We start from the raw sequence: 53,899 nt of genomic DNA on the forward strand, positions 1-53,899 counted from the left end.
CAGCCGATACCGACGATGGCGATGCGGTCGTCGCCGACGCCCGCGGCCGCTGTCGTGGATGCGGTGTCCGCGCTGGCGGCGTGATGGGCCGCGTCGTCGCTCGGAGTCTCGCGGGTCGAGGCCTTGCTGCTGGAATCCGTCATGATCGAGTCCTTGTTGTTACATCGCCGGTACGTGGGTGTGGATTGCGAGGGGAGGTTTGCGATAGCTGCGAGGCTTCCGGTCGGAAGCTCAGCGGAAAGGCTCACGGCGGCGTGGGCGCGGGCTTCTTGCGCGGCCGCAGCGGGTGGACGAGGGTCGAGAAGATCGCGCCGTTGCGCGGGAACGAGCCCGGATCGAACAGGCCGATCGCGCGCGGCTTGCGGTCGGGCCGCCAGGTGTAGCTGCCGAACAGGCGGTCCCAGATCGACAGGTCCGAGCCGAAATGCCCGGCCTCGGCCTTGTCGGCGCTGTGATGCATGCGGTGCAGCTCGGGGCTGGCGAGGATGTGGTTGAGCCAGCCCAGGCGCACATCGATGTTGGCGTGGACGAAATAGCCCTGGGCGATGATGAAGATGCCGACCGCGAACACCGCGTGCTCGGAAAAGCCGATCAGCGCCAGCGACACCTGCACCAGGAACTGGGCCAGGACGATGTCGAACACGTGGTTGACGCCGTTGTTGCCGACGTTGACCTTGTCGGGCACGTGGTGCACGCCGTGCAGCCGCCACAGCAGCGGGATGTCGTGGCCGGCGCGATGCACCGCATAGCTCGCCAGCGAACTGAGCAGCAGCGCGAGCGGGATCTCGGCCCACAGCGGCAACACCGGATGCAGCGGCGCGACCATCGACACCACCGCCATCACCGGCAGCTGGGCCAGCCCGCCGCCGATCATCGTGATCACGAAGTAGACCGCGTACAGGCCCCACTCGCGCCGCGAGGGCAGCCATGCGCGCTCGTACGGAATAATTAATTCGAGCATCGCCAGGTAGAAAATAGTGGCGAGCAGAAAGCCGAAGCTGGCCGCGCCCGGATCCCAGTCCAGGCCGATCGCGGCAATTACGTAGATAACCACGGAAATTAATAATAACGGGTGCGCGATATAACTGACAAAACCCAACCGGTTTATCCGGGCGGGCGTGACCCGGGTTGGTTTTTCACGTCCTGTGACAGCGCTGTCAGATAATCCGCCGATATTAAGCGGGTCGCGGTCACAGTCGAATCGGGAAGCGTCCGTCAGGTTGGAACTGCGATCGGCGTCCGTATTCATGGCCGGCTCCGGCGAATATTTCCGGGGACGCGGGTATTTTCCCGGTCGACGCGGAGCTGGAATACCGGCCGCGGCGATAGCGAGACGCCGTTCGCGGCTACGCGAAGCCTTGCGGTTGTTGACGCGCAGAGCAAGACCGAATCGTCCATGCGACCCTCGTGAGTGACGTGATTGGTCAGCTGACATAATGCGTCACCGCATCCATGCCGGCGGATGAAAAACGCCGTGCGGCGTCTTCGAATATCTCGGCGCTAATATTCGGGGCAGGCGGAGGCCGCAGTCAAAGGAGCAAGCCCGATTTAGCAGTGACGCGGATCATTCTTCCGAACATTGATTCCCATGCGGGAAAGATAATGTGCTGGTATTGGCACGCCATTGCGCCCCCGCCACGGCGAGTCGCGACGCGATGGCACTTATTAATTACAAGTGCGCGTCGGCCGGATGACGAATATCCCCGGCCGGCGCGCGCGAACGGAATAAGCCCATAACTACTAGGAGTCACGACGATGCAGTTGGCGACCGAGCGCGTCATCGAAGTCAGGCACTGGAACGACAGCCTTTTCAGCTTCCGCACCACCCGCGATCCCGGCTTCCGCTTCGACAGCGGACACTTCGTCATGGTCGGGCTGGAGGTCGACGGCAGGCCGCTGATGCGCGCCTACTCGATCGCCAGCGCGCACTACGAAGACCATCTGGAGTTCTTCAGCATCAAGGTGCCCGACGGCCCGCTGACCTCGCGCCTGCGTCACATCAACAACGGCGACCCGGTGCTGGTCAGCCGGCGGCCGACCGGCACCCTGGTGCTCAACGACCTCAACCCGGGCAAGCGGCTGTACCTGCTCGGCACCGGCACGGGCCTTGCGCCGTTCCTGAGCATCATCCGCGACCCGATGACCTACGAGCGCTTCGAAACCGTGGTCCTGGCCCACGGCGTGCGCCACGTCAGCGATCTGGCCTATGCGCAGTTCCTCGAAGAAGAACTGCCGAAGCACGAGTTCCTCGGCGAGTTGATCCGCCGCCAGTTGATCTACTACCCCAGCGTGACCCGCGAGCCGTTTCGCAATCAGGGCCGGATCACCGACGCGATCGCCGACGGCCTGATGGCGCAGACCCTCGGCCTGCCGCCGCTGGACCCGCGCGAGGACCGGGTGATGTTGTGCGGCAGCCCGCAGATGCTCGAGGACACCGCGGCGCTGCTCGAAGGCCGCGGCTTCAAGCCGTCGCCGCGCACGCGCGAACCGGGCGACTACGTGATCGAGCGGGCGTTCGTGGAGAAGTGAGCGGGAGTTGCCGGGAATCGGGAATGGGGAATCGGGAATCGGAAAGCGGAGCGCTGTCGCTTCGTTGCCGATCCCGTCGCCTTGCTTTTTCCGATTCCCGACTCCCGATTCCCCATTCCCGCAATTCAAAGAGACGACACATGAGCACCTGTCAAACGGCCGTAACGCTGATCGGCGCACCGACCGATATCGGCGCGGGCTACCGCGGCGCGCGCCTGGGACCCGAAGCGCTGCGCATCGCCGGACTCACCGAATCGCTGAGCGCGCTCGGCCTGGACGTCGCCGATCGCGGCAATCTGGAAGGACCGCCCAATCCCTGGACCGAACCGGTCGACGGCTATCGTCATCTCGACGAAGTCGTGGTCTGGAACCAGCGGGTGATGGACGCGGTCGGCAAGGAACTGCGCGGCGGGCGCATGCCGATCCTGCTCGGCGGCGATCACTGCCTCGGCCTGGGCTCGATCACCGCGGTCGCCAACCATTGTCGCGAGCAGGGCAAGAAGCTGCGGGTGATCTGGCTGGACGCGCACGCCGACTTCAACACCCACGACATCACCCCTACCGGCAACATGCACGGCATGCCGGTGGCCTGTCTGATCGGGCTGGGGCCGCAGTCGCTGACCCATCTGGGCGGCTCGGCGCCGGCGATGCAGGTCGACGAGATGCGCCAGATCGGCACGCGCTCGGTCGACGCCGGCGAGAAGCAACTGATCAAACGCCACGGCCTGCCGGTGTACGACATGCGCAAGATCGGCGACATCGGCATCAAGAAGGTGATGGAGCAGGCGCTCGAAGGCGTCGACGACAACACCCACATCCATGTCAGCTTCGATGTCGACTTCCTCGATCCGAGCATCGCGCCCGGCGTGGGCACGGTGGTCTCGGGCGGGCCGAATTATCGCGAGGCGCAACTGGCGATGGAGATGATCGCCGAGAGCGGGCGCATGGGTTCGCTCGACATCGTCGAACTCAATCCGATCCTCGATCGCGACAACGGCACCGCGCTGGTGGCGATCGATCTGGTCGAAAGTCTGTTCGGCAAGTCGACCTTGGCGCGCGAGTGAGGTGGGGCGTTGTGGTTGTCTGGTCGGGCGGATTGGCAGATGAGCGATCGAGACGATCGAGGTCTGAAGCTCGAATCGGCCGAAAGGTGTCGCCCCGGCATGGTCGGGGCGATGCGCAGGGGGTTTGTCTGCGTGCGCGGATCGATCCGTGTCGTAGCTGCGTCCTGTGCGACGGCGTCGCGGCCTGACCGTCCGAATCGCGGCGAAGTCTTTCAGCACGGGTTGCATCCGTTCACCTAGCTGCACCGCTTCGACTGTCGGGCTTGAAGTTCCACCCAAAAAACTCGCGGCGTCGAGCCGATTCGCGACTCGCGCTTGTCGGCTATCGACTGAGCGATGAGGCGGATGCAAGTCCGCAGCCCACCACCCGGCAAACCCATCGTCTCGAACTAAAACCCGAACGTTCGTTCGTTTATCGCCCGCGCATCGGCGAGGCAATTGCTTGCCCGCACAAAGGTGCTGCGACGCCGCATGACGTGTGCAAATGGCGTGTTAAGTTCCGACGAACGATCCACACGCTCACACGCCAAGGCCGCAATCGTTCCCGTATTGCGTATCGAATCAGGATGCGTCGCGCACAGGGGATGTGCGCGCGACGCCGATACCGGCCGCAGGCAGCACCACGCGTCGCCTTTGCACCGCCCAGCCGCATGCCGTATCGGTCCGGGTTCGCCATCGCCGCAACAGACATTGACGTCAGCCACGTTGCAACGAAACGCTTCAATACAAAGGGGGAAATCACATGATCGCTCGCCAGTCGAGTCGTAAAGCCTTGTCCTGGGCCATCGCATTGAGCCTGGCCTCGCTCGCCGCGAGCGCGCAGGCGCAACAAGCCGCCGCACCCGCGCAGGAGGAGGAAGCCAAGACCCTGGCCGGCCTCACCGTCACCGCGCAGAAGCGCGAGGAGGCGATGCAGGACGTGCCGATCTCGATCACCGCCTTGCCGCAGCAACTGCTGCAGGACAGCGGCGTGCGCGACGTCAAGGACGTGCAGATGCTGGTGCCCGGCCTGACCGTCAGCAGCACCCAGAGCGAAGTGCAGACCGTCGCGCGCATCCGCGGCGTCGGCACGGTCGGCGACAACCCCGGTCTGGAATCCTCGGTCGGCGTGGTCGTCGACGGCGTGTACCGTCCGCGCAACGGCGTGGGCTTCGGCGACCTGGGCGAGATCGAACGCATCGAAGTGCTCAAGGGTCCGCAGGGCACGGTGTTCGGCAAGAACACCTCGGCCGGAGTGATCAACGTGATCACCCGCCGCCCGACCTACGACACCACGGTCGAAGGCGAATTCACCGTCGGCAACTACGGCGCGCTCGGCGCGGCCGGCTCGCTCAATACCACCATCGGCGAGAACGCCGCGTTCCGGATCTACGGCTCCAAGCGCAAGCGCGACGGCTTCACCGACGTCGAGATCGGCCGCGGCCCGCGCGCCGAGCGCGAGGACGGCGACCAGAACTTCCACACCCTGCGCGGGCAGTTGCTGTTCGAGCCGACCGAAAACCTCGACATCAACCTGATCGCCGACTTCACCAGCCGCGAAGAAAACTGCTGCGTCGGCCTGACCACGGTGCGCGGCCCGACCTCGGCGATCATCAACGGCCTGGTCGGCGGCATCGGCGTGGCGCCGGTCGCCGATCCGTTCGCGCGTCGCGCCTGGAGCAACCGTCCGACCACCCAGGACATCAAGGACAAGGGCCTTTCGGCCGAGGTCAACTGGATCACGCCGTGGTTCAACGGCGCGACCCTGACCTCGATCACCGCCTCGCGCGACTGGCAGGCGATCAACGGCCTGGATTTCGACTTCACCACCGCCGACATCATCTACCGCAATCCGAACCCGAACGAATCGTTCACCGGCTTCAAGCAGTTCAGCCAGGAATTCCGCCTGACCGGCTCGACCGACAAGGTCGACTGGATGTTCGGCCTGTTCTATGCCGACGAAGATCTCAAGCGCAACGATTCCTACAGCATCGGCGCGGCCTACGAGCCGTATCTGTCGACCGCGGTGCTCGGCCAGATCGCCTCGCGCTTCCCGGCCGGCGTGGTCAACATGGCCAACGCCGCGACCTTCCTGTCGCAGGCGGCAGGCCGTCCGTTCGGCAGCAGCTTCGCCGGGCTCGGCGCGCTTGATCGCTACAAGCAGAACAGCAGCAGCGTCGCCTTGTTCACCAACAACACCTGGCATGCGACCGACAAACTCGACCTGACCTTGGGCCTGCGCTACACCAAGGAAAACAAGGAACTCGATTCGGTCTACAGCAATCCCAACGGCGGCCTGGGCTGCGGCGCGGCGCTGGGCAATTCGGCCCGGGTCGGCCAGGCGCTGGCCGCGCGCGGCGTGCCGGTCGCGGCGCTGGGCGCACTGGTGCCGCAGGTGGTCGGCTTCATGTGCCTGCCGTGGGCCAACACCCTGCATAACGGCCGGGTGACCAATCAGGAACGCGACGAGAAGGAATGGTCGGGCACGATCAAGGCCGCGTACCGCTGGAACGAACACGTCATGGGCTACGCCTCGGCCGCGCGCGGTTACAAGGCCGGCGGCTTCAACCTCGATCGCGTGCAGTCGTCGAACGGCCTGTCGGCCGGCACCGCCGGCATCGCCCCGGTCAACGACACCTCGTTCCCGGGCGAGTTCGTCGACAGCTACGAGCTGGGCGCCAAGACCACCTGGGCCGGCGGCAACCTGCTGCTCAACGCGACCTTGTTCCATCAGACCTACAGCGACTTCCAGCTCAACAGCTTCCTCGGCACCAGCTTCGTGGTGCGCTCGATTCCGGAAGTGGTGTCGCAGGGCATCGACACCGAAATCCTCTGGCAGCCCGGAATCAAGGGCCTGATGCTGCAGGGCGGGGTGATGTACGCCGACACCAAGTACGGCAACGATGCGTTGCCCGACGCGGACCTGGCCAAGTTGCCGGGCGCGCGCGCGAGCTTCGCGCCGTTGTGGTCGGCCTCGGCGTCGGTGACCTATCAGTGGGATTTCGGTTCCAGCCTGATCGGCCGCGCCAACATCGGCGCCAAGTATTCCTCCGACTACAACACCGGCTCGGACCTGGATCCGGAGAAGGGCCAGGAGGCCTACACCGTGGTCAACGCGCGGGTCGGCATCGGCGCCAAGAGCCGTCGCTGGATGGTCGAGGCCTGGGCCTTGAACCTGTTCGACGAGGAGTACAAGCAGGTCGGTTTCGACGCGCCGTTGCAGACCGGTTCGTGGAACGCCTTCCTCGGCGCGCCGCGCACCTATGGCATGACCTTGCGGGTGATGTACTGACCGATCCGCGCCTGCGTCTTCGCCGCATCGCGAGGTGCGGCGGAGAGCGGGAGGCCCGGTGCTTGCCATCCCCGCGAGAGCGGGGCATGGATTTCGGAATCATGCGGCGGTGAAGCCCTGGATCCCCGCCTTCGCGGGGATGACGGGAACCATCCGCACGCGTCCGCGTCTGGTCGCCTAGACCGCACCCGTTCTTGCTCGTCATTCCCGCGAACGCGGGAATCCAGTGACTTCAGAGCGCGGCAATATCGAAGCACCCGACACTGCGCATCATTGCCAAGACCGCACCCGCTCTTGCTCGTCATTCCCGCGAACGCGGGAATCCAGTGACTTCAGAGCGCGGCAACATCGAAGCACCCGACATTGCGCATCGTCGCCAGGACCGTGTCCGCTCTTGCTCGTCATCCCCGCGAAGGCGGGGATCCAGAGACTTCAGCGTTATGCCTGGATGAAGCCCTGGATCCCCGCCTTCGCGGGGATGACGGCCCTGGCAACGTCGCCGCATGGGACTGATCAACGCATGAGCCCGATCAACTGCTCAGCCAGGCGCCCGATTTGCCGCCGAGCCCGAGCCAACGGTTCCAGCGACGACCGATGCCCAGGCCAAGCTAGCCGAACCCGAACCCGAACCCGAACCGGTCGACCAAGGGCCCCCCTCATCCCGACCACCCAGGCAAAGCCCGCACCCCATCGCCGGCTATCATGGGCGCCATGACCGAAGACACCTCCGACGCCGCCCTGCAGCGGCTCGCCCAGCAGATCGGCGAATCCGCCCGACTCAACCACCACATGCTGGTCACCGCCGAAAGCTGCACCGGCGGCTGGATCGCCAAGACCCTGACCGACATCGCCGGCTCCTCGGCCTGGTTCGAATGCGGGCTGGTCGCGTACAGCTACGAGGCCAAGCAGGCGCTGCTCAGCGTGCGCCCGCAGACCCTGGAGCAATTCGGCGCGGTCAGCCGCGAGACCGTGATCGAGATGGTCTCCGGCGCGCTGGCCAATACCGGCGCCACCATCGCGGTCGCGGTGACCGGCATCGCCGGCCCCGGCGGCGGTACCGACGACAAGCCGGTCGGCACGGTCTGGATCGCATGGAAGCGCCGCAACGGTTATCCGCGCGCCGAGGTCTTCCATTTCGACGGCGACCGCGAGGCGGTGCGACGGCACAGCGTGGCCGCGGCGTTGCGCGGGATGCAGGCGCTGGCGGTCTGAGTTACGGCGGCGGTGTGTTGGCGCGCTCCGCGCCATCCGTGCGGTGTTGCGTTACCTAGAGGCTGTCGCGGCGTGATGCGTCTCCGCGCCCCCGCAACCGCCGCACACCGCTTTTCCCCCTTTGCAAAGGCTCTGTTCGCACTAGCTAGTGACGTCTCATCCTCTGCGCTGCGGCTACGCCAGATTGTCCCGAAAGCCCGTTGGTCGGGCCTTGGGAGACCGTCATGCGCACGCGCGAACTCAATCGTTGGAAGGCCCAGGCGGCCCAGTTGACGCCCCACCAGCGTGAACAGGCCTTGCGATGGCTGCGCGAATGCAGCCACGTGGATGCGGTGACGGCCGTGCTGGAATCCAAGCCACCGCATTGCCCGCACTGTCCCGCCAGCCGGGTGGTCCGCAATGGTCAAGCCGATGGATTGCAGCGCTTCAAATGCCGCCAGTGCGGGACCAGCTTCAACGCCCTGACGGGCACACCCTTGGCGCGATTGCGCCATCGCGCCAAATGGCTGCAGCAAGCCCAGGCGATGGCCGAAGGGCTGAGCGTGCGCAACGCCGCCGCCCAGATGGACGTGCATCGTACGACCGCGTTCCGTTGGCGCCATCGCTTCCTGGAGGTCGCTTGTCAGCGCAAGGAGCAGCATCAGCAGGGCGTCGTCGAAGCCGATGAAACCTATGTCCTGCGCTCCTATAAAGGCCAGCCCCGGCGGCTGCGGTCCCAGGGATCGCGGCCGCCGCGGCACCGGGGCGGCCCGGCCGCCAAACGCGGCTTGTCCCACGAGCAAGTGCCGATCCTGGTGGTGCGCAACCGTTCGGCACACACCAGCGATTACGTTCTGCAAGCAGGCGATACCCGCAGTTTGCTGGCGGTGTTGCCGATCGCGGTAGCGCCCGATGCGGTCCTGTGCACCGACGGCAGCGCCATGCTGGCTCGGGCGGCGGCCAAGTTGGGGATCGAGCACCACGGGGTGAATGTCCTGCGCGGCGAACGCACCCGCGGGGCTTGGCACATCCAGAACGTCAACGCCTACCACGGCCGATTCAAAGGCTGGCTACGCCGATTCAAAGGCGTAGCCACCTCCTATTTGCCCAACTATTTGGGATGGTTCAGAGCGTTGGAGCGGAACGCACGAGCGAGCGCGGGAGCCACCGCGTTATTGGCTCTGGCGATTGCGGCGTGAGGTGTCATTACCTAACGCAGACAGAGCCTTTGCAAAAGGGGGGGTAGGGGGATTCGCTTTTGCTCCTGACCTGAAAGCAAAAGCAGCAAACACCACCGCCAAATCAGATGCATCGGCGCGCGCTGTAATTATCGAGCGTCAAGCCCGAAGCTCGCTCGAACAACCCATCCGCACGCGCCCGCGAACTCAATCGAGCTCGCGTCGCCAGACCTGTCCGACCAGATCCTGCCCGAAGCTGTGGTGGCGCTCCTCCTCGGTCAGGACGAAGCCGCAGCCCTCGTAGATCCTGCGCGCGGTGACCAGCACGTCGTTGGTCCACAACATCATTCGCCGATAACCGGCCTCGCGCGCGAACTCGATGCAGGTCTCGACCAGGCGCCGGCCCAGGCCCAGCCCGCGCGCGCGCGGATCGATCAGCAGGCAACGCAACTGCGCCGCCTGCGGATCGTCCTGATTGCGCACCACGAACACGCAACCGACCCGTTCGCCGTCCAGTTCGGCGATCCAGCAACGCTCGCTGCGCGGATCGTGCTCGCTGGCGAAGCGCGCGAACAAACCCGCCACCAGCGCCTCGAATTCTTCGTTCAAGCCGTATTCGTCGGCATACAGACGGCCGTGGCGCTCGATCGCCCAGCCGATATCGCCGATCCGGTGGGTGCGGATCAGCAGCCGTTGCGCCGCCGGCAGGGCCGGCGGCGACAGCGCCTGTTCGGCGTCGGCGAGCGCGCGCAGCAGGCGCTCGCGCTGCAGCGGCGGCAGCGCCGCCAGCAGCTCCGCGGTGGCCTGGTGCGAGGTGCGGTCGAGGCCTGCGAAGGCGGCGCGCCCGGCCTCGGTCAGGCTCAGGGCGAAGCTGCGTCCGTCGTGCTCGGAGCGGGTTTTCTCGACCAGTCCGCTGTTGACGAAGCCGAGCAGGATGCGGCTCAGGTAGCCCGGATCCAGGCCCAGCGCATCGCCGATCGTGCGCGCCGCGACCGGTTCGCGCTGGGCCAGCTCGAACAGCACGCGGCCCTGGGTCAGGGTGAAGGGGCTGTCCAGCAGGCCTTCCTGCAGCACGCCGATCCGACGGGTATAGAAGCGGTTGAAGGCGCGGACGGCATCGACCTGGGCGGTCTCGATTTCGGCGGTCATGGCGGCATCGGCGATTGCGGTGGGCTAAACGGCAGCCTCGGATAATTGTTTGACTTAGTCAAATAAAATCCGGACGAACGGCCTTGCTGGTGTGGCGTCTTAGTAGTATTACTACTAACTTCGAACATGACGTAGTAATACTACTAACCATGAATCTGACCGACACCCAGCAAGCCATCCTCGCGCTGATCGCCGAGCGGATCGACGCCGAAGGCCTGCCGCCGTCCCAGGCCGAGATCGCCAAGGCCTTCGGGTTCAAGGGCGTGCGCGCGGCGCAGTACCACCTCGACGCGCTCGAGACCGCCGGCGCGATCGAGCGCATGCCGGGCCGCGCCCGCGGCATCCGGGTGCTGCAGCCGCCCCCGCAGGCCCAGCGCGAACTGGGGCTGGCCTCGGCCAACGAGGACGCGCTGCGTCTGCCGGTGCTGGGCCGGGTCGCGGCCGGTTCGCCGATCGGCTCGGGCGCCGCGGTGGAGCCGGACAACTACGTCCTGCTCGATCGCAACATGTTCTTCCCGTCGCCGGACTACCTGCTCAAGGTCAAGGGCGACTCGATGCGCGACGAAGGCATCTTCGACGGCGACCTGATCGGCGTGCACCGCACCCACGATGCGCGTTCGGGCCAGATCGTGGTCGCGCGCATCGACGACGAAATCACCGTCAAGCTGCTCAAGATCGGCAAGGACCGCATCCGCCTGCTGCCGCGCAACCCCGACTACGCGCCGATCGAGGTCCAGCCCGATCAGGATTTCGCGATCGAGGGCCTGTACTGCGGCTTGGTCCGGCCCAATCGTTGAGATGGGCCGCCGACTCATGGATCGCACCCACGTACACCTCGACCGTTACGGATCGGTCCGCACCTGCGCGCCGATCCACGCCGCGCAAGCGGCTTTGCAGGGATTGGCCGCCGCGGTGCTCGGGGCGGTTTCCGCGCCGCCGACAGGGGAAAATCCGACCCCGGCGCAGGCCGTCGCCCGGCTTTCGCGGCTTGCCGACGCAGATAATTTAATTCCAGGCGCGACGGTCTCAACCTCTGCGATCCGCGTCCTCTAACTTCCCCTCACCACGACACGACTTAAGGAACACCACGATGGACGAGAACAAGAAGCGCGCCCTTACCGCCGCTCTGAGCCAGATCGACAAGCAGTTCGGCAAGGGCTCGGTGATGCGCATGGGCGACCGCGCGGTCGAGATCACCGAAGTCATCGGTACCGGCTCGCTGATGCTCGACATCGCGCTGGGCATCGGCGGCCTGCCCAAGGGCCGCGTGGTCGAGATCTACGGTCCGGAATCCTCGGGCAAGACCACCCTGACCCTGCAGGCCATCGCCGAATGCCAGAAGAAGGGCGGCACCGCCGCCTTCATCGACGCCGAGCACGCGCTCGACCCGATCTATGCCGCCAAGCTCGGCGTCAATGTCGACGACCTGCTGCTGTCGCAGCCCGACACCGGCGAACAGGCGCTGGAAATCGCCGACATGCTGGTGCGTTCGGCCGCGGTCGACATCGTCGTGATCGACTCGGTCGCCGCGCTGACCCCGAAGGCCGAAATCGAAGGCGAAATGGGCGACCAGCTGCCGGGCCTGCAGGCCCGTCTGATGAGCCAGGCGCTGCGCAAGCTGACCGGCAACATCAAGCGCTCGGGCACCCTGGTGGTGTTCATCAACCAACTGCGCATGAAGATCGGCGTGATGATGCCGGGCCAGAGCCCGGAAGTGACCACCGGCGGCAACGCGCTCAAGTTCTACGCCTCGGTGCGCCTGGACATCCGTCGTATCGGCGCGATCAAGAAAGGCGACGAGATCATCGGCAACCAGACCAAGATCAAGGTCGTCAAGAACAAGCTCGCCCCGCCGTTCAAGCAGGTCGTCACCGAAATCCTCTACGGCGAAGGCATCTCGCGCGAAGGCGAACTGATCGACATGGGCGTGGAAGCCAAGCTGGTCGAGAAGTCCGGCGCCTGGTACAGCTGCGGCGACGAGCGCATCGGCCAGGGCAAGGAAAACGCCCGCCAGTACCTCAAGGAGAACCCCGAGATGGCCGCCCGCCTGGAAGCGACGCTGCGCGAGAAGTTCGTGCCCAGCGACGCCCCGCGCGAAGAAGCCATCGAGGACTGATCCATCGCAAGCGGCGATGACCGATGAGTTCCGATCGGGACCAACGCAAGCGCCGCGACCGCGGCGCCGATAGCACGACCGGGCCGGGCGGCGAACCGTCTGCCGGTCGTGCCGGCGGCCGTCTGGCCGAATTGCGGGCAAGGATGCACGCGATCGAAGCCGGGGCGAAATCGGCTTCGTTTACGGACGATCACGTCATGGAAGACGACATCGTCGGAAATGCGTCTGGGCAACCAGATCGGCATGATTACTCCATAGCCAGCAACACCGGTGATGATGACGGTGGCGACTCGGCCCAGCGCCGGGCGCTGGGTTCAGGGCACTCCGGAGTCTGGTCGGGCTCTGGCACCCAAACCAGCCAACGCACGCGTCCCGACCCGGACGCCGGGTCGTCGGACGGGCTAAAACGACCCGAGGCCACTCAGTGCGCTGGAAAAACGCCCTTGGCTTCGGCCGATCCGGCCGACAGCCATGACAGCCACGACAGCGCCGACCCGTTCGCCACCCCGGCCAGCGACCCGCCCCCCGAAGACGACGACAGCCCGCTATTCGACGCAGGTCGAGTAAGCCCGGCCCGACGCGAGCGCCGCCGTGGACGTCCGGAACAAACCCCGACCCAGCGCGCGCTCGGCCTGCTGACCCGGCGCGAGCATTCGCGCAAGGAACTGACCCGCAAGCTCACCTCGCGCGGCCTGGATCGCGAGGAGGTCGTGGCTGCCGTCGATCGGCTCGCCGATGCCGGCTGGCAGAATGACCACCGCTTCGCCGAAAGCCTGATCCGCAGCCGGGCCGGCAACGGCTACGGCCCGGTGCATATCCGCGCCGAACTGAACATGCACGGCCTCGACAGCGAGGCCATCGCCCAGGCGCTGGCCGCCTACGAAGGAAATTGGCTGGAAAACGCCCGGGATTTGCTCCGGCGCCGTTTCGGCGAGGACTTCGCCCACGACCCGGCGCTGCGCCGCAAGGCCGCCGATTTGCTGATGCGGCGCGGCTTCGACGGCGATACCGCGCGTAATGCGAATCGTTCTTGCGCCGAGGACTGAACGGCCGGGTACTTTTCCCGCACGGCCTTGCGCATAAGACCCCGGGGCCTGCTAGGCTACGCGGCTTTCGGGTCCCGGGTTGCCTGTTCCAGTCGATGCCCCCATCTGGTGGCATGGGTTCGGTCGAGCGCTCCGCTCCCGACCAGGCAAATCAATCCCAGGCATGAAGACCACCACTGAAATCCGCAGCGATTTCCTCGAGTTTTTTCGGGGCAAAGGCCACACCATCGTGCCGTCGGCACCGTTGGTGCCTGCCAACGACCCGACGTTGCTGTTCACCAACTCGGGCATGGTGCAGTTCAAGAACGTATTCCTCGGCAGCGAAAAGCCGGGTTACGTGCGCGCGTCCGACGTGCAGCGCTGCTTGCGCGCCGGCGGTAAGCACAACGACCTCGATCAGGTCGGCTACACCGCGCGTCACCACACCTTCTTCGAAATGCTCGGCAACTGGTCGTTCGGCGACTACTTCAAGGACGACGCGATCGTCTGGGCCTGGGAGCTGCTGACCAAGGTCTGGGGTCTGGCGCCCGAGCGCCTGCTGGTCACGGTCTATCAGACCGACGACGAAGCCTTCGAGATCTGGAACAAGAAGATCGGCGTGCCGGCCGAACGCATCGTTCGCATCGGCGACAACAAGGGCGCGCCGTTCGCTTCCGACAATTTCTGGCAGATGGCCGACACCGGCCCCTGCGGTCCGTGCACCGAGATCTTCTACGACCACGGCGAGCACATCGCCGGCGGCCCGCCGGGTTCGCCCGACGAGGACGGCGATCGTTTCATCGAGATCTGGAACCTGGTGTTCATGCAGTTCGACCGCCAGCCCGACGGCACCCTGCTGCCGCTGCCGGCGCCGTGTGTCGACACCGGCATGGGCCTGGAACGTCTGGCGGCGGTGCTGCAAGGCGTGCATGGCAATTACGAAATCGACCTGTTCCGGCACCTGATCGCCGCGGCGGCCAAGTGCACCCACACCGACGACCTGGACAACAAATCGCTGCGCGTGATCGCCGATCACATCCGCGCGTGTTCGTTCCTGATTGTCGACGGCGTGCTGCCGTCCAACGACGGCCGCGGCTACGTGCTGCGCCGGATCATCCGCCGCGCCTTGCGCCACGGCTGGATGCTCGGCCAGAAGGGCGTGTTCTTCCACAAGCTGGTGCCGGCGCTGGTCGAGGTGATGGGCGATGCCTATCCCGAGCTGACCGCCAAGCGCGAGTTCGTCGAAGCCGCGCTGGCCGCGGAAGAAGAACGCTTTGCCGCGACCCTGGATTCGGGCATGCGCATCTTCGACGAGATCGCCGCGCGCTCGCAGGGCGTCATCGCCGGCGCCGACGCGTTCAAGCTGTACGACACCTACGGCTTCCCGGCCGACCTGACCGCCGACATCGCGCGCGAGCGCGGCCTGTCGGTCGACATGGCCGGTTTCGAAGTCGAGATGGAAGAGCAGCGCCGCAGGGCGCGCGAAGCCGGCACGTTCGGTAACAAGACCTCGATGCCGGCCGAACTGGCCGCGCAACTCGCCCCGACCGAATTCCTCGGCTACGACCGCCTGACCGACGGCGGCCTGCAAGTGGTCGCGCTGCTGCGTGACGGCGTGCCGGTCGACGAGTTCCGGGTCGGCGACGAAGGCGTGGTGATCCTCGACCGCACCCCGTTCTACGCCGAAAGTGGCGGCCAGGTCGGCGACAGCGGCGAGCTCGACGAAGCCGGCACCCGTTTCGTGGTCGACGACACCCAGAAGTTCGCCGGCCAGTTCCACGGCCACATCGGCAAGCTCACCGCCGGCACCCTCAAGCGCGGCGATCGCGTCCTGGGCGCCGTCGACGCAGCCCGCCGCGGCGCGACCGTGCTCAACCATTCGGCGACCCACCTGCTGCACGCGGCCCTGCGCCGCCTGCTCGGCGACCACGTGACCCAGAAGGGCTCGCTGGTCGCGCCGGACCGCCTGCGTTTCGATTTCTCGCACTTCAACCCGCTGACCGACGCCGAGCTCGCCCAGATCGAGCGCCAGGTCAACGCCGACGTGCGGCGCAATTACGAAGCCGAAGTCCACCAGATGGGCATGCAGGAAGCCATCGACTTCGGCGCCATGGCCTTGTTCGGCGAGAAGTACGGCGACCGCGTGCGCGTGCTGCGCATGGGCGAGGCCTCGACCGAGCTGTGCGGCGGCACTCATGTGACCCGCACCGGCGACATCGGTTTGTTCAAGATCGTCGCCGAAAGCGGCGTCCAGGCCGGCGTGCGCCGGATCGAGGCGCTGACCGGGCAGGGCGCGCTGGATTACGTGGCCCAGGAGGAGCAGCGCCTGGAGCAGGCCGCGCGCCTGCTGGGCGGCAATGCCAGCGACGTGGCCGACAAGCTGCGCGCGCTGCTGGACCGGCAGAAGAAGCTCGAACGCGAGCTCGAGTCGATCAAGGCCAAGGCCGCCTCCGGCGCCGCCTCGGACCTGGCCGGCTCGGCGGCGGACATCGGCGGGGTCAAGCTGGTAGCGACCCGGCTGGAAGGATTTGATGCCAAGGCGTTGCGCGAGGCGGTGGATCGCCTCAAACAGCAGCTTGGCGACGCGGTGATCGTGCTGGCGGGTGCCAGCGACGGTAAGGCGGCCTTGGTCGCCGGAGTGAACGGAAGCGCGGTTGGCAAGGTCAAAGCGGGAGAACTACTCGCGCATGTGGCCGGTCAGATCAATGGTAAAGGCGGCGGCCGCCCGGACATGGCGCAGGGCGGTGGCGATGACGGCCCGGCCCTGGTCCAGGCTCTTGCGGGCGTTGCGCAGTGGGTTGAGAGTAAGCTTGTGTGAATGGCGAACAGTGACTTCTATCGCTTGCGACCGGGTTTGACCGGTCGCTAAGATGGTTCACGTTTGTGTACAAATTGAAGCATTCTTCCTGATGGAAAAGAATGCCAACGCCGGTACTACGGTCCCGGCTCGAGGAGGTTTTCAATGCTGATCCTGACGCGTCGCGTCGGCGAAACCCTGATGATCGGCGACTCGGTGACCGTCACCGTGCTCGGCGTCAAGGGCAACCAGGTGCGTATCGGTATTACCGCGCCCAAAGATGTCGCAGTCCATCGCGAAGAGATCTATCAGCGCATCCAGCGGGGTGAGGACGCGTCGGACGATTCTGGTAAAAACGCGGGCGGCTGATAAAAAAAGTTCGCCGTAAGCGTTGCTGTAAAACGGGTGAGCCGTTATGCTTCCCGCCCGCATTGCTTGATCGATGCGGAGAGTTGCCCGAGAGGCTGAAGGGGCTCCCCTGCTAAGGGAGTATAGGGTCAAAAGCTCTATCGAGGGTTCGAATCCCTCACTCTCCGCCAGTTGTAAAAGAAGCCGCCAACAGCGGCTTTTATTTGCGGATTCGTCGAATTCGGTACCGACGAAAAAGCAAAAAAACGGTTTGAAAAATGTTGACGATGTGCGGTTTTGTCGTCATAATTTTCCAACTAGGCGCCCGTAGCTCAGCTGGATAGAGCACCAGGCTACGAACTTGGGGGTCGGAGGTTCGAATCCTTCCGGGCGCGCCACTACAAAGAAACCCGGCAATCGAAAGATTGCCGGGTTTTTCTTTGCGCCGGGTTTGTTGGCGATGGAGTTTGTACGCGCTGGATTTCGATGCGTGCATCCGCGGGATCCAGGTCTCGCAGTCATGGCTCGCAATGCGGCACCGCAGCCGCGCGATTTCGGCGCGATATCGCTCGCGTGTTGATCCGCTGTCGTTCTCGCACGTTGGCTGCGGGTGGTTACCGCAAGCACCTGAAAGGTTCGTCGCAGTTGCATATTCGCGGTCGCGGCTTGCGCCGCTCCTGCAGTCGCTCCGTGTAGGAGCGGCGTAAGCCGCGACCACGCCGCTGCGATTAGGTCGAAGGTCCGTCGTGGCCGGGTGGTTGCAATTGCATCGAACTTTCGTCGCGGTTGTTGGTTCACGGTCGCGGCTTACGCCGCTCCTACAGTCGCTCCTACACTCGCTCCGTGTAGGAGCGGCGTGAGCCGCGACCGCGCTGTTGCGATTAGGTCGAACGTCGATCGTGGCCGGGTGATTGCAACTGCATCGAGCATTCGTCGCAGTTGAGAATTCGTGGTCGCGGCTTACGCCGCTCCTACAGGTGGCGACTGTAGGAGCGGCGTGAGCCGCGACCACACTGCTGGGATTACGTCGAACGTGTGTCGTGGCCGGGTGATTTCAACGGCAACGACAGTTCTCCGCCACCGCTCACCTGGTCTCGATAAACCGCAAACCCACCCCGGGCTCGGTCGCGATATAGCGCGGCGCGGCCGCGTCGTCGCCGAGTTTGTGCCGCAGCTTGCCGACCAGGATGCGCAGGTAGTGGGTGTCTTCCTGGTGGGTCGGGCCCCACAGTTCGCGCAGCAGTTGCGGCTGGGTGACGACGCGACCGGCATGCTGGACCAGCATCGCCAGCAGCGCGTATTCCTTGCGCGCGAGCACGACCGGTTCGCCGTGCAGGTGGACTTCGCGCCGGGCCAGGTCGATGCGCAGTTGGCCGTCGTCGAACACCGGCAGGATTTCGCCCTGCGGGCCGTGCGCGCGCAGCAGGGCGCGTACGCGTGCCATCAGCTCCTGCACGCCGAACGGCTTGGTCACGTAGTCGTTGGCGCCGCCGTCGAGCGCGGCGACCTTCTCGGCTTCGCTGGAACGCACGGTCAGCAGGATCACCGGCACGCTCGACCATTGGCGCAGCTCGCGCAGCACGTCGAAGCCGTCGCGATCGGGCAGGCCCAGATCGAGGATCACCAGGTCGGCGCCGCGCGTGGCCAGGCTTTCCAGGCCGCCGTTGCCGTGTTCGGCCAATTCGACCGCGTAGCCCTGCGCGCGCAGGGCGATGTCGAGGAACTTGCGGATCTGCGGCTCGTCGTCGATCACCAGCACGCGCGCGGGCGGCGTAGTCGCCGGCTGCGGCGGGTGCGGATGCGGAGCGTGGTCCTCGGTCATGATGCGGGCGCCGCGACGGGTTCGATGGGCGGCAGGGTAATGCGGATCGTGGTGCCGCGGCGACCCTGTTCGTCGGCCAGGCCGGGCAGGGCGACCACGCTGCCGCCGTGGGCGCCGATCATGCCCTGGCAGATCGCCAGGCCCAGGCCGGTGCCCTGACGGCCGCGATCGCCGCGTTCGACGCTGTAGAACATGTCGAAGATGCGCGCGCGTTCGTCCTCGGGAATGCCCGGGCCGCGGTCGCTGACGTCGATGCGCAGGACCTGCTCGGTGTTCGCGCCGGGCTCGGCGTCGACCCTGCGCGCGTCGATCACCACCGCCACGTCGGGCGGCGAGAACTTCACCGCGTTCTCGAGCACGTTGAACAGCGCTTGCTCGATCAGCGCCGGATGCACCCAGATCGGGCCGAGCCCGGGTTGCAGACGCACGTCGAAGCGCGCGCGCGGCTCGTAGCGTTGCAGGCGGGTCACCGCCGAGCCGATCAATTCGTCCACGCCGATCCAGTCGCGATTGAGCGCCAATCCGCCGTGGCCGAGCCGGGTCATGTCGAGCAGGTTCTGGATGTAGCGGTCCAGCCGTTCGCCTTCGATGCGGATGGTTTCCAGCAGACTGTGGCGATCCTCGCGCGGCATCGCCTCGGCGTAGTGATCCAGGCTGCTGGCCGCGCCGATGATCGAGGCCAACGGCGAACGCAGATCGTGCGAGACCGACGACAGCAGCGCCGAGCGCAGCCGCTCGGTCTCGCCGCTGACCCGCGAGTCTTCCAGGTCGGCGACCAATCGTGTGCGCAGAATCGCTTGAGCGACGTCGTCGGTCATCGCTTCGGCGAGACGGCGTTGCTCCGCGCCCAATCGCGTCAACGAAGACGGGAAACGCAGCCCGACCACGCCGGCCGCCGGCGCGTCGGCCGATGCCTCGCCTTTGAGCGGCAACAGCCACCACTCCGATCCGGCCAGGGTATCGGTGTAACGGCCTGCAGACTGGCGATGCTTCAGGCTCCAGTCGGCCGCGGCGCGATCCTTGTCGCTCATCTCCGGCAACTGCTCGCCGCGCAGCGGCGCCGCGCCGATGTAAACGAAGGCTTCCACCCCGAGCGAGCGCTTGAGCGCTTTGCGCCCCGCATGCACGACCTGGCCCACGTCAGCAGCGGTCGCCAATTCGCGGCCCAAGGTCTGCAGTTCGGTCGCGTGCGCGTTGGATGCGCGCAGCGCCAGCACTTGCATGCGCAGCTTCGAGGCCAAGCGTCCGGCGACCAACGCCGCGGCCAGGAACAGCAGCACCGTCGCCACGCCCTGGCGCGCGCCGATCAGCAAGGTGTAGCGCGGTTCGATGAAGAAGAAGTTGTACGCCAGAAAACACAGCACCGAGGCGATCACCGCCGCGGTCATGCGCGTGCGCGCGGCCACCACCACCACCGCGACGATGAAGATCAGCGACAGATCGCCCAGGCCGATCCAGCGTTCGGCGACCCAGGCCAGCGCGGTGGCGAAGGTCGCGGCGACCACGGCCAGGCCCGCGTCGCTGCGGGTCAGCAGGCCGCGCAGGCGGCCGCCGCTGTCGCGCAGCGAGCGGCGCGCACGCGCGCGCGCTTCCGGGGTGCTGACGATGGTCAGTTCGTAATGCGCGCCGCGCTGGATCAGTTGCTGGGTCAGAGTGCGGTTGACCATGCGCGCGAGCGGACGCTCGCGGGTGCGGCCGAGCACGATGGTCGACACGCCGGCGCGTTCGGCATGGTCGAGCAGGGCATCGACGACGCTGTTGCCGTGCAGCACCACCGCTTCGCCGCCGAGCCGGCGCGCCAGCGCGAAGGCGCGGTCGAGTTCGGACTGGCGCGCTTCGGCGGGCGCGTTGCCGGCCTGTACCGTCACCACGATCCACGGCGAATCGCGGCGTTCGGCGATGCGGCGCGCGACCCGCACCAGGTATTCGGACTGGCCCAGGCCGTCGATCGCGACCAGCACCGCGCGACGCAACGGCACCCCGGGCAGGCCGCGCGCGGTCTGCGCCTCGCGCAGATCGCTGTCGACGCGGTCTGCCGCGGTCTGCATCGCCAGTTCGCGCAACGCGGTCAGGTTCGACGGCGAGAAGAATGCCTGCAGCGCATGTGCGGCCTGTTCGGGCACGTAGACCTTGCCCTGTTGCAGGCGCTCGATCAGCTCGCGCGGCGGCAGGTCGACCAGGACGATGTCGCGCAGGCGGTCGAACAGCGCATCGGGCACGGTCTCGCTGACCCGCACGCCGGTGATGCGGTGGATGACGTCGTTGAGGCTTTCCAGGTGCTGGATGTTGATCGTGGTGTAGACGTCGATGCCGGCGTCGAGCAGTTCGAGCACATCCTGCCAGCGCCGTTCGTGACGGCTGCCCGGCGCATTGCGGTGGGCGAGTTCGTCGACCAGGGCGACCTTGGGTTTGCGCGCCAGCAGGGCGTCGAGGTCCATTTCCTCGATCGTGCGGTCCTGGTATTCCAGGCGTTTGCGCGGCAGTACGTCGAGGCCTTCGACCAGGGCGAGGGTTTCGGCGCGGCCGTGGGTCTCGACGATGCCGACCACCACGTCGATGCCGCGGCGTTGCAGTTCGCGGGCGCGACCGAGCATGGTGTAGGTCTTGCCGACGCCGGGCGCGGCGCCCAGGAAAATGGTCAGGCGACCGGCGCCCTGGCGTTGCAGTTCGCCCATGAGGGCATCGGCTTGGGCGCTGCGGGGGTCGGTCATGGGGGAATTGTGCGCTGGGTGGGTGAGGGGTGTGTAGTGATGGGATGTGGGTTTTGGGCGCGGGGCTTTTAGATCGGGAACTGGGATGTCGTTCCTTGGCCTTTGCTTGGCGCTGCCTAGGCCATGCAAGATGCTTCGTTGCAGTTGCAGTTGCAGTTGCAGTTGCAGTTGCAGTAGCTGTTGAGGCTCCTGTTCCGGTTGCTGGTGCCGTTGCCCTTTCTGTTGCTTTCAGCTTTAGTCGTGAAGCCGCGCAGTTCATCCAGCGCCGCGAAGCTTGTAACTCGCGTTAGCAACAGCACACCCGAAGGGCGGCGCGCATGGATGCGCGCCGCGCGCCACCGGGACATGGATGCCCCGTGTGGCGCGTGCCCGCGTCGGCTCCGCACTTGCGGGCCCTTGCTCCACAACAAAGCATTTTTCTTTGGTTACCTTTCTTTTGTTGCTTTAGACAAAAGAAAGTGACCCGCCGCTTTAGTGGCGGAAGCTTTTGATCTTGCTTGCAGCTTCAAAGCTTCAAAGCTTCAAAGCTTCAAAGCTTCAAAGCTTCAAAGCTTCAAAGCTTTTAAGCCTTTGAGGCAGGGGCAACAGCTTTCGTCCGCAAGCGGCCGAGTTACTTTCTTTTGTCAAAAGCGACAAAAGAAAGGTAACCAAAGAAAAACGCTTTTTTGTGAATCAAGGGCCCGCACGATCGGTGCTGACGCAGGCATGCGCCACACGAGACATCCTGTCTCGGTGGCGCACGGCGCACATCCATGTGCGCCGCCCTTCGGGTGTGCTGTTGCTACGCGAGTTACAAGCTTCGCGGCGCTGGATGAACTGCGCGGCTTCAGGCTTAAGCCAAAACTAAAGCCAAAGCCAAAGCGGAAACCGAAACTGGGATCGGAACAAAAGCTACCGCCAAAACCAGACGCGAACCTCGATGCCTACAACGGCAAAGCCCCGCATGAAAGCGGGGCCTGCCGGAACCCATCTAAACTCAACGCGCCGCGTCCAACGCCAGATTGAGCTTGAGCACGTTCACGCGCTCCATGCCGAGCACACCGAACTGCGGCGCCTCGGTGTTGCTCGCGATCAAGGACTCGACCTGAGCCACGCTGAGACCGCGCGCCTTGGCCACCCGCGCGGCCTGGATCCGCGCCGCGCGCGGGGACAGGTGCGGGTCCAGGCCGCCACCGGACTGGGTGGCCAGTTCGGCGGGGACGTCGGCAACAGCGATGCCTTCGCGCTGCGCGATCGCCGCGGTGTCCTCGGCGATGCGCTTGCGCAGGTCGGGATTGCTGCGCGCCTGATTGCTGCCCGACGCGGCCGTCGGGTCGTACTTGGCCGCCGATGGACGCGGCTGGAAATACTTCGCGTCGGCGAACGGTTGCGCGATCAGTTCTGAACCGACTGCGTGGCCGTCGTGCTGGATGATCGAGCCGACGGCTTGCGCCGGAAACGCGAGCCGGCCCAGCGCGGTGCCGGCGAGCGAATAGAGCAGGCCGAAGCCGAGCAGGGAGACCGCGGCGAACAGCAACGGGGTGCGTATGGAAACGCGATCGTCGAGGGTGAGCGATTGAGTGGCTTGGGTGGTCATTGAAGTGTCCTGTTAGGTCGGTGCGGGCGGTGGGCCCTCACCCAACCCTCTCCCGCAAGCGGGAGAGGGCTTTGATGACGCGGAAGTCTTAGAAGATCGCGACCAGCGCCATGTCGATCAGCTTGATCGCGACGAACGGCAGCAGCACGCCGCCCAGGCCGTAGACCAGCATGTTCCGGCGCAGCAGCGCGACCGCGGTGGCGGGCTTGAAGCGCACGCCGGCCAGGGCCAGCGGGATCAGCGCGGGGATGATCAGGGCGTTGAAGATTAACGCCGCGAGCACCGCGTTGCTCGGGCTCGACAGGTGCATGACGTTGAGCGCGGCCATCTGCGGAATCGCCGCGGCGAACAGCGCCGGCAGGATCGCGAAGTACTTCGACACGTCGTTGGCGAGCGAGAACGTGGTCAGCGCGCCGCGGGTGATCAGTTGTTGCTTGCCGACCTCGACCACCGCCAGCAGCTTGGCCGGATCGGAATCCAGATCGACCATGTTGCCGGCTTCCTTGGCCGCTTGCGTGCCCGAGTTCATCGCCAGGCCGACGTCGGCCTGAGCCAGCGCGGGAGCGTCGTTGGTGCCGTCGCCGACCATCGCCACCAGACGGCCGCCGGCCTGTTCGGCGCGAATGCGCGCGAGCTTGTCTTCCGGCCGCGCTTCGGCGATGTAGTCGTCGACGCCGGCTTCGGCCGCGATCGCCGCGGCGGTCAGCGGGTTGTCGCCGGTGATCATCACCGTGCGCACGCCCATCGCCCGCAACCGCGCGAAGCGTTCCTTGACCCCGTGCTTGACCACGTCCGACAACTCGATCACGCCGAGCACATGGCGGCCCTCGGCCACCACCAGCGGGGTGGCGCCGTTGCGTGCGACCTGCTCGACGCGCGCATTGAGTTCGGGCAGCACTTCGCCGCCTAGCGCGCGCACGTACTGGCTGATCGCATCGCCCGAGCCCTTGCGGATGGCACGCGCGCCGCCGGGGTAGTCGGCCGGCAGGTCGACGCCGGACATGCGCGTCTGCGCGGTGAACTGCAGGTAGTCGGCGCGTTCGGGTTCCGGCGTGGTGCTGTGCTGTTCGCGCGCCAGGCGCACGATCGACTTGCCCTCGGGCGTGGGATCGGCGAGCGATGACAGCAGCGCGGCATCGCGCAACTGCGAATGGTCGACACCGGCGATCGGATGGAACGCGGTCGCCTGACGGTCGCCGAAGGTGATGGTGCCGGTCTTGTCGAGCAGCAGCACGTCGACGTCGCCGGCCACTTCGACCGCCTTGCCGGATTTCGCCAACACGTTCGCCGACAGCGCGCGGTTCATGCCGGCGATGCCGATCGCCGGCAGCAGGCCGCCGATGGTGGTCGGGATCAGGCACACCAGCAGCGCGATCAGCAGCAGCGGATCGAGCTTGGCGCCGACGAAACCGGCGAACAGCGGCAAGGTCGCGACCACGATCAGGAAGGTCAGGGTCATCGCCGCGAGCAGCATGGTCAGGGCGATTTCGTTCGGGGTCTTCTGCCGGTTGGCGCCTTCGACCAGGGCGATCATGCGATCCAGGAAGCTGTGGCCGGGTTCGGCGCTGACTTCGATCACGATCTCGTCGGACAACACCTTGGTGCCGCCGATCACGCCGGAGCGGTCGGTGCCCGCTTCGCGCAGTACCGGCGCGGATTCGCCGGTGACCGCCGATTCGTTGATCGTGGCCATGCCCTTGACGATTTCGCCGTCGGCCGGGATCAACTCGTTGGCCGAGACGATCACCCGATCGCCGGGCTTGAGCGTCGATGCCTGCACCCGGGTTTCGTTCTTGCCGATCGTGTCGAGCTTACGCGCGACCAGGTCGCGCCGCGCCGCACGCAACGAGGCCGCTTGACCGCGACCGCGCGCTTCCGCGACGGCTTCGGCGAAGTTGGCGAACAGCACGGTGATCAAAAGAATCACGGTGACCGCGATTCCGAACACGGCATTGCCGGGAACGAAGATCGTGATCAGCGCCGCCAGCACCGTGCCGAGCAGGACGATGGCCATGATCGGGCTGCGCAGGGCATGCCGCGGCGACAGCTTGACGAAGGATTCGAGCATCGCCGCGCGCAGGCCGGCGGCGTCGAGGCCGGCCATGGCGGTGTTGCGGCGTTGCACTCCGAGATGAGTTTGTTCGGTCACGTGGGCGTACCTCAGAGAGCGGGGCTGCTGAGCGCCGGGGCGGCGCTCGCAGACAGCGTCAGGTGATCGGCGATCGGGCCGAGCACCAGCGCGGGCATGAATTGCAGGACGGTCAGGATCACGATCACCGCGATCAAGGTCATGGCGAAGGTCGGCGTTTCGGCGTGCAGCGTGCCGGCGCTTTCCGGCGCGACGCGCTTGCGTGCGAGCAGGCCGGCGACCGCGAGCGGAATCAGCAGGGCCGGGTAGCGGCCCAATGCGAGCACCGCGGCGCAGCTCAGGTTCCACCAGTACGTCGCATCGCCGAGGCCTTCAAAACCCGAACCGTTGTTGGCGAACGCCGAGGTGTACTCGTAGAACACCTGGCTGATGCCGTGGAAGCCGGGATTGGAATTGCCGGTGATCGAGGGAATCGCCAAGGTGATCGCGCTGAAGCCCAGCACCACCAGCGGTTGCAGCAGGATCAGCAGCGCCAGCAATCGCACTTCGGGCGCTTCGATCTTGCGACCGAACAATTCCGGCGTGCGTCCGGTCATCAGCCCGGCCAGGAACACCGACAGCAACAGATACACCAGGAACTGCTGCAGGCCGCAGCCGATGCCGCCCCAGATCGCGTTGATCAGCATGTTGACCATCGCCATCGCGCCGGTCAGCGGCGCCAGCGAATCGTGCATGCCGTTGACCGAGCCGTTGCTGCTCTGCGTGGTCAGCGCGGTCCACAACGCCGTGTCGCTGGCGCCGAAGCGGGTTTCCTTGCCTTCCATCAACGCCGCATCGGTGCGGGTGGACGAATACGCTTCCGAACCCACGGTCAGGCCGGTCGACAACACCGACATCAACAGCATGCTGCCGAATACCAGCGCGGTGAGTTTGCGCCGTCCGGTGAACGGACCGACCATGAAGGTCACCGCGACCGGAATCAGGATCAGCGCCAGGGTTTCGAGCAGGTTCGCGAACGGGGTCGGGTTTTCCAGCGGCACCGCGCTGTTCGGGCCGTACCAGCCGCCGCCGTTGGTGCCGAGTTGCTTGGCCGCGACCATGGCCGCGACCGGGCCGATCGGAATCTTCTGTTCCTTCATCTCGACGCTGTGGTCGAGCGGCGTGGCGCTGACCGCGCCCTGCAAGGTCGAAGGCACGCCCTGCGAAGTCAGCAACACCGCCCACACCAGGCACAGCGGCAGCATGAAGCGCAAGGTCGCGCGGGTGACGTCGACCCAATAGTTGCCCAAGTCGCGCGGCGCGCCTTCGGCTTGAACGCTGGCGTCGCCGGTATGCGCCAGCGCCTGACGCCCGCCGAACAAACCGCGCAGGGTCGCGACCACGATCGCCAGGCCCATCATCGGCGTCACCACCTGCAGGCCGACGATGCCGACCATCTGCGACAGGTAGCTCAACTGCGCCTGGCCGGAGTAATGCTGCTGGTTGGTGTTGGTGAGGAACGACACCATGGTGTGCAGCGCGGTGTCCCAGCGCATGTTCGCAATGGCGTCGGGATTGAACGGCAGCCAGGCCTGGGTCATGAACAACACCCAGACCAATACCGCGAGCACGAGGTTGCTGAGCGCGAACGCCAGCGCGTAACCGCGCCAGCTCATGCCGCGCGCGGGGTCGACGCCGAGCACGCGGTAGATAGCGCCTTCGACCGGCGCGAACACCGCGTCCAGGCGCGAGCGATCGCCGCGCATGACCCGCGCAAGGTACCGGCCGAGCGGCCATCCCAGGCCGACGGCGAGCGCGAATACGAGAAAGATTTCGATCATGGTGAAGCACCGGGCGGTGAGAGATCCGCGCTGGCGCGTCCGGCGCCGTTACGGATCGCGCGGCGACGAGAGGGTCGTCGCCGCGCTGGGGAAGTTGGCGCGGATCGTTCCGTGGTCCGCGGTGCGGCTGCGCGGACTAGAAGTCCTCGGGGCGCAGCACGACGTAGAGCAGGTAGGCGGCGGCCACCAGGACCGAGATCGCGCACACCAATGAAAGCCAGCCGGGCATGGTCGTTACTCCAGTCAGAAGGACGCCTGCACGGCCGCTTCGATGCGCGAGCCGGCAAGCGAGTCGCCGAAAATCCGCTCGGCGTTGTGGTCGGTGGCGTGCGCGCTCAGGCGCAACTCGAACGGTGCTTTCACCGCCCAGATCGCGCTGAGCTGACCGTGGCTGTAGCTGCGGTCGTAGACGTCGTCGAGAAAGTAATGGCCGAGCGCGGCTTCGAAACGCAGCGCATCGTTGACCGGGAAGCGCGCACCGATCTGCGAATACAGACCGCGCTCCTTGCTGCCCAGCGCTTCGTTCGAATAGCCCAGCGACAACCAGTAGTTGTCGCGATAAGTCACGGTGCCGTTGAGCTCGGTCCAGTTCAGATCGGTGGTGGTCGACGGATAGCGGTAATGCAGGACGTTGACGTCCAGCGCCCAGTTCTCGGCGATCTTGCCGGCCCAGCCGACGGTGAAGTCGAGTTCGCTGCTGGCGTGGGTTTCCGGGGCGAACTCGACGTTCGAGCCCCAGATCGAGCCGTAGAAGCCGTTGCCGGCGGCGGCCTTGAAGCCGACCTGCACGGCCGGATCGCCCTGGGTCTGCGAGCTGCCGCGCCAGACGTAATCGCTGGTCAGCGCGGCCGAGCCGGTGAAGCTCGCGCTGGTGGATTCGGCCGCGTGCGCGCGGGTGCCCAGCGCGAGCAGGCCGATGCCGGCGCAGACCGCCAGGACCAGCGGAAGGGTGGCCTCGCGGCTGCGGAACAGGTGATGCGACGACGACATGTGAGGTATCCGGGAATAGGCAACGAGGCCGGTCTGGCCACGGGGTCATTCTCGGAACATGGGGCGTAAAGCCGCTATTTCGTGCGGGCGGTCACGGCGTAAATTTGTCGTAAACAATGGGCGTTGCGGCGTAAATCGCGGCGGCGAAATAATGTGCCCTGCTTTTGTTCCGGCACCGCGCAGTTCATCCAGCGCTGCGAAGCTACTGACTCGCGAGACGAACAGAACACCCGAAGGGCGGCGCACATGGATGTGCGCCGTGCGCCACACGGGACATCCATGTCCCGGTGGCGCACGGCGTGCATCCTGCACGCCGCCCTTCGGGTGTGCGTTTGCTAACGCGAGTGCGTGGCTTCGCAGCGCTGGGTAAACTGCGCGGCTTCAAGTTCAAGCAAAAGCGACATGGCCTACCTGTAGGAGCGGCGCAAGCCGCGACCGCGAAATACGTTTAGTGCGTAGGCTTCGTAGTGGTGAGGTGGTTACGGCTTCGCTGCGACGTTTTGCGATGTCACGTTCGCGGCGGCTGGTTGCATCGCAATTGAGGTGTCGTGGTCGCGGCTCGTGACCGAAGGAAATCCAGTAGGACGCCGCTCCTACAGGGAGATACGCGACATGTCGGAGATCGTGGTGGCGCAGGCGTGCTGCCGTGGGAACCGGCGACTCACGCAGAACGACGATCAATCGCGCAGCAACGCCTTCACCACCGCCTCGGGCTGTTTCATCCACGCGAAATGATCGGCGCGCACGCCCAGGTCATTCGCGCCCAAATCGATCGCTTCGACCCGCGCGCGCGGCAGTTTCGACAGAAGGAACTCCTGCGAGGCGCGCGGTACCAGCCAGTCGTCGGTCATGCGCGCCACGCGCAGGTCGACCTCGACCTGGGCCATGCCGGCTTCCATGTCCGCGTCGATGCCGGGCGCAGCGTAGCGGCCGCTCAAGGCGGTGCGGGCCCAGTCGGTGATCAGGCTGCGCGCTTCGTTGCCGCCGAAGCCGATGCGGCGGCCGGGCAGGGTGCCGTTGACCTGCGACAGCCACGGCAGGAAGCGGTAGATCATCGGCATCGCCAGACGCCGCGGCATCGGCCAAGTCGGCCAATACGGCGCGCCGCTGGCGGTGAGCCACAGGCGGGTCGGGATCGTCGGATCGTTGTGCAGCTTCGCCAGACCGAGCCGCATGCAGGCCATCTGCCCGCCGAGGCTGTGGCCGCCGATGATCCGCGGCACGCTGGGCAGCGCGCGCGCTACCGCCGCGTCGCTCACTGGCAGATCGTCCAGCAGCAAGCTGCGGTAACCCCAGTCGCTGCTGCGGCTCGCGCGTTGGTTGCTGCTGCCGTTGCCGCGCCATTCGTGCACGAACACGGCGATGCCGCGCGCCGCCAGTGCATGCGCGAACGGCAGGTAGTGGCGCGCGGCGACGCCGAGGGCGGGCAACCACAGCAGGCTCGCGCTCGGACGCGGCGGGATCGAGGCGATCAGCGACCAGCGATGGCCGTCGCTCGCGCGCAACGAGCGTTCTTCGGCGACGGTCGACTCAAGCACGCGGCGCGGCTCCGAAGTGATCGAGCACCAGCACCTCGCTGCGGCCAGGGCGATAGCCCAGGCGCAGCGCGTCATGCACATAGTCGGCCGCGGCGGCGCAGCTGTCGGCGAGCGTGCGGCCCAGGCACAGGTTCGCGGCCACCGCCGAAGCCAGGGTGCAGCCGGTGCCGTGCGCGTCGAGCTGCAGGCGCGGATGCGCGATCTCGCGCACTTCGCCGGGCATGGCGAACAGATCGACCACATCGGCCACGTCGCCGCGATCGGGCAGATGCCCGCCCTTGAGCAGCACCGAGCGCGCGCCGAGCGCGAACAGGCCGTCGAGCGCGGCGTGCATGGCCGCGCGATCGGCGATGGCGCGGCCGAGCAGCAGCTCGGCTTCGGGCAGATTCGGCGTGATCACGCTGGCCAGCGGCAGCAGCCGCGTGCGCAGCGCGTCCAGCGCGGACGGTTCCAGCAGGCGCGCGCCGGAGGTCGCGACCATCACCGGGTCGAGCACGATATGCGCGGGCCGGTAGTGCTCCAGCGCATCGGCCACCGCTTCGATCACATCCGCAGTGGCGAGCATGCCCAGTTTGACCGCGCCGATCTCGAAGTCGTCGAAACACGCGTCGATCTGCGCGCGCAGGAAGCCGGTATCGGGCACATGCACCGCGCTGACCCCGCGGGTGTTCTGCGCGGTCAACGCCGCGAACGCGCTGAGCCCGTGCACGCGGTGCGCGGCGAAGGTCTTCAGGTCGGCCTGGACCCCGGCGCCGCCGCCGGAATCGGAGCCGGCGATGGTCAGGGCGGAGATGACGGGGATGCGATTCATCGCGCCAGCCTAACCAAAACCGCCTTATTTGGAAGTCTTGACGTCCTGCGTGGTCGATCCAGCGGCGAGGTGCGGCTCAGCCGCGTGGCGCGCGCACGTCGCTGTCGCGATCCCGGTTCAGTTCAGTGCGCTCGCCGCAACGATCCGCGCCGCAACGACCGCAACCGACAGGCCGAGACCACCGCAGTGCCCGCTCACGCCTGCGCTTGCACCCGCATGCGCCAACGCGAACGCCCCAGCGCGAACGCGCGCCACAGCAGGAACAAGCCCAGCAGCACCAGACCCGGGTCGATCAGGAAGAACGACAGCAGGCGCCCGTCCCAGACCCGCGAGGTCTGCCAACTGCCGGCCGACTTCGGATGCAGGCGCGCGACCATGTGGGCCTGGATGCCGGCGAATTCGGGGACCGCACGGGTGATCCGCGCCTGGAACCGGTACTCGCCGGGCGGTACGCCGAAGCGGTCGACGTCGCGGCTGATTTCGTTGCTGCCCACGCCCGAGAAACCGAAAGTCTCGGTGTCGCCCTGGGCCACGATCTTGCCGCTGCCGGCCTCGCTCAGCGTCCACCGCACCGGGATGGGCACGCCGCTGGGTTGAGCGTCGTAGCCGCCCTCGCCGAGCAGATCGCGCAGGTGATCCATGCCGCGCGCATCGGTGCGGAAGGACAGTTTCAGGTGATAGCGGTCCGGGGCGCGGACGCGGATGCGCTGGTCGATGCCGCCACCGGACGACACCGCGATCGGCGCATCCAGCGGCGGCGCGCTGATGCCATCGGCCCAGTAGTCGAATCCGATCCGCGCCAGCACCACCACGATCAGGGTGACCAGCGCGAATCGGTTGTCGCGCACGAACTGTTTGAGCATGGCGACCGGCTTACAGCACTTCCGAGGCGTAGTCGGCCAGACGCGAACGCTCGCCGCGGCGCAAGGTCACGTGCGCGCTGTGCGCCCAGCCCTTGAAGCGATCCACCGCATAGGTCAGGCCCGAGGTGGTCTCGGTCAGATACGGCGTATCGATCTGCTCGACGTTGCCCAGACAGATGATCTTGGTACCGGGACCGGCGCGGGTGATCAGCGTCTTCATCTGCTTCGGCGTCAGGTTCTGCGCTTCGTCGAGGATTAGCCAGCGGCTCAGGAAGGTGCGGCCGCGCATGAAGTTCATCGAGCGGATCTTGATGCGCGAGGCGAGCAGGTCGTTGGTCGCCGCGCGGCCCCAGGCGCCGCCGTCCTGGTTGTGGGTCAGCACTTCCAGGTTGTCGGTCAGCGCGCCCATCCACGGGGTCATCTTTTCTTCTTCGGTGCCGGGCAGGAAACCGATGTCCTCGCCGACGCTGACCGTGGCGCGGGTCATGATGATCTCGCGATAGCGCTGCTGATCCATCGTTTGCGCCAGGCCCGCGGCGAGCGCGAGCAGGGTCTTGCCGGTGCCGGCGGTGCCCAGCAGGGTGACGAAGTCGATCTCCGGGTCCATCAGCGCGTTGAGGGCGAAGTTCTGTTCGCGATTGCGCGCGATGATGCCCCACACCGCATGCTGGTTATGGCGGAAGTCGTCGACGATCTGCAGGGTGACGCGTTCTTCGCCGACCTTGGTGACCTTGAGTTCGGATTCCGAATCGCCGGGCAGGTACAGGAACTGGTTCGGATACCAGTCGTCGTCTTCGGTGCGGGCGATTTCGTAATAGGTGCGGCCCTTCTCGGTCCACGACTTGAGGTCCTTGCCGTGCAGGGTCCAGAAATCGTCCGGCAGCGCGGTCGCGCCGGTGTAGAGCAGGCTGAAATCGTCGAGCGCGCGATCGTTTTCGTAATCCTCCGACACGATCCCGGCGATGGATGCCTTGATCCGCAGGTTGATGTCCTTGGACACGAGCACCACCGGCACGCCGGGTTCCTGCTCCTGCAGCGCCAGGATCGCGCCGAGGATCTGGTTGTCCGGGATCACTGCGCTGAAGCGCTTGCCCGCGTCGAACGAGTTGGTCTGGAAACGCAGCTTGCCGATGCTCTGCGCGCCGCGCAGTTGCAAACCCTGCGGACGGTTGAGGGTGATGCCGGTGCTGATCTTGTCGGTGCCCTCGATCTGGATCAGCTCGTTGAGGAAACGGCTGACCTGACGGGCGTTGCGGCTGGCTTCGGAGGTGCCTTTCTTGCCGTTGTCGAGTTCTTCGATGACCTGCATCGGCAGGTAAACGTCGTGTTCCTGGAACTTGAACAGCGCGGTCGGGTCGTGCATGAGCACATTGGTGTCGAGCACGTAGATCCGCTTGCTTCTGGTCATTGAGAAGTCTCGTCTCGGATGGGGGTGACGTCGTTACATTGCGTCGCAAACACGGGAGCGGGCAAGCCGTGCGTTCGCGCTTTCGAAAGCCACGATCGCGTACGACTCGATAGTGCACAAGTCGAGGGTGAAATCCGGGTGGGCGACATCGACGTCGGCGACGTCGGCGCTGATGGCATCGGCGCCAGCGCAACCCGCGGTTGCGCGAAACGCATCCACCGCAGCGCCGCCGTGGCCCGCGGGGCGGGACGGCGAGGGGACAGGGCGGGTGCGCGCCTCACTGAGCGGCGGAATCCTTGAGGGCGTCGAGAACGGCTTGGGCATGCCCGGCGACTTTCACCGGACGCCATGACTGCACGATGACGCCCTTGGGATCGATCAGGAAAGTGCTGCGTTCGATGCCGAGGTATTTGCGGCCGTACAGGCTCTTTTCCTTGATCACGCCGAAGGCGTTGCACAGCGTTTCGTCCTTGTCGCTGACCAGATCGAACTTGAAGCCCTGCTTGGCGCAGAAGTTCTGGTGCGACTTGATCGAATCGCGCGACACGCCCAGCACCGTCGCCCCAAGCTTCTTGAACTTCGGCAGCAGCGCATTGAAGTCCAGGCCCTCGGTGGTGCAGCCGGGCGTGCTGTCCTTCGGATAGAAGTACAGCACCAGCCACTGGCCGGCGAAGTCCTTCAACGCGACCGTCTCGCCGCTGGACAGCGCCAGACTCAGCGCGGGCGCTTTCTTGCCGTATGCGTGATCGCCGGTATCGAGCATGGTCAGAACTTCATCGGGTCCATGATGGCGTCCAGGTTCAGATGGTCGCAGAACTCGAGGAAATCGTCGCGCAGCGCGGCGATGTGCATGCTCGAGGGGACGCCGATCGTGATCTGGGCGGAGAACATATCCGCGCCGGTCTGCATCGCGCGGTAGCGCGAGCAGTGCAGGCTTTCGATGGTGATGCCCTGGCGATCGAAGAAGTCGGCCAGCTGGAACAGGATGCCGGGCTTGTCGGCGGCGACCACTTCGACGATGTAGGGCAGCAGGTTGGACTGCACCTGCTTGGCGCCGGTGCGGTACCACACCAGCTTGAGCCCTTCCTCGCGCTCCAGGCGCGTGAGCATGGCTTCGAGCTTGGCGACCGCGTCCCAGGAGCCGACCGCCAGCGCGGTCACCGAGACGTCGCGGCCGACCGTGGACAGGCGTGCATCGACCAGATTGCAGCCCGAGTCGGCGATCCGGCGGGTCACCGACAACAGCGGCGACTCCGGATGCGTCGTATAGGCGTTGATCAGGAGGTGGTTTTCGTTCGGCGACGGCCGGGAAGCGGAATCGGTCAAGGCGGCGCCTGCAAGGGGAGCGTAAAGCTCGGAAATGAACGGCGGCCCGGGCCCGGGCCGCGCTGTGAGTCAGCATACTTGCCCGCGCTTTCGGGCCGCAAGTAACATCGTCCCCTACGTATAGGCGGCCAAGCGCGTTTCCGTGTCCTGCCGCCCGCTTTAGAATTCACCGGTTCTACGTTCTCCAATCCGATAAGCGTTCCACAGGTTCCACGTTCCCTCTCGGCCACGCCGCTCCGCAACCGCTGCGGCGGCGACTTCTCACTCAATAGGTCTTCACTTGCGACTTTCCGGCAGCATCACCGCGCTGGCGACGCCATTCACCGCGTCCGGCGAACTCGATCTGGACGCCTGGCGCCGCTTGCTGGCGCAACAGCTGGAAGGCGGCACCCAGGCGGTCGTGGTGGCCGGTTCCACCGGCGAAGCCGCGGCGCTGTACGACGCCGAATACGACACCTTGCTGCGCAGCGCGGTCGAGCTGATCGCCGGCAAGATCCCGGTGCTGGCCGGCACCGGCCTGTCGAACACCGCCAAAACCATCGAACTGACCCGCCGCGTGGCCACCCTCGGCGCCGACGCGGCGCTGGTCGTGACCCCGCCTTACGTCCGCCCGACCCAGGCCGGCCTGATCGCGCATTACCAGGCGATCGCCGACGACGGCGCGCTGCCGCTGGTGCTGTACAACGTGCCCGGCCGCACCGGCGGCGACCTGTTGCCCGACACGGTGGCGCAGTTGTCCGCGCATCCGCGCATCGTCGGCATCAAGGAAGCGGTGTCCGAACCCGAGCGCATGAATGCGCTGCTGGCGCTCAAGGCCGAGGGCTTCTGCGTGCTCAGCGGCGACGACCCGACCGCCTGCCGGGCCATGCTCGCTGGCGCCGACGGCATCGTCTCGGTCGGCTCCAACGTGTTGCCGGGCGCGTTCCGCCGCCTGGCCGACCTCGCCCGTGGCGGACGCCGCGCCGAGGCCGAGGCCTGGGACGCGCGTCTGCGCCCGGCCTACGATTTTCTCGCCCTGGAACCCAACCCGATCCCGGTCAAGGCGCTGCTCGCCGCGCAGGGGCTGGGCCATGGCCTGCGCCTGCCGTTGCAGTCGCTGTCGGCGCCCCACCATGAAGCCGCGCGGCATGCCGCCGGCCTGATTGTCGAACTCGAACACCTCTGCCGCGATACGCTCGCGGCCTGAACCCCTGCAGGAGATGCTCATGCGTTCCAACGTTACCCTGTCCCGTGCGGTTGTCGCCGGTCTGCTGTTGGCCGTGGTCGCCACGTCGGGCTGCAGCTGGTTCCGCAAGGGCAATAAGCTGTATGCCGAAACCCCGGAAAACCGTCCGCTGGAAGTCCCGCCGGACCTCGATCAGCCGCGCACCGACGGCGCCATGGCGGTGCCGGCGGCCGGCGGTTCGGTGACCGCCTCGGGCCTGGCCGCGTCGCGTCCGACCCAGGCCGCTCCGGGCACCCCGGCGTCCTCGGCCAACGGTTTCACCGTCAGCGGCAACCGCGACGACGTGTTCACCAAGGTCGGCGATGCGCTGGGCAAGGTCGAAGGCCTGACCATCGCCAGCCGTGCGCAGTTGCTCGGCGCCTACGACGTCAACTACGAAGGCGGCAACTTCCTGGTCCGGATCAGCACCTCCGAAGCCGGTGCCTACGTGTCGGCGGTCGATCCGCGCGGTCTGCCGGCGACCGGCGCCGCGCCGGCCAAGTTGATCGCCAGCCTCAAGAGCACGCTCGGCGGGCGTTGATCGACGACAGGTCGCAGGCCGGTTCCGACCGGTCTTTGCGATGAAAAACGGGCGCCTCGGCGCCCGTTTTTCGTTGTGGCGGTTGAAGCCGCCGCGCTCAGCGCGAAAAGCCGCGCGCCAAGCCTTCGTTCAACAGCAGCCGGGTCGCCGCCGCGCGCTGCGCCAGCGGCAATTCCGCGAGCGCATCGAGCATCCAGCCCAGCGAGCGGCAGCGCGCCTGGCGCGCATTCGGGTCGCTCGCCTCGGCGTTGAGGCCGGCGGCGAAGCCGTCGTGCAGCAGCATCGCGGTGGTGCCGGCCGACTTCAACGTTTGCCTGGCAGCCGCCGGGTCGTACGGCTGGCGCGGGTTCTGCAGGCCGGTCGCGGCGATCCCGAGCAATGCATTGCTGAAGCCCTGGCGGCTGTCCGGGCTGAGCCGTTGCGCTGCCGCGGCCAGCGCCTGCGGGCTGCGGTCGGCGTCGGGGTCGAACAGCCCGCACAGCACGTCGGCATCGCGCGGCGCGCGCGAGGCCCGGTGCACGGCCTGGAACAGCGGGTCGATCGAACTGTCGGGCGCGCGCATCAATGTGTCGCTGGCGCCGGCCGCGATCGCGGCGGGGTCGAGCTGGGATAAATCGAGTTGCGACAAATCCAGCTGGGACAGATCCAACTGCGACAGATCGAAACCGGACGACTGCGCCGACACCGTCAGCGGTGCCAGGCACAGCGCGAGCAAGCCTGCGAGTGAAGCCGGATGCGGCATGGTGAGCGGTCCGAAGCGGGCAGGCTTGGAGTTTAGGCGCGGCCGGATGAACCGTTTCGGGACTGGCGGATGGATGCGTTTACGCGTTGCCGCGATTCGATCGCGGCGGATTCGCTATCGCGTCCACTCAATCAAGGCCTGCTCCCTCTCCCGCTTGCGGGAGAGGGGTGGGGTGAGGGCATGGAAGCCGCGCCAATTCGGAACTCAGGATCCGCTGCTCAACCTGCCGCGGCAGCCTCGCCGCGCCGCCTCAGCGTTCGAGCTGATCGATCTTGCCGGTCTTGCCTTCCCAATCCTTGGCGTCGGGCAGGGCGTCCTTGCGCGTGGTGATCACCGGCCAGGCCTTGGCCAGTTCGGCGTTGAGCGCGACGAAGCTTTCCTGCCCGGCCGGGACGTCGTCCTCGGGGTAGATCGCGTTGATCGGGCACTCGGGCTCGCACAGGGTGCAGTCGATGCATTCGTCCGGGTCGATCACCAGGAAGTTCGGGCCTTCGTGGAAACAGTCGACCGGGCACACCTCGACGCAATCGGTGTACTTGCACTTGATGCAGTTCTCGGTGACGACGAAGGGCATTGGCTGGGTCCTGGAGGTGGTCCGGTACGAAACAGGCCGGGCGGGCGATAGTGTAGCCATACGCATCGTCGCGACCCAAGACGAAGCTTGGCCTCTGCGACGCGGGTAACGGCGAAAACGGAACCGACGCAACCGCCGCGGCCGCCCGCGACCGGGCTCCACGGCGCGCCGCGGACAAGAAAAAGCCCGCGTTTGCGCGGGCTTTTTCGTGCGACGGATCGCGTGTTTGGCGCTCCCTACGGGATTCGAACCCGTGTTTTAGCCTTGAGAGGGCCACGTCCTGGGCCTCTAGACGAAGGGAGCAAGTTGTACGACTCTGTCCGATTGAAAGACCCTGGACGGGGCCTGGACAGACCGCTCAAGCTCTCAACTCGACGCGGCCTGCTAGTATATGCGCCGCCGTTGCGCTGGGCAACGGCTGTATTCACGAACTCATAAGGCGGCACGCCCGCTCGATGCAATCCGATAACCTTTCTTCTATCCAAACTTCGCTGCGGGTCATTCCGCGCGACCAGCACAATGTCTCGCGCAAGGAGATCAGCCCCAACGCGTTACGGGTGCTGTACCGGCTGCGCGACAGCGGCTTCGGCGCCTATCTGGTCGGCGGCGCGGTGCGCGACATCCTGGTCGGCGGCCATCCCAAGGACTTCGACGTCGCCACCGACGCCACCCCCGAGCAGGTCAAGGGGCTGTTCCGCAACTGCCGCCTGATCGGCCGGCGCTTCCGCCTGGCCCATGTGGTCTACGGTCGCGAGATCATCGAAGTGGCCACGTTCCGCGCCAATATCGACGACGGCAGCGGCGACCGCGAGACCGACACCGGCGGCCGCCTGGTCCGCGACAACGTCTACGGCAGCATCGAGGACGACGCGGTCCGCCGCGACTTCACCGCCAATGCGCTGTATTACGCGGTCGAGGATTTCTCGGTGCGCGACTACGTCGGCGGCTTCGAGGACGTGCAGAACCGGCTGATGCGGCTGATCGGCGATCCGGTCACCCGCTACCGCGAGGACCCGGTGCGCATGCTGCGCGCGGTGCGTCTGGCGGCGAAGCTCGATTTCGAGATCGAAGCGGCCACCGCCGCGCCGATCCCGCAGCTGGCGCCGCTGCTCGCCGAAGCCGCGCCGGCGCGATTGTTCGAGGAATGCCTGAAGCTGTTCCTGTCCGGGCATGCGGTGCAGAGCTTCCTCGGCCTGGAACGCTACGGCCTGCTCGGCGCCTTGTTGCCCGAAAGCGCGAAGGCGCTCAAGTCCAACCGCAGCGGCGCGTTGCGCCGGATGGTGCTGGAAGGGCTCAAGGGCACCGACACCCGCGTCGCCAACGACGAGCCGGTGTCGCCCGCGTTCCTGTTCGCGCTGCTGCTGTGGCCGGCGTATTGCCGCGAGCTGATGAGCCTGCAGGCGCAGGGCACGCACACGGTCGAGGCGCAGCGTCGCGCCGCCGATCGGGTGACCTTGCACCAGTTGTCGATGATCGCGCTGCCGCGCCGCTTCTCGCTGCCGATGCAGGAAATCTGGCTGCTGCAGTCGCGGTTCCAGCAGCGCCAGCGCAAGCGGGTGATGCGGTTGCTGTCGCATCCGCGCTTTCGCGCCGCCTTCGATTTCCTGTGCCTGCGCACCGCCGCGTCGGAAGAGCACATGGCCGACGTCGAATTCTGGTTCGAGGCGCAGCAGCATCCCGACGCGATCGCCCATCAGGAAGCGAATCAGCATTCGGAAGACGGCGAAGAGGGCGGCGACGAACGCGCGCCGCGCAAGCGTCGTCGCCGTCGCCGTGGCGCGCCGGTAGCCGAGGGCTGAGCCGCGGCCGAGGATGTTGACGCACGAGTGACGGGTCTGCGTCCGCGACGCAGGCCCGGCCGGTCGTTCTCGATCTCCCGCACGTTCGCTCGCAACGCCAAGCGCCATGCGGATGCCGACGAACGCGAATCGCCGCGTGCATCCCGCACGCTCGGTTCGACGATCTGATTTCCTCGTTTCTTTCATTCGCGCATTCGCACCCAATGTCCGCGTCCACCGCCATCACCACCTTCATCGGCCTGGGCAGCAACCTCGGCGACAGCGTCGCGGTGTTGCGCGCGGCGCTGCGCGCGCTCGACGGCCTGCCGCGGTCGCGCCTGCTGCGCGCTTCGCGGCTGTATCGCACCCCCGCCTGGGGCGTGCGCGAGCAACCCGATTTCGTCAACGCGGTGGCGATGCTCGACACCGAACTGCCGGCGCGCGAACTGCTGGCGGCGATGCTGGAGATCGAGCGCGAGGCCGGACGCGCGCGCCGCGCTGACGGCAGCGACCGCTGGGGCCCGCGCACCCTGGATCTGGACCTGCTGCTGTACGGCGAGGCGAGGATCGACGAACCCGGCCTGCACGTGCCGCACCCGCATCTGCACGAACGCGCCTTCGCCCTGGTGCCGCTGCTGGAGATCGCGCCGGACGCGGGCATCGCCGGCGTGGGCGCGGCGAGTCAGGCGCTGGCGCAGATCGCTCCGGCCGAGATCGAGGCGCTGGTCGCGGTCGATAATTGACCGGCGCACCGGCCGTGTTCGTGGCGCGAGCGGGCGAAATCATGGTCGTCGCATGGCGAACCGACCGCGTTGCGCGCGCGGCGCTGGCGGGGCGGGGGCAACCTGCTAAGTTATGGCGCCCTCCCCAAGAGCGTCCGTTCGCCACCGCTCGGACGAATCCATCATGTACACCTCGGCCCCCACCGACGCGCAAGCCAATGACAAGCGGGCTGCCAAAGCCTGGACCGTGCCCATGCTCGCCGACGCCAAGCGCGACGGCCGCAAGATCGTCATGCTCACGGCGTACGACGCCAGTTTTGCCAGAACGATGGATACCGCGGGTATCGACGTCATCTTGGTCGGCGATTCGCTCGGCATGGTCTCGCAAGGCCACAACAGCACCTTGCCGGTGACGGTCGCCGACATGGCGTATCACACCGCCAGCGTCGCCCGCGGCCTGTCCAAGCCGCTGCTGATCGCCGACCTGCCGTTCCAGTCCGACGCCACGCCCGAGCGCGCGCTCGATGCGGCCACGCAGCTGCTGCGGGCCGGCGCGGCGATGGTCAAGCTCGAAGGCGCCGGGCACAAGCTCGAAGTGATCGAATTCCTGGTCGCGCGCGAGGTCCCGGTCTGCGCGCACCTGGGCCTGACTCCGCAGTCGGTGCTGCGCCTGGGCGGCTACAAATTGCAGGGCCGCGACGACGCCACCGCGAGCAAGCTGCGCGCCGACGCGCGCGCGGTCGCGCAGGCCGGCGCGGCGTTGCTGGTGCTCGAATGCGTGCCCACGCCGCTGGCCGCGGCGATCACCGCCGACCTGGTTATTCCGACCATCGGCATCGGCGCCGGCCCGCAATGCGACGGCCAGGTGCTGGTGCTGCACGACCTGCTCGGGGTCAACTCGGGCCATCGCAGGCCCAAGTTCGTCAAGGATTTCCTGGTCGAAGGCGGCTCGGTCGAAGGCGCGTTCCGGGCCTATGCGGCGGCGGTGCGCGACGGCAGTTTCCCCGGCGAAGAGCACAGTTACGCCTGAACCCGTTCGGCTGCGCGCGGCTGCGGCGTCTGCCTGGTACTTAGCCGGACGCGCGGCCGGCCGCGTCGTTTAAGATGCCGCGCACCTTCTTCAGCCGATGCCCGGGCCGCCGACGCGGCCGGGATCGAGCGCTTTCTTTCGAGGTAAGCCCATGATCGAGATCGTCAGCGACCTGGCCGCATTGCGCGCGCGGGTTCAGGCCTGGACGCGCGAGGGCCTGCGCGTGGGCTTCGTGCCGACCATGGGCAATCTGCACGCCGGCCATCATTCCCTGATCGAACTGGCGCGCCGCCACGCCGACCGCGTGGTCGCCAGCGTGTTCGTCAATCCGACCCAGTTCGGCCCGAACGAAGACTTCGCCCGTTACCCGCGTACGCCCGAGGCCGACGCCGCCGGCCTGCATGGCGCCGGTTGCGATCTGCTGTGGTTGCCGACGGTGGAGACGATGTATCCCGTCGGGGTCGACGGCACCGTGCAGATCCGCGTGCCGCGGGTCACCGAGACTTTGGAAGGCGCGCACCGTCCCGGCCATTTCGACGGCGTGGCGACGGTGGTCGCGCGCTTGTTCCATCAGGTCCGGCCGGATGTCGCAGTGTTCGGGCGCAAGGATTACCAGCAGCTGGCGGTGATCCGTTATCTGGTGCGCGATCTGGCCTTCCCGATCGAGATCGTGGCCGCGCCGACCCTGCGCGAGGCCGACGGCCTGGCGATGAGTTCGCGCAATCAGTATTTGTCCGACAGCGAGCGCCCGCAGGCCGCGCAGATCCAGCAATGCCTGCAATGGATGCGCGATGCCTTGCGCGCCGGCGACACGCGCGAAGCGGTCGAGGCGCAGGCTGCCGCGCGGCTGACCGAAGCCGGTTTCGCCGTCGATTACGCCGCCGTGCGCGCGCCGGACCTGAGCCTGCCGGAAACCAATGGCGGCGCCGGCGCCGACGGTTCGGCGCGGGTGGCCCTGATCGCGGCTCGGCTCGGCCGCACCCGCCTGATCGACAACCTTGAATTCGAGCTGTGAAGGCCGCACGCACGGGTAGGTGACCGGCCCGAATCCGACCCGGAACCCGCCGCGCGACCGGGCCGCTGAACGGGAAAGCTCCGTTCCGCCCGGCACGCCGCCGGACCATGTTGCAGCGCGCCATGCGCTGCTAGACTTCAGCTCTTTCGCGCCCGCGCGTCTGCGGACGGAGTAACCCGACCATGCAACTGAACCTGCTCAAGGCCAAGATCCACCGCGCCACCGTGACCCACGCCGAGCTTCATTACGAAGGCTCCTGCGCGATCGACGGCCGTCTGCTCGATATCTCGGGCATTCGCGAGTACGAGATGGTCCACATCTACAACATCAACAGCGGCCACCGCTTCTCCACCTACGCCATCCGCGGCGAAGAGGGCAGCGGGGTGATCTCGGTCAACGGCGCGGCCGCGCACAAGGCGCAGCCCGGCGATCTGGTGATCATCTGCGCGTACGGCATCTGCGACGAGGCCGAAGCGGCCAAGTACAAGCCGACCCTGGTCTACGTGGATCGCAACAACCAGCTCACCCACACCAACACCTCGATGTCGGCCCAGGCCGCCTGAGTCCGATCGCCCGAGCGCCAACCACTTGAGAGCCGCCCCCCGATGAGCGATGACGTCCGACTTCACGAGCTGCGCGCCGAGGTCGGGCGCGTCGTCGTCACCCCGCTGGCGCAGCTGATCGCAACCGATCCGTCGCGCGCGGCGGATTTCGCCCTCCAGGTCGGCCCGCTCTACGCCAGTTTCGCGCGTCAGCATTACGATCGCGACGCGCTGATCTGGTTGCGCAAGGCGGCCGAGGCCGCCGGTAGCGTCGAGCGCCTGCGCGCATTGTTCGACGGCGAAATCGTCAACGTCACCGAAGGCCGTCCGGCGCTGCACACCGCGCTGCGCGGCGATTTGTCATCGACGCAAATCGCGCGCGACGCGCATCAGCAGGCGCTGGCCGCGCGCAAGCGGATGCGCGAAGTGATCGAACGGCTCAGCGCGAGCGAAGTCACCGACATCGTCAGCGTCGGCATCGGCGGTTCCGATCTGGGTCCGCGCTTGGCCGTGGATGCGCTCAGCGGCGCGACGCCGGGCCGATTCCGCGTGCATTTCCTGTCCAACGTCGACGGCCACGCCGCCCAGCGCACCCTGGCCGGGCTCGATCCCAAGCGCACCGCCGCGCTGCTGATCTCCAAGACCTTCGGCACCCAGGAAACCCTGCTCAACGGCGGCATCCTGCGCGACTGGCTCGGCGACGACTCGCGTCTTTACGCGATCAGCGCCAACGTCGAACGCGCCGCGAGCGCGTTCAATATTCCTGATGAGCGCATCCTGCCGATGTGGGATTGGGTCGGTGGTCGCTATTCGCTGTGGTCGGCGGTTGGCCTGCCGATCGCGCTGGCGATCGGCATGGACGCGTTCGAAGATTTCCTCGCCGGCGCCGCGCAGATGGACGCGCACGTGCTGGAAACGCCACTGGAGCGCAACCTCGCCGCCTGGCATGCGCTGACCGCGATCTGGAATCGCAACGGCCTGGGTTACGCGACCCAAGCCGTGCTGGCTTACGACGATCGCCTCAAGCTGTTGTCGAATTATCTGCAGCAGCTGGTGATGGAGAGCCTGGGCAAGTCCGTGCGCCTGGACGGCTCGCCGGTGGTCGGCGACACCGTGCCGGTGTGGTGGGGCGGGGTCGGCACCGACACCCAGCACAGCTTCTTCCAGGCGCTGCACCAGGGCACCTCGATCATTCCGGCCGATTTCATCGGGGTGATCCACTCCGATGCGCCGTACCCGCAGAACCATCGCGCGCTGCACGCCAATCTGCTTGCACAGACCGAAGCCTTCGCCAACGGCCAGCGCAGCGACGACCCGCACCGCGCTTATGCCGGCGGTCGCCCGAGTACCACGATCCTGCTCGACTCCTTGACCCCGCAGTCGCTCGGCGCGCTGCTGGCGATGTACGAGCACAGCGTCTATCTGCAATCGGTGTTCTGGGGCATCAACGCCTTCGATCAGTTCGGCGTGGAACTCGGCAAGCAGGTCGCCAGCACCTTGTTGCCGGCGTTGGCGGGCGAGGCGCAGGCGGACGATCCGGTGACGAAGGAGTTGCTGCGCAAGTTGCGTGGATGACTGCGGGGCGATCGCTGCGGCCGTGCGATGGCGTTGCCGGGTACGCACGGGCTGTCATCGTCGTGGCCGCGATGAGATGAATTTGAACGGCGCCGCGGCGCCGTTCGTTTTTGTTGCGGACAGCTGTGATCGCCAGGCGTCGGGCGCCTACTAGGTACTGGCGATTTTCGTCGTCGTTGTGATTTCGCGGTCGCGGCTTACGCCGCTCCTACATGAAACCTCGCCCCACACCACCGCGTTGTCGCGTTTCTTCGTGTAGGAGCGGCGCAAGCCGCGACCACGCAGCGGCAGTTCGCTTCGTCACTGTGGCGCAAGGCATATTCATGCCGCGTCTTGCCGCGTCAGCGCCAAACACCAGGCATCAGTTGCCGGCCGAGTTCCGGCGGTTTTCGGCGTTGTTGTGATTTCTCGGTCGCGGCTTACGCCGCTCCTACATGAAACCTCGCCCCACACCAGCGCGTTGTCGCGCTTCTCCCTGTAGGAGCGGCGTGAGCCGCGACCGCGCGGCGACCGTTCGCGTCGTCACTGCGGCGCAACGGCATATTCACGCCACGTCGTGCCGCGCCAACGCCCAAGCCACATGCTCGCGCACGACTTCGCTCGCGTGCTCGCTGCGCGTGCTTAGCGCGGCGATCACCTCCGGCGTGGCCGGCGCATTGCCCAGCGCCACCGCGATATTGCGCAGCCAGCGCTCATGCCCGCTGCGGCGGATCGCCGAGCCTTCGGTGCGTTGCAGGAATTCGGCTTCGTCCCAGGCGAACAACTGGCTCAGGCTGGCGCGGTCGAGGTCGTTGCGGGCGCGAAAATCCGGCTCGTCGGTGCGCTGGGCGAACTTGTTCCAGGGGCAGACCAGTTGGCAATCGTCACAACCGAAGATGCGGTTGCCGATCGCCGGGCGCAGCTCGATCGGGATCGCGCCTTCGTGTTCGATGGTGAGATACGCGATGCAACGGCGCGCGTCGAGCCGATGCGGGGCGATGATGGCCTGGGTCGGGCAGATGTCGATGCAGCGCGTGCACGTGCCGCAATGCGCGGTCGCCGGCGTGTCCACCGGCAGCGGCAGGTCGACGTAGATTTCGCCGAGGAAAAACCACGAACCGCCGTCCTTGTCGATCAGGCAGGTGTGCTTGCCGATCCAGCCCAGCCCGGCGTTGCGCGCCAATGCGCGTTCCAGCACCGGCGCGGAGTCGACGAACACGCGATGGCCGAACGGGCCGACCACTTCGGCCAGACGCTCGGCCAGCCTTTGCAGGCGCTGGCGCATCAGCTTGTGGTAGTCGCGGCCCAGCGCGTAACGCGCGACATAGGCGCGTTCGCCGTCGGCCAGGGTGATCCAGGCCTCCTCGTCGTCGCGGCGGCCGTAATCCAGGCCGACCGAGATCACCCGCACCGTGCCCGGCAGCAGATCGTTCGGACGCGCGCGCAGTTCGCCGTGGCGGGCCATCCAGTCCATCGAACCGTGCAGGCCCTGGGCCAGCCAGTCGAGCAGGTGGGCTTCGTCCTGGGCCAGCTCGATCCCGGAAATGCCGCAGCGCTGAAAGCCGAACTCGCGCGCGATCGCACGGATGCGCGCGGCCAGCGCGACATAGTCAGGCGCGGCGGACGCGGCCGACGGCGGCGGATCGGGCGGGGTGGGGCGGGCGGTTGGCGGGCTCACGATGCGGCAAGTATAGAATCGACCCATGTCTGCGACCGCTGAAACTTCCACGCCCGCGCCACCGCGCGGCCTGTTCGACGCCGCCGGGCTGCGCGCGATCGAAACCGCGGCAGCGGCCGAGCTGGGCGACAGCTATGCGTTGATGCGCCGCGCGGGCGAAGCGGCCTGGCGCGAATTGCTGAACCACTGGACCCGCGCGTTCCATCTGCTGGTGGTGTGCGGCCCCGGCAACAACGGCGGCGACGGCTACGTATTGGCCACTCATGCGCTGTTGTCCGGCCGTCAGGCGGTGGTGGTGCGATTGCGCGAGCACTCGCCGCGCGGCGAACTCGCCGAGCGCGCGGCGGCGGCGTATGCGGCGGCCGGCGGCAGCACGCTCGAATTCGATGGCGAGCTGCCGAAGGCCGATGTGATCGTCGATGCGCTGTTCGGCATCGGCCTGTCGCGCGCGCCCGACGCCGCGGCGTCGGCGCTGATCGAGGCGGTCAACGCGCACGCCGCGCCGGTGCTTGCGCTGGACGTGCCCAGCGGCGTCGACGCCGATCGCGGCTATGCGTACCCATCGGCGATCCTCGCCCAGCGCACCCTCGAATTCATCGCGCCGAAGGCCGGTCTGGTGACTGGCGCAGCGCTCGATCATGCCGGCGTTTTGGCGTTGGCGAGCCTGGATCTGCCGCAGACGCTGTATCACACCCCGCCGGTAGCGGAATTACTGCGCGCCGAGGATCTGCCGCGTTGGTTGCAGCCGCGCCGACGCGACAGTCACAAAGGCCGCAACGGCCGGGTGCTGTGCATCGGCGGCGATCACGGCCACGGCGGTGCGCTGTTGCTGTGCGCGCAAGCCGCGTTGCGCAGCGGCGCGGGCTTGCTGGATGCGGCGACACGATCGGCGCACGTCGCGCCGATGCTGACGCGTCTGCCCGAGGCGATGCCGCGCGCGATCGAACATACCGAAGAATTGAATGGCGCCATCGACAGTGCGAACGTGATCGCGATCGGTCCCGGTCTGGGTCAGGAAAGCTGGGGAAAACAGCTGTTCGAGCGCGTCATCGCCAGCGCGAAACCGTTGTTGCTCGACGCCGACGCGCTCAATCTGCTCGCCATCGATCCTCGGCCGTTGCCGGCCGATTGCATCCTGACCCCGCATCCGGGCGAGGCCGCGCGTCTGCTCGGCAGCGACACCGCGCGCGTGCAGGCCGATCGTTTCGCCGCGGTGCGCGCCTTGGTCGAGCGTTACCGCTGCGTGGTCGTGCTCAAGGGCGCCGGTACTTTGATCGCTGCTCATGGTCGCGGCGTGCAGGTGATCGGCGCCGGCAATCCCGGCATGGCGGTCGGCGGCATGGGCGATGTGCTCAGCGGCGTGATCGCGGCGTTGCGCGCGCAAGGTCTCGATGCGTTCGACGCGGCCTGCGCGGGTGCGTTGCTGCATTCGGTGGCCGGCGACGAGGCCGCGCGCGAAGGTGGCGAACGCGGCCTGTTGCCCAGCGATCTGATGCCGTGGCTGCGTCGCCGCGCCAATCCCGCAAACGGCGCGCGTTGAATACGTGCGCTGTCATCCGATGAACTCTGATTCCACAACCGCATCCACGATGCCCAACGATTCGATCCAACTTCATCTCAGCGACCCCGACGCCACCGACGCGCTCGGCGCCGCGCTCGCCGCGGCGCGCGCGAACGCGATGCGTGCGAGCGGGGCAAACGCCGACGTGTTGATCGTGCACCTGCACGGCGACCTGGGCGCCGGCAAATCCACCCTGGCGCGCGCGTTGCTGCGCGCGCTCGGCGTGCAGGGCGCGATCCGCAGCCCGACCTACACCCTGGTCGAGCGCTACCCGCTAAGCGACGGCGGCGAAGCCTGGCATCTGGACCTGTACCGGATCGGCGATGCCGGCGAACTCGAATTCCTCGGCCTGGACGGCGGCGAGGCCTCGTTATGGCTGATCGAGTGGCCCGAGCGCGGGCTGGGGTGGCTGCCGGCACCGGATTTACGTATCGATCTGGCTCAGGAAGGTGCCGGCCGACACGCCCGTTTGCAGGCGCTCAGCGAGGGCGGACGGGCCTGGCTGGTCGCGCTCACCGACGCGACAGGTACCCGTGAGGTTGCGGCCGACTCCTGAACGATTCCATAGGAAGTCGCCCCAGGTCCCGGATTTGCAAGGGAAAAATGCTTGCAATTCGGATGGTCCGGTGCTTGACTTACGCCCATGCGAGTCAAAGGGGCCACTGTCCAGAAATTCCTGCTCGGCCTGGCGCTGCTCGCGGCGCTGGCCTGGAATCTCGCGCACGCCAGTGAAATCAAGGGCTTGGAGCTGCGCAACGGCGCCACCGGGACCCGCGCCGAAATCGCCCTCGACGGCGCCGGCGAATACAAAGTCATCAGCCTCAAGAGCCCGGATCGGCTGGTCGTCGACCTGCCGGCCTCGCGCCTGGGCAAGAATCTCAAGCTGCCGGCCGCGACCGGCATCGTCAAAGCCGTCCGCACCGGCGAGCCGCAGCCGGGCACCGCGCGGGTCGTGTTCGACCTCGCCCAGCCGATCGCGGTGCTCAAGCCGCATATCGAGCAGGGCACCTCGGGTCCGCGTCTGATTCTGGAATGGCCGGGCGACGGTTCCGAGCCCGCGCGCGTCGCCGCGCCGGTGGCCGCGGTCGCCGCGGCTCCGGCCAATCCGCCGCCGCCTGCGGCCGCCAACCCGGCGCCCGCGCCGGCCGCGACCACCGCCGAACCGGCGGTCGCCTCCAACGCCGCCACTCAGCGCCTGATCGCCGAACTCGCCGCGCGTGGCGCCGCGGGTTCCGCCCCGGCACAGACCAGCGCGGCATTGCCGGCCGCGCGTCCGCCGCAGACTTCGATGCCGGCCGCGACCGCGACCGCACAGACCACCACCGCGCAGGCCGCGTCGGCGCTCGCCGCCGCCGCCCCGGCCAGCAGCAACCCGGTATCGCCGCCGCCGAGCGTCGCCCAGCAGGCCGCCAATCAAGCCGCCAGCCAGGCCGTGTTCGAACAGGCCGCGCAGGCACCGGTGGCGACCACGGTCGCGACCGGCGTGCCGACCCGCATCGCCACCGGCGTTCCTACCCGGGTCGCGACCGGAGTGCCGGCGCCGATGCCCGGCACCAGCGCCGCCGTGCCCGAAGCCGCGCCCGAAGCGCTGCCGCCGCCCGGCGCGACCAAGACCTTGAAGGACGTGATGCGCGGCCGCGGCATGCGGCCGTTGATCATCGCCATCGATCCGGGCCACGGCGGTCAGGACCCGGGCGCGATCGGCCTGACCGGCAAGCGCGAAAAAGACGTGACCCTGGCGATCGGCCGCGAACTGGCGCGCCAGATCAACGCCACGCCCGGGCTCAAGGCCTACATGACCCGCGACAGCGACGTATTCATCCCGCTGCCGCGCCGTGCCCAGTTGGCGCGCCAGGCCAAGGCCGACATGTTCATCTCGATCCACGCCGACGCCGCCGAGAACCGCGCCGCCAAGGGCTCCTCGGTGTACGTGCTGTCGCTCAAGGGCGCGTCCTCGCAGCGCGCGCGCTGGCTGGCCGACAAGGAAAACTCCGCCGACCTGATCGGCGGCGTGCGCCTGCAGCAGACCGACAACACCCTGGCCTCGGTGCTGCTCGATCTGACCCAGAGCGGCCACATGAAGGCGTCCGAAGACGCCGCCGGGCACGTGCTCGACGGCCTCAAGGATGTCGGCAACAACCACAAGCCGCATATCGAGCGCGCCAACTTCGCGGTGCTGCGCACCTCGGACATGCCGGCGATGCTGGTCGAGACCGCGTTCATCTCCAACCCGGAAGAAGAGCGCCGGCTGACCGATCCCTCGCACCAGCGCGCCCTGGCGCGCGCGGTGCTGGCGGGGGTCAACACCTACTTCACCCGCCAGCCGCCGCCGGGCACGATGTACGCGGCGCGCGCCGAGGCCCAGCAGGCGCCGTCGGGCGGGTTTGGCGGCGGCGGAAGCCCCTGATCGTTCGCGCGCTGCGTTCGGTCTGATGCGATCGCCGCGTATCCGCTTCGCCTGTCTGTTCGACCTCCTCAAATCGACTCCATGAACGCCGTGCCCGACGCCGATCTGATCGCCGCGGTGCGTCGCTGGCTGGCCGAACGTCGCGCGTTGTGGATCAATCAGACGTATCTGCATGAAGGCGAGCCGGCGCAGCGCGAGTACTTTCTCAAGCCGCTCGGCGGCGCGATTCAGCTCGGTTTCGACGACTGGCTGGATCGGTATGAGGATGCGGCCGACCTGTATTTTCGTCATGAGCGGCGGCGCTTCGACAGTCTGGAGCTGGCGTTGGCCTATACCTTCGAACGATTGCCGCTGCAGGTCGGGGATTTTGGTCGCGCGATGGGGTTGATGCGCTAGCCCTTGCTGGCCCTCACCCCGGCCCTCTCCCGCAAGCGGGAGAGGGAGACGTAGCGGAGTCCTTCTCCCGCTCGCGGCGACCGCAAGGAGTGCAAGGCTGAGAAGGTGCCCGCAGGGCGGATGAGGGCGCTCCGCGCCCGCTGACCTTCGACACGCCACCAACGAGCCCCCAAACCACAAGCCCCGGATCGCGGCGACCCGCACCCAGCGGCTATCATCGATCCCCATCCCCCGACGGTGCCACGTGCACCGAAACGCCGCCCGTGAGCATCCGCCAACTCCCCGATACCCTCATCAACCAGATCGCCGCCGGCGAAGTGGTCGAGCGGCCCGCGTCCGTGGTCAAGGAACTGGTCGAGAACGCGCTCGACGCGGGCGCGCGCCGGGTCGACATCGACCTGGAAGAAGGCGGCGTGCGCCTGATCCGCATCCGCGACGACGGCAACGGCATCACCCCCGAAGAACTGCCGCTGGCGGTGTCGCGCCATGCCACCAGCAAGATCGCCTCGCTCGATGACCTCGAAGGCGTCACCACGCTCGGGTTTCGTGGCGAAGCGTTGCCGTCGATCGCCTCGGTCAGCCGCTTCGCGCTGTCGTCGCGCCGGATCGGCGAAGACCGTGGCGCGGTGCTGGAGATCGACGGCGGCCGCCTGGGCGAAGTCACGCCCAAGTCGCATCCGCAAGGCACCACGGTCGAAGTGCGCGACCTGTTTTTCAACGTACCGGCGCGGCGCAAATTCCTGAAGGCCGAGCGCACCGAGCTGGGCCATATCGAAGAATGGCTGCGCCAGCTCGCGCTCGCGCGGCCGGATGTCGAACTGCGCGTGTCGCACAACGGCAAGGCGACCCGGCGCTGGAAAGGCGAGGGCGACCTGATCGACATGGGCCTGTCGGACGTGCGTATCGGCGAGGCGCTCGGCGAGGAGTTCGCCAAGAACGCGTTGCGCGTGGATCACAGCGGCGCCGGCCTGCGCCTGCATGGCTGGATCGCGCAGCCGTCGTATAACCGCGCCAGCGCCGACCAGCAGTATCTGTATTGCAACGGCCGCTCGGTGCGCGATCGCAGCATCGCCCATGCGGTCAAGCAGGCGTATGCCGACGTGCTGTTCCATGGCCGGCAGCCGGCGTATGTGCTGTTTCTCGAACTCGATCCGCGCCGGGTCGACGTCAACGTGCATCCGGCCAAGCACGAAGTGCGCTTCCGCGATGCGCGGCTGATCCACGACTTCGTCTATCGCACCCTCAACGATGCACTGGCGCAGACCCGCGCCGGTAATATGCCGTCGGCGCAGGTGCCCGGCGGCGGCGATCCGTTCGCTTCTGCGAACGGCGAAGTCGCCGCGCCGTCGAACATGTACCAATACCGGCCGACCGCGCCTCTGGGTTTGCAGGTCAGCGAAACCCGCGCCGGTTATGCGGCCTTGTACGGCAGCGGCGGCGGCTCGGTGTCCGGCCCCGCGCCGGGCGCCGGGCTGTATGCCGGCGCCGGCAGCGCCTACGCCGGGCCCGCGCCGGGCCTGCCGCGGCCGGCGCTGCCGCACAGCGACGACGACACCCTGCCGCCGCTGGGTTATGCGATCGCCCAACTGCACGGCATCTACGTGCTGGCCGAAAGCGCCGAAGGCCTGATCGTCGTCGACATGCACGCCGCGCACGAACGCATCGGTTACGAAAAACTCAAGAACGCGCACGACGGCGAAGGCCTGCGCACCCAGCCGCTGCTGGTGCCGGCGACCCTGGCCGTATCCGAGCGCGAGGCCGAGGTCGCCGAGCGCGAGGAAGCCACGCTGATCGCGCTGGGTTTCGAAGTCACCCGCAGCGGCCCGCAGTCGCTGACCCTGCGCGCGGTGCCGGCGCTGCTCGCCCACGGCGACGTCGAGGCGCTGCTGCGCGACGTGCTGGCCGACCTGCGCGAACACGGCGAATCGCGCCGGGTCGCCGCGGCGCGCGACGAACTGCTGTCGACCATGGCCTGCCACGGCGCGGTGCGCGCCAATCGCCGTCTCACTTTGCCCGAAATGAATGCCTTGCTGCGCGAGATGGAAGCCACCGAACGCTCCGGTCAATGCAATCATGGGCGTCCCACCTGGGCACGCTTCAGCCTGCCCGAAATCGACCGCTGGTTCCTGCGAGGGCGTTGAGATGGCTGCTGCTTCCGCGTTGTTGCGACTGATCCCCAAGCCGCTGTTGTGCGCGGCCCTGTTGGCACCGGCGCTGGCCGCCTGCGACTCGCCGCAGCAGCAGGCGCAGGCCAAGCGCGAGGCCGAGCAGGTCGCCGCGGCCAGCGAAACCTTCGCCCGCGACGAACAGCTGTGGCGCGAACACCGCCGCGAGGAACTGCTCAAGCCCGACGGCTGGACCAGCCTGATCGGCCTGCATCCGATCGACGAGGGCTCGCACTATTTCGGCAGCGATCCCGACAACGGCATCCGCGTCGCCGCCGGCCCGGAGCATTTCGGCTTGTTGTCGTTGAACAAGGACAAGCTGCGTTTCGTGCCCGAGCGCGGCGTCGTGCTCACGCTCAACGATCAGCCGCTCAAGGGCGCGGCCACCTTGCTCGCCGACGACTATCCGGCCGGGCCGAGCAAGATCGGCTTCGACGACGGCAAGGGCGTGCTGACCGTGATCAAGCGCGGCGACCGCTATCTGCTGCGGGTTCGCCACGCCGAAGCGCCGACCCTGACCGGGTTCAAGGGCATCGACTATTGGCCGGCGCAGGAAGACTGGAAGATCAGCGCCAAGTTCGTCGCCCATCCGGCCGGCAAGACCATCGACATCGCCAACATCATCGGCACGATCGAGGCCACGCCCAATCCCGGCGCGGTCGAGTTCGAGCGCGAGGGCCAGACCTACCGCATCGAAGCGCTGGACCAGGGCGGCGACGAATTGATGCTGGTCTTCGCCGATCGCACCAGCGGGCATACCAGCTACAGCGCCGGGCGTTTCCTCGACGTGTCGCGACCGAACCTGCAGGGCAAGGTGATCCTGGATTTCAACAAGGCCTACAACCCGCCGTGCGCGTTCACCGCGTACGCGACCTGTCCGCTGCCGCCGCCGGAAAATCGCCTGAACCTGGAAGTGCTGGCAGGCGAGAAAACCTACAAGCCCAGCGCCGCTGCGGCGCCGGGCGGCGATGCGGAACACAGTGCGAAGCCCGAAACCGTCGCCGCGCCCGCGTCGTAACAAATCTTCCTTACCTTCGGGCGTAGTCGCTCGAGTCCACCGAGACCATCTGCCGATGCGGTTCATGAAGTTGTTCGTCCTGCCGTTGTTCGTCGCCAGCGCCCTGAGCGCCTCGCTGACTTCCGCCTCCGCAATCGCCGGCGGTGAGCAGGCCGCGGTCGCGGCGACCAAGACGCCGCCAGTGCCGCTGCTGTGGAAGGTGTCCGACGCCGACAACGCGGTCTACCTGCTGGGCTCGTTCCATCTGCTGCGCGCCGACGACTATCCGTTGTCGTCGGACATCGATCAGGCTTTCGCCGGTTCCGACAAACTGATCTTCGAGGTCTCGCCGCAGGAGATGTTCGATCCGGGCGTGCCGCAGCGTTTCATGCAGCGCGCGCGCTACGACGACGGCCGCACCCTCAGTCAGGTGCTGCCGGGCGATCTGCGCGAAAAACTCAACCGCGTGCTGGCCAAGAACGGCCGCTCGCTGAGCCAGGTCGATGCGCTCGAACCGTGGTTCGTCAATCTGTCGCTGGTGCTGGGCGTGTCGCAGTCGATGGGGTTCAGCCCGCAGCTCGGCCTGGACCAATACCTGATGCGGCAGGCGGCCGAAGCCGGCAAGCCGGCGCTGGGCCTGGAGAGCATGGACAGTCAGCTGCAGATCATGGATTCGGGCCCGTTGCCCGAGCAGATCAAGGCGCTGCGCGAATTCCTCGACAAGCCCGAGGACGTGCCGGGCATGCTCGACGACATCCACAGCGCGTGGCGCAACGCCGACATCGCCAAACTCGACGAAAAAGCGCGCGTGGAAATGAAGGAGAAGACGCCCGAGACCTACCGCATGGTCAATCTCGAGCGCAACGAAGCCTGGATCCCGCAGATCCAGAAGCTGCTCGACGACGCCAAGAAGGGCGACAGCCTGGTGGTGGTCGGCACCATGCACCTGCTCGGCGACGACGGTCTGATCGAACGCCTGCGCGGCAAGGGTTACACGATCGAGCGCATCTGCTCTGCCTGCGCGATCGGTACGCCGGATGTGGCGTTGCCGATCGAGGTTCCGACGCCTGAAGGCGCGACTGCGCCTAAGTCCGATAAGCCGGCTTCCGAAAAGCCGTCCGCCGACAAACCCGCATCGGGTAAATCCGTTCCGGCCAAGCCATAACCATCACGATGCGGGGAGCGCCGTTATCGTGATGGCGCGGTCGCGGCTTGCGCCGTTCCTACAGGGTGGCTATGCAGCTTTTGCTTGAGTTTGAAGCTGTGCAGTTCATTCAGCGCTGCGAAGTCACGGACTCGCGTTAGCAAACGCACACCCGAAGGGCGGCGTGCAGGATGCACGCCGTGCGCCACCGGGACATGGATGTCCCG

General features: G+C 67.0%; 45 protein-coding genes, 3 tRNA genes and 1 pseudogene (1 of these 49 only partly in view). 28 read left to right on the plus strand and 21 right to left on the minus strand.

The window, feature by feature from the left end; all coding sequences use genetic code 11:
• Both AC3A4T_RS07635 and AC3A4T_RS07640 read right to left on the minus strand, forming a co-directional pair.
• Positions 1–143: the start of an HSAF biosynthetic non-ribosomal peptide synthetase/polyketide synthase gene (locus tag AC3A4T_RS07635; protein WP_487674817.1), read on the minus strand. It extends 9,346 nt beyond the left edge of the window; 143 of the gene's 9,489 nt are visible here — the first part of the coding sequence; it begins with the start codon at positions 141–143; its stop codon lies beyond the left edge, outside the window.
• 101 nt (positions 144–244) lie between these two features.
• Complete coding sequence (locus AC3A4T_RS07640) at positions 245–1,054, minus strand: sterol desaturase family protein (RefSeq protein ID WP_487674818.1); 810 nt, start codon at positions 1,052–1,054, stop codon at positions 245–247.
• Between the two features lie 701 nt (positions 1,055–1,755).
• On the opposite strand from AC3A4T_RS07640, the gene AC3A4T_RS07645 reads away from it, so the two are divergent.
• The 5 genes from AC3A4T_RS07645 (at position 1,756) to AC3A4T_RS07665 (ending at position 9,254) form a co-directional block, all read left to right on the plus strand.
• Complete coding sequence (locus AC3A4T_RS07645; RefSeq protein WP_487674819.1) at positions 1,756–2,529, plus strand: ferredoxin--NADP reductase; 774 nt, start codon at positions 1,756–1,758, stop codon at positions 2,527–2,529.
• Positions 2,530–2,669: 140 nt separating this feature from the next.
• A complete protein-coding gene (gene rocF, locus AC3A4T_RS07650) occupies positions 2,670–3,593 on the plus strand; it encodes an arginase (protein WP_487674820.1) in 924 nt (307 codons plus the stop codon).
• Positions 3,594–4,335: 742 nt separating this feature from the next.
• Positions 4,336–6,864, plus strand: a complete 2,529-nt coding sequence (locus AC3A4T_RS07655; RefSeq protein WP_487674821.1) for a TonB-dependent receptor — start codon at positions 4,336–4,338, stop codon at positions 6,862–6,864.
• A gap of 711 nt (positions 6,865–7,575) precedes the next feature.
• The gene (locus AC3A4T_RS07660) at positions 7,576–8,076 is read left to right on the plus strand and encodes a CinA family protein (RefSeq protein WP_056109166.1); all 501 of its coding nucleotides are present in this window, start codon (positions 7,576–7,578) and stop codon (positions 8,074–8,076) included.
• 224 nt (positions 8,077–8,300) lie between these two features.
• Positions 8,301–9,254, plus strand: coding sequence for an IS1595 family transposase (locus tag AC3A4T_RS07665; protein ID WP_487674822.1), 954 nt, complete (start codon positions 8,301–8,303; stop codon positions 9,252–9,254).
• Positions 9,255–9,440: 186 nt separating this feature from the next.
• On the opposite strand, the gene AC3A4T_RS07670 is transcribed toward AC3A4T_RS07665, so the two are convergent.
• Positions 9,441–10,382: a bifunctional helix-turn-helix transcriptional regulator/GNAT family N-acetyltransferase gene (locus AC3A4T_RS07670; RefSeq protein ID WP_487674823.1), complete on the minus strand. Its 942-nt coding sequence runs from the start codon at positions 10,380–10,382 to the stop codon at positions 9,441–9,443.
• 149 nt (positions 10,383–10,531) lie between these two features.
• On the opposite strand from AC3A4T_RS07670, the gene lexA reads away from it, so the two are divergent.
• From lexA to AC3A4T_RS07710, 8 genes and pseudogenes are all read left to right on the plus strand, one after another.
• The gene (gene lexA, locus AC3A4T_RS07675) at positions 10,532–11,179 is read left to right on the plus strand and encodes a transcriptional repressor LexA (protein WP_487674824.1); all 648 of its coding nucleotides are present in this window, start codon (positions 10,532–10,534) and stop codon (positions 11,177–11,179) included.
• Positions 11,180–11,195: 16 nt separating this feature from the next.
• Positions 11,196–11,435, plus strand: coding sequence for a hypothetical protein (locus AC3A4T_RS07680; RefSeq protein WP_487674825.1), 240 nt, complete (start codon positions 11,196–11,198; stop codon positions 11,433–11,435).
• Positions 11,436–11,472: 37 nt separating this feature from the next.
• Entirely contained in the window at positions 11,473–12,498 is a 1,026-nt protein-coding gene (gene recA, locus AC3A4T_RS07685; protein ID WP_487674826.1) for a recombinase RecA, read from the plus strand.
• Between the two features lie 569 nt (positions 12,499–13,067).
• Positions 13,068–13,544, plus strand: a pseudogene (gene recX, locus AC3A4T_RS07690) (recombination regulator RecX); the annotation flags it as partial.
• A 163-nt stretch (positions 13,545–13,707) separates the two neighbouring features.
• The gene (gene alaS / locus AC3A4T_RS07695) at positions 13,708–16,341 is read left to right on the plus strand and encodes an alanine--tRNA ligase (protein WP_487674827.1); all 2,634 of its coding nucleotides are present in this window, start codon (positions 13,708–13,710) and stop codon (positions 16,339–16,341) included.
• Between the two features lie 144 nt (positions 16,342–16,485).
• Positions 16,486–16,689: a carbon storage regulator CsrA gene (gene csrA / locus AC3A4T_RS07700; protein WP_036111509.1), complete on the plus strand. Its 204-nt coding sequence runs from the start codon at positions 16,486–16,488 to the stop codon at positions 16,687–16,689.
• 77 nt (positions 16,690–16,766) lie between these two features.
• Positions 16,767–16,859, plus strand: a tRNA-Ser gene (locus AC3A4T_RS07705).
• Between the two features lie 130 nt (positions 16,860–16,989).
• Positions 16,990–17,066: transfer RNA gene (locus AC3A4T_RS07710), tRNA-Arg, on the plus strand.
• Positions 17,067–17,752: 686 nt separating this feature from the next.
• Here AC3A4T_RS07710 and AC3A4T_RS07715 read toward each other — a convergent pair.
• The 13 genes from AC3A4T_RS07715 to AC3A4T_RS07775 all read right to left on the minus strand — a co-directional run bounded on the left by AC3A4T_RS07715 (position 17,753) and on the right by AC3A4T_RS07775 (position 33,622).
• Positions 17,753–18,490 carry a response regulator gene (locus AC3A4T_RS07715; RefSeq protein ID WP_487674828.1) on the minus strand — a complete coding sequence of 246 codons (738 nt, stop codon included), beginning with the start codon at positions 18,488–18,490 and terminating at the stop codon, positions 17,753–17,755.
• The gene (locus AC3A4T_RS07720) at positions 18,487–21,201 is read right to left on the minus strand and encodes an ATP-binding protein (RefSeq protein ID WP_487674829.1); all 2,715 of its coding nucleotides are present in this window, start codon (positions 21,199–21,201) and stop codon (positions 18,487–18,489) included. The genes AC3A4T_RS07715 and AC3A4T_RS07720 overlap by 4 nt, the downstream gene beginning before the upstream one ends.
• Before the next feature lie 976 nt (positions 21,202–22,177).
• Positions 22,178–22,777, minus strand: coding sequence for a potassium-transporting ATPase subunit KdpC (gene kdpC / locus AC3A4T_RS07725; RefSeq protein ID WP_487674830.1), 600 nt, complete (start codon positions 22,775–22,777; stop codon positions 22,178–22,180).
• A gap of 88 nt (positions 22,778–22,865) precedes the next feature.
• Positions 22,866–24,881 carry a potassium-transporting ATPase subunit KdpB gene (kdpB, locus tag AC3A4T_RS07730; protein WP_487674871.1) on the minus strand — a complete coding sequence of 672 codons (2,016 nt, stop codon included), beginning with the start codon at positions 24,879–24,881 and terminating at the stop codon, positions 22,866–22,868.
• Positions 24,882–24,937: 56 nt separating this feature from the next.
• Positions 24,938–26,686 carry a potassium-transporting ATPase subunit KdpA gene (gene kdpA, locus AC3A4T_RS07735; RefSeq protein ID WP_487674831.1) on the minus strand — a complete coding sequence of 583 codons (1,749 nt, stop codon included), beginning with the start codon at positions 26,684–26,686 and terminating at the stop codon, positions 24,938–24,940.
• Positions 26,687–26,822: 136 nt separating this feature from the next.
• Positions 26,823–26,915 carry a potassium-transporting ATPase subunit F gene (locus AC3A4T_RS07740; protein ID WP_036115829.1) on the minus strand — a complete coding sequence of 31 codons (93 nt, stop codon included), beginning with the start codon at positions 26,913–26,915 and terminating at the stop codon, positions 26,823–26,825.
• A 14-nt stretch (positions 26,916–26,929) separates the two neighbouring features.
• Entirely contained in the window at positions 26,930–27,676 is a 747-nt protein-coding gene (locus AC3A4T_RS07745; protein ID WP_487674832.1) for a TorF family putative porin, read from the minus strand.
• Between the two features lie 677 nt (positions 27,677–28,353).
• Entirely contained in the window at positions 28,354–29,214 is an 861-nt protein-coding gene (locus AC3A4T_RS07750) for an alpha/beta hydrolase family protein (protein ID WP_487674833.1), read from the minus strand.
• On the minus strand, positions 29,207–30,025 hold the full coding sequence (gene thiD, locus AC3A4T_RS07755; protein ID WP_487674834.1) for a bifunctional hydroxymethylpyrimidine kinase/phosphomethylpyrimidine kinase: 819 nt from the start codon (positions 30,023–30,025) through the stop codon (positions 29,207–29,209). The genes AC3A4T_RS07750 and thiD overlap by 8 nt, the downstream gene beginning before the upstream one ends.
• Before the next feature lie 194 nt (positions 30,026–30,219).
• Positions 30,220–30,888 carry a DUF5625 family protein gene (locus AC3A4T_RS07760; RefSeq protein WP_487674835.1) on the minus strand — a complete coding sequence of 223 codons (669 nt, stop codon included), beginning with the start codon at positions 30,886–30,888 and terminating at the stop codon, positions 30,220–30,222.
• Between the two features lie 10 nt (positions 30,889–30,898).
• The gene (locus tag AC3A4T_RS07765) at positions 30,899–32,296 is read right to left on the minus strand and encodes a PhoH family protein (protein WP_487674836.1); all 1,398 of its coding nucleotides are present in this window, start codon (positions 32,294–32,296) and stop codon (positions 30,899–30,901) included.
• A 277-nt stretch (positions 32,297–32,573) separates the two neighbouring features.
• A complete protein-coding gene (locus AC3A4T_RS07770; protein WP_056108513.1) occupies positions 32,574–33,059 on the minus strand; it encodes a peroxiredoxin in 486 nt (161 codons plus the stop codon).
• Positions 33,060–33,061: 2 nt separating this feature from the next.
• On the minus strand, positions 33,062–33,622 hold the full coding sequence (locus tag AC3A4T_RS07775; protein WP_036115042.1) for a glycine cleavage system transcriptional repressor: 561 nt from the start codon (positions 33,620–33,622) through the stop codon (positions 33,062–33,064).
• 280 nt (positions 33,623–33,902) lie between these two features.
• On the opposite strand from AC3A4T_RS07775, the gene dapA reads away from it, so the two are divergent.
• Together dapA and AC3A4T_RS07785 are read left to right on the plus strand one after the other, a co-directional pair.
• Entirely contained in the window at positions 33,903–34,808 is a 906-nt protein-coding gene (dapA, locus tag AC3A4T_RS07780; protein WP_487674837.1) for a 4-hydroxy-tetrahydrodipicolinate synthase, read from the plus strand.
• A gap of 19 nt (positions 34,809–34,827) precedes the next feature.
• Positions 34,828–35,367 carry a hypothetical protein gene (locus tag AC3A4T_RS07785; protein WP_056109161.1) on the plus strand — a complete coding sequence of 180 codons (540 nt, stop codon included), beginning with the start codon at positions 34,828–34,830 and terminating at the stop codon, positions 35,365–35,367.
• A 97-nt stretch (positions 35,368–35,464) separates the two neighbouring features.
• On the opposite strand, the gene AC3A4T_RS07790 is transcribed toward AC3A4T_RS07785, so the two are convergent.
• From AC3A4T_RS07790 to AC3A4T_RS07800, 3 genes are all read right to left on the minus strand, one after another.
• Positions 35,465–36,109 carry a hypothetical protein gene (locus AC3A4T_RS07790; protein WP_487674838.1) on the minus strand — a complete coding sequence of 215 codons (645 nt, stop codon included), beginning with the start codon at positions 36,107–36,109 and terminating at the stop codon, positions 35,465–35,467.
• Between the two features lie 250 nt (positions 36,110–36,359).
• Positions 36,360–36,683 (minus strand): ferredoxin FdxA, encoded by a 324-nt coding sequence (gene fdxA / locus AC3A4T_RS07795; RefSeq protein WP_036115051.1) that lies wholly within the window; start codon positions 36,681–36,683, stop codon positions 36,360–36,362.
• Positions 36,684–36,910: 227 nt separating this feature from the next.
• A tRNA-Glu gene (locus AC3A4T_RS07800) sits at positions 36,911–36,986 on the minus strand.
• A gap of 152 nt (positions 36,987–37,138) precedes the next feature.
• Here AC3A4T_RS07800 and pcnB point away from each other — a divergent pair.
• The 6 genes from pcnB to pgi all read left to right on the plus strand — a co-directional run bounded on the left by pcnB (position 37,139) and on the right by pgi (position 43,345).
• Positions 37,139–38,482, plus strand: coding sequence for a polynucleotide adenylyltransferase PcnB (gene pcnB / locus AC3A4T_RS07805; protein WP_487674839.1), 1,344 nt, complete (start codon positions 37,139–37,141; stop codon positions 38,480–38,482).
• 203 nt (positions 38,483–38,685) lie between these two features.
• Positions 38,686–39,204 carry a 2-amino-4-hydroxy-6-hydroxymethyldihydropteridine diphosphokinase gene (gene folK / locus AC3A4T_RS07810; RefSeq protein WP_487674840.1) on the plus strand — a complete coding sequence of 173 codons (519 nt, stop codon included), beginning with the start codon at positions 38,686–38,688 and terminating at the stop codon, positions 39,202–39,204.
• Positions 39,205–39,367: 163 nt separating this feature from the next.
• Positions 39,368–40,213 (plus strand): 3-methyl-2-oxobutanoate hydroxymethyltransferase, encoded by an 846-nt coding sequence (gene panB / locus AC3A4T_RS07815; RefSeq protein ID WP_487674841.1) that lies wholly within the window; start codon positions 39,368–39,370, stop codon positions 40,211–40,213.
• A gap of 151 nt (positions 40,214–40,364) precedes the next feature.
• Entirely contained in the window at positions 40,365–41,228 is an 864-nt protein-coding gene (gene panC / locus AC3A4T_RS07820; RefSeq protein ID WP_487674842.1) for a pantoate--beta-alanine ligase, read from the plus strand.
• Positions 41,229–41,410: 182 nt separating this feature from the next.
• Positions 41,411–41,791: an aspartate 1-decarboxylase gene (panD, locus tag AC3A4T_RS07825; protein WP_036115061.1), complete on the plus strand. Its 381-nt coding sequence runs from the start codon at positions 41,411–41,413 to the stop codon at positions 41,789–41,791.
• 42 nt (positions 41,792–41,833) lie between these two features.
• The gene (gene pgi, locus AC3A4T_RS07830) at positions 41,834–43,345 is read left to right on the plus strand and encodes a glucose-6-phosphate isomerase (protein WP_487674843.1); all 1,512 of its coding nucleotides are present in this window, start codon (positions 41,834–41,836) and stop codon (positions 43,343–43,345) included.
• Between the two features lie 544 nt (positions 43,346–43,889).
• Here the strand turns inward: pgi and queG are convergent.
• Entirely contained in the window at positions 43,890–45,002 is a 1,113-nt protein-coding gene (gene queG, locus AC3A4T_RS07835) for a tRNA epoxyqueuosine(34) reductase QueG (protein WP_487674844.1), read from the minus strand.
• Positions 45,003–45,027: 25 nt separating this feature from the next.
• Here queG and AC3A4T_RS07840 point away from each other — a divergent pair, with 25 nt between their 5' ends.
• The 7 genes from AC3A4T_RS07840 (at position 45,028) to AC3A4T_RS07870 (ending at position 53,693) form a co-directional block, all read left to right on the plus strand.
• Positions 45,028–46,542 (plus strand): NAD(P)H-hydrate dehydratase, encoded by a 1,515-nt coding sequence (locus AC3A4T_RS07840; RefSeq protein WP_487674845.1) that lies wholly within the window; start codon positions 45,028–45,030, stop codon positions 46,540–46,542.
• A 49-nt stretch (positions 46,543–46,591) separates the two neighbouring features.
• Complete coding sequence (tsaE, locus tag AC3A4T_RS07845) at positions 46,592–47,119, plus strand: tRNA (adenosine(37)-N6)-threonylcarbamoyltransferase complex ATPase subunit type 1 TsaE (protein WP_487674846.1); 528 nt, start codon at positions 46,592–46,594, stop codon at positions 47,117–47,119.
• A gap of 87 nt (positions 47,120–47,206) precedes the next feature.
• Positions 47,207–48,970, plus strand: coding sequence for an N-acetylmuramoyl-L-alanine amidase (locus AC3A4T_RS07850; RefSeq protein WP_487674847.1), 1,764 nt, complete (start codon positions 47,207–47,209; stop codon positions 48,968–48,970).
• A gap of 81 nt (positions 48,971–49,051) precedes the next feature.
• Positions 49,052–49,366 carry a hypothetical protein gene (locus AC3A4T_RS07855; RefSeq protein WP_487674848.1) on the plus strand — a complete coding sequence of 105 codons (315 nt, stop codon included), beginning with the start codon at positions 49,052–49,054 and terminating at the stop codon, positions 49,364–49,366.
• A gap of 263 nt (positions 49,367–49,629) precedes the next feature.
• Positions 49,630–51,507, plus strand: a complete 1,878-nt coding sequence (mutL, locus tag AC3A4T_RS07860; protein WP_487674849.1) for a DNA mismatch repair endonuclease MutL — start codon at positions 49,630–49,632, stop codon at positions 51,505–51,507.
• 1 nt (position 51,508) lies between these two features.
• Positions 51,509–52,549, plus strand: coding sequence for a DUF1684 domain-containing protein (locus AC3A4T_RS07865; RefSeq protein ID WP_487674850.1), 1,041 nt, complete (start codon positions 51,509–51,511; stop codon positions 52,547–52,549).
• A gap of 64 nt (positions 52,550–52,613) precedes the next feature.
• Positions 52,614–53,693, plus strand: coding sequence for a TraB/GumN family protein (locus AC3A4T_RS07870; protein ID WP_487674851.1), 1,080 nt, complete (start codon positions 52,614–52,616; stop codon positions 53,691–53,693).
• Positions 53,694–53,716: 23 nt separating this feature from the next.
• Here the strand turns inward: AC3A4T_RS07870 and AC3A4T_RS07875 are convergent.
• Positions 53,717–53,899: hypothetical protein (locus AC3A4T_RS07875; RefSeq protein WP_487674852.1), on the minus strand; the 183-nt coding region annotated here is incomplete at its 5' end.

The sequence above is a fragment of the Lysobacter sp. Soil_N_51 genome (genome assembly GCF_057655755.1).

Coding starts and splice junctions, on each gene's coding strand:
- AC3A4T_RS07670 (WP_487674823.1), bottom strand. CDS start 10,382: ATGACCGCCGAAATCGAGACCGCCCAGGTCGATGCCGTCCGCGCCTTC.
- panB (WP_487674841.1), top strand. CDS start 39,368: ATGTACACCTCGGCCCCCACCGACGCGCAAGCCAATGACAAGCGGGCT.
- kdpB (WP_487674871.1), bottom strand. CDS start 24,881: ATGGCCGGCCTCGACGCCGCCGGCCTGCGCGCGGCGATGCTCGAATCC.
- AC3A4T_RS07645 (WP_487674819.1), top strand. CDS start 1,756: ATGCAGTTGGCGACCGAGCGCGTCATCGAAGTCAGGCACTGGAACGAC.
- AC3A4T_RS07665 (WP_487674822.1), top strand. CDS start 8,301: ATGCGCACGCGCGAACTCAATCGTTGGAAGGCCCAGGCGGCCCAGTTG.
- lexA (WP_487674824.1), top strand. CDS start 10,532: ATGAATCTGACCGACACCCAGCAAGCCATCCTCGCGCTGATCGCCGAG.
- AC3A4T_RS07745 (WP_487674832.1), bottom strand. CDS start 27,676: ATGTCGTCGTCGCATCACCTGTTCCGCAGCCGCGAGGCCACCCTTCCG.
- AC3A4T_RS07870 (WP_487674851.1), top strand. CDS start 52,614: ATGAAGTTGTTCGTCCTGCCGTTGTTCGTCGCCAGCGCCCTGAGCGCC.
- panC (WP_487674842.1), top strand. CDS start 40,365: ATGATCGAGATCGTCAGCGACCTGGCCGCATTGCGCGCGCGGGTTCAG.
- folK (WP_487674840.1), top strand. CDS start 38,686: ATGTCCGCGTCCACCGCCATCACCACCTTCATCGGCCTGGGCAGCAAC.
- AC3A4T_RS07790 (WP_487674838.1), bottom strand. CDS start 36,109: ATGCCGCATCCGGCTTCACTCGCAGGCTTGCTCGCGCTGTGCCTGGCA.
- AC3A4T_RS07720 (WP_487674829.1), bottom strand. CDS start 21,201: ATGACCGACCCCCGCAGCGCCCAAGCCGATGCCCTCATGGGCGAACTG.
- kdpC (WP_487674830.1), bottom strand. CDS start 22,777: ATGACCACCCAAGCCACTCAATCGCTCACCCTCGACGATCGCGTTTCC.
- recA (WP_487674826.1), top strand. CDS start 11,473: ATGGACGAGAACAAGAAGCGCGCCCTTACCGCCGCTCTGAGCCAGATC.
- AC3A4T_RS07680 (WP_487674825.1), top strand. CDS start 11,196: ATGGATCGCACCCACGTACACCTCGACCGTTACGGATCGGTCCGCACC.
- AC3A4T_RS07865 (WP_487674850.1), top strand. CDS start 51,509: ATGGCTGCTGCTTCCGCGTTGTTGCGACTGATCCCCAAGCCGCTGTTG.
- tsaE (WP_487674846.1), top strand. CDS start 46,592: ATGCCCAACGATTCGATCCAACTTCATCTCAGCGACCCCGACGCCACC.
- AC3A4T_RS07740 (WP_036115829.1), bottom strand. CDS start 26,915: ATGCCCGGCTGGCTTTCATTGGTGTGCGCGATCTCGGTCCTGGTGGCC.
- AC3A4T_RS07855 (WP_487674848.1), top strand. CDS start 49,052: ATGAACGCCGTGCCCGACGCCGATCTGATCGCCGCGGTGCGTCGCTGG.
- fdxA (WP_036115051.1), bottom strand. CDS start 36,683: ATGCCCTTCGTCGTCACCGAGAACTGCATCAAGTGCAAGTACACCGAT.
- AC3A4T_RS07850 (WP_487674847.1), top strand. CDS start 47,207: ATGCGAGTCAAAGGGGCCACTGTCCAGAAATTCCTGCTCGGCCTGGCG.
- thiD (WP_487674834.1), bottom strand. CDS start 30,025: ATGAATCGCATCCCCGTCATCTCCGCCCTGACCATCGCCGGCTCCGAT.
- kdpA (WP_487674831.1), bottom strand. CDS start 26,686: ATGATCGAAATCTTTCTCGTATTCGCGCTCGCCGTCGGCCTGGGATGG.
- AC3A4T_RS07660 (WP_056109166.1), top strand. CDS start 7,576: ATGACCGAAGACACCTCCGACGCCGCCCTGCAGCGGCTCGCCCAGCAG.
- rocF (WP_487674820.1), top strand. CDS start 2,670: ATGAGCACCTGTCAAACGGCCGTAACGCTGATCGGCGCACCGACCGAT.
- AC3A4T_RS07655 (WP_487674821.1), top strand. CDS start 4,336: ATGATCGCTCGCCAGTCGAGTCGTAAAGCCTTGTCCTGGGCCATCGCA.
- csrA (WP_036111509.1), top strand. CDS start 16,486: ATGCTGATCCTGACGCGTCGCGTCGGCGAAACCCTGATGATCGGCGAC.
- AC3A4T_RS07765 (WP_487674836.1), bottom strand. CDS start 32,296: ATGACCAGAAGCAAGCGGATCTACGTGCTCGACACCAATGTGCTCATG.
- AC3A4T_RS07715 (WP_487674828.1), bottom strand. CDS start 18,490: ATGACCGAGGACCACGCTCCGCATCCGCACCCGCCGCAGCCGGCGACT.
- AC3A4T_RS07770 (WP_056108513.1), bottom strand. CDS start 33,059: ATGCTCGATACCGGCGATCACGCATACGGCAAGAAAGCGCCCGCGCTG.
- alaS (WP_487674827.1), top strand. CDS start 13,708: ATGAAGACCACCACTGAAATCCGCAGCGATTTCCTCGAGTTTTTTCGG.
- AC3A4T_RS07760 (WP_487674835.1), bottom strand. CDS start 30,888: ATGCTCAAACAGTTCGTGCGCGACAACCGATTCGCGCTGGTCACCCTG.
- pcnB (WP_487674839.1), top strand. CDS start 37,139: ATGCAATCCGATAACCTTTCTTCTATCCAAACTTCGCTGCGGGTCATT.
- panD (WP_036115061.1), top strand. CDS start 41,411: ATGCAACTGAACCTGCTCAAGGCCAAGATCCACCGCGCCACCGTGACC.
- AC3A4T_RS07840 (WP_487674845.1), top strand. CDS start 45,028: ATGTCTGCGACCGCTGAAACTTCCACGCCCGCGCCACCGCGCGGCCTG.
- pgi (WP_487674843.1), top strand. CDS start 41,834: ATGAGCGATGACGTCCGACTTCACGAGCTGCGCGCCGAGGTCGGGCGC.
- AC3A4T_RS07785 (WP_056109161.1), top strand. CDS start 34,828: ATGCGTTCCAACGTTACCCTGTCCCGTGCGGTTGTCGCCGGTCTGCTG.